Source organism: Halalkalibacter alkaliphilus, assembly GCF_023555415.1.
GTDB lineage: Bacteria > Bacillota > Bacilli > Bacillales > Bacillaceae_D > Halalkalibacter > Halalkalibacter alkaliphilus.
In genome coordinates this window covers 173,015-228,629 of record NZ_JAKRYL010000005.1, presented here as the reverse complement: position 1 = coordinate 228,629, position 55,615 = coordinate 173,015, and the positions used below count along the sequence as shown (strand labels likewise).

Annotated in this window: 46 protein-coding genes (1 of these 46 only partly in view); 40 read left to right on the top strand and 6 right to left on the bottom strand. The window is 39.0% G+C overall.

All coding sequences use genetic code 11. From position 1 onward, the window contains the following. The first annotated feature begins 714 nt into the window (after positions 1-714). The 8 genes from MF646_RS07015 (at position 715) to MF646_RS06980 (ending at position 9,457) form a co-directional block, all read left to right on the top strand. Positions 715-1,242 carry a hypothetical protein gene (locus MF646_RS07015; protein WP_250095779.1) on the top strand — a complete coding sequence of 176 codons (528 nt, stop codon included), beginning with the start codon at positions 715-717 and terminating at the stop codon, positions 1,240-1,242. Positions 1,243-1,693: 451 nt separating this feature from the next. After that, positions 1,694-2,407, top strand: a complete 714-nt coding sequence (locus MF646_RS07010) for a hypothetical protein (RefSeq protein ID WP_250095778.1) — start codon at positions 1,694-1,696, stop codon at positions 2,405-2,407. A gap of 675 nt (positions 2,408-3,082) precedes the next feature. Next, positions 3,083-4,267 (top strand): KamA family radical SAM protein, encoded by a 1,185-nt coding sequence (locus MF646_RS07005; RefSeq protein ID WP_250095777.1) that lies wholly within the window; start codon positions 3,083-3,085, stop codon positions 4,265-4,267. A 266-nt stretch (positions 4,268-4,533) separates the two neighbouring features. Beyond that, positions 4,534-5,340, top strand: coding sequence for a LysM peptidoglycan-binding domain-containing protein (locus tag MF646_RS07000; protein ID WP_250095776.1), 807 nt, complete (start codon positions 4,534-4,536; stop codon positions 5,338-5,340). Positions 5,341-5,647: 307 nt separating this feature from the next. Continuing rightward, complete coding sequence (locus MF646_RS06995; protein ID WP_250095775.1) at positions 5,648-7,030, top strand: sodium/glutamate symporter; 1,383 nt, start codon at positions 5,648-5,650, stop codon at positions 7,028-7,030. A 24-nt stretch (positions 7,031-7,054) separates the two neighbouring features. After that, a complete protein-coding gene (locus MF646_RS06990; RefSeq protein WP_250095774.1) occupies positions 7,055-8,095 on the top strand; it encodes an ornithine cyclodeaminase family protein in 1,041 nt (346 codons plus the stop codon). 144 nt (positions 8,096-8,239) lie between these two features. Next, complete coding sequence (locus MF646_RS06985; protein ID WP_250095773.1) at positions 8,240-9,100, top strand: MurR/RpiR family transcriptional regulator; 861 nt, start codon at positions 8,240-8,242, stop codon at positions 9,098-9,100. A gap of 117 nt (positions 9,101-9,217) precedes the next feature. Continuing rightward, positions 9,218-9,457: a hypothetical protein gene (locus MF646_RS06980; RefSeq protein ID WP_250095772.1), complete on the top strand. Its 240-nt coding sequence runs from the start codon at positions 9,218-9,220 to the stop codon at positions 9,455-9,457. Between the two features lie 772 nt (positions 9,458-10,229). Here the strand turns inward: MF646_RS06980 and MF646_RS06975 are convergent. Further along, entirely contained in the window at positions 10,230-11,696 is a 1,467-nt protein-coding gene (locus tag MF646_RS06975) for an alkaline phosphatase (protein WP_250095771.1), read from the bottom strand. A gap of 423 nt (positions 11,697-12,119) precedes the next feature. Then, positions 12,120-12,569 (bottom strand): hypothetical protein, encoded by a 450-nt coding sequence (locus tag MF646_RS06970; RefSeq protein WP_250095770.1) that lies wholly within the window; start codon positions 12,567-12,569, stop codon positions 12,120-12,122. 314 nt (positions 12,570-12,883) lie between these two features. On the opposite strand from MF646_RS06970, the gene MF646_RS06965 reads away from it, so the two are divergent. After that, positions 12,884-13,093, top strand: a complete 210-nt coding sequence (locus tag MF646_RS06965; RefSeq protein WP_250095769.1) for a hypothetical protein — start codon at positions 12,884-12,886, stop codon at positions 13,091-13,093. A 52-nt stretch (positions 13,094-13,145) separates the two neighbouring features. On the opposite strand, the gene MF646_RS06960 is transcribed toward MF646_RS06965, so the two are convergent. After that, positions 13,146-14,213 (bottom strand): hypothetical protein, encoded by a 1,068-nt coding sequence (locus MF646_RS06960; RefSeq protein ID WP_250095768.1) that lies wholly within the window; start codon positions 14,211-14,213, stop codon positions 13,146-13,148. Between the two features lie 272 nt (positions 14,214-14,485). On the opposite strand from MF646_RS06960, the gene MF646_RS06955 reads away from it, so the two are divergent. The 3 genes from MF646_RS06955 to MF646_RS23390 all read left to right on the top strand — a co-directional run bounded on the left by MF646_RS06955 (position 14,486) and on the right by MF646_RS23390 (position 16,846). Continuing rightward, positions 14,486-15,037 (top strand): DUF2179 domain-containing protein, encoded by a 552-nt coding sequence (locus MF646_RS06955; protein WP_250095767.1) that lies wholly within the window; start codon positions 14,486-14,488, stop codon positions 15,035-15,037. 390 nt (positions 15,038-15,427) lie between these two features. Continuing rightward, entirely contained in the window at positions 15,428-15,919 is a 492-nt protein-coding gene (locus tag MF646_RS06950; protein ID WP_250095766.1) for a hypothetical protein, read from the top strand. Positions 15,920-16,324: 405 nt separating this feature from the next. Continuing rightward, positions 16,325-16,846, top strand: a complete 522-nt coding sequence (locus MF646_RS23390; RefSeq protein ID WP_338035476.1) for a CBO0543 family protein — start codon at positions 16,325-16,327, stop codon at positions 16,844-16,846. Between the two features lie 312 nt (positions 16,847-17,158). Here the strand turns inward: MF646_RS23390 and MF646_RS23385 are convergent, their stop codons facing one another. Then, entirely contained in the window at positions 17,159-18,886 is a 1,728-nt protein-coding gene (locus tag MF646_RS23385; protein WP_250095765.1) for a WG repeat-containing protein, read from the bottom strand. 139 nt (positions 18,887-19,025) lie between these two features. Here MF646_RS23385 and MF646_RS23210 point away from each other — a divergent pair, with 139 nt between their 5' ends. Beyond that, entirely contained in the window at positions 19,026-19,157 is a 132-nt protein-coding gene (locus MF646_RS23210) for a hypothetical protein (protein WP_275980228.1), read from the top strand. 340 nt (positions 19,158-19,497) lie between these two features. Here the strand turns inward: MF646_RS23210 and MF646_RS06940 are convergent, their stop codons facing one another. Then, positions 19,498-20,226 carry a GntR family transcriptional regulator gene (locus tag MF646_RS06940; protein ID WP_250095764.1) on the bottom strand — a complete coding sequence of 243 codons (729 nt, stop codon included), beginning with the start codon at positions 20,224-20,226 and terminating at the stop codon, positions 19,498-19,500. A 255-nt stretch (positions 20,227-20,481) separates the two neighbouring features. Between MF646_RS06940 and MF646_RS06935 the strand changes: the two genes are divergently transcribed. From MF646_RS06935 to MF646_RS06910, 6 genes are read left to right on the top strand one after another with little or no spacing between them, the layout of a single operon-like run. Continuing rightward, the gene (locus MF646_RS06935) at positions 20,482-21,426 is read left to right on the top strand and encodes a phosphate/phosphite/phosphonate ABC transporter substrate-binding protein (RefSeq protein WP_250095763.1); all 945 of its coding nucleotides are present in this window, start codon (positions 20,482-20,484) and stop codon (positions 21,424-21,426) included. A 36-nt stretch (positions 21,427-21,462) separates the two neighbouring features. Then, complete coding sequence (phnC, locus tag MF646_RS06930; RefSeq protein ID WP_250095762.1) at positions 21,463-22,227, top strand: phosphonate ABC transporter ATP-binding protein; 765 nt, start codon at positions 21,463-21,465, stop codon at positions 22,225-22,227. Further along, positions 22,224-23,081: a phosphonate ABC transporter, permease protein PhnE gene (gene phnE, locus MF646_RS06925; protein ID WP_250095761.1), complete on the top strand. Its 858-nt coding sequence runs from the start codon at positions 22,224-22,226 to the stop codon at positions 23,079-23,081. The genes phnC and phnE (MF646_RS06925) overlap by 4 nt, the downstream gene beginning before the upstream one ends. Further along, positions 23,078-23,884 carry a phosphonate ABC transporter, permease protein PhnE gene (gene phnE / locus MF646_RS06920; RefSeq protein ID WP_250095760.1) on the top strand — a complete coding sequence of 269 codons (807 nt, stop codon included), beginning with the start codon at positions 23,078-23,080 and terminating at the stop codon, positions 23,882-23,884. The genes phnE (MF646_RS06925) and phnE (MF646_RS06920) overlap by 4 nt, the downstream gene beginning before the upstream one ends. A 22-nt stretch (positions 23,885-23,906) precedes the next feature. Beyond that, on the top strand, positions 23,907-24,410 hold the full coding sequence (locus tag MF646_RS06915) for an MgtC/SapB family protein (protein WP_250095759.1): 504 nt from the start codon (positions 23,907-23,909) through the stop codon (positions 24,408-24,410). Then, positions 24,403-25,224, top strand: a complete 822-nt coding sequence (locus MF646_RS06910) for a histidinol-phosphatase (protein WP_250095758.1) — start codon at positions 24,403-24,405, stop codon at positions 25,222-25,224. The genes MF646_RS06915 and MF646_RS06910 overlap by 8 nt, the downstream gene beginning before the upstream one ends. Before the next feature lie 224 nt (positions 25,225-25,448). Here MF646_RS06910 and MF646_RS06905 read toward each other — a convergent pair whose 3' ends face one another. Continuing rightward, complete coding sequence (locus MF646_RS06905; RefSeq protein ID WP_250095757.1) at positions 25,449-25,937, bottom strand: hypothetical protein; 489 nt, start codon at positions 25,935-25,937, stop codon at positions 25,449-25,451. A 424-nt stretch (positions 25,938-26,361) separates the two neighbouring features. Between MF646_RS06905 and MF646_RS06900 the strand changes: the two genes are divergently transcribed. From MF646_RS06900 to MF646_RS06795, 21 genes are all read left to right on the top strand, one after another. Beyond that, positions 26,362-27,654 (top strand): S-layer homology domain-containing protein, encoded by a 1,293-nt coding sequence (locus tag MF646_RS06900; RefSeq protein WP_250095756.1) that lies wholly within the window; start codon positions 26,362-26,364, stop codon positions 27,652-27,654. A 234-nt stretch (positions 27,655-27,888) separates the two neighbouring features. Continuing rightward, a complete protein-coding gene (locus MF646_RS06895) occupies positions 27,889-28,632 on the top strand; it encodes a sulfite exporter TauE/SafE family protein (protein ID WP_250095755.1) in 744 nt (247 codons plus the stop codon). Positions 28,633-28,837: 205 nt separating this feature from the next. Beyond that, on the top strand, positions 28,838-29,110 hold the full coding sequence (locus MF646_RS06890) for a DUF2187 domain-containing protein (protein ID WP_250095754.1): 273 nt from the start codon (positions 28,838-28,840) through the stop codon (positions 29,108-29,110). 666 nt (positions 29,111-29,776) lie between these two features. Beyond that, positions 29,777-30,568 carry an alpha/beta fold hydrolase gene (locus MF646_RS06885; RefSeq protein ID WP_250095753.1) on the top strand — a complete coding sequence of 264 codons (792 nt, stop codon included), beginning with the start codon at positions 29,777-29,779 and terminating at the stop codon, positions 30,566-30,568. Between the two features lie 101 nt (positions 30,569-30,669). Then, positions 30,670-33,192 carry a putative bifunctional diguanylate cyclase/phosphodiesterase gene (locus tag MF646_RS06880; RefSeq protein WP_250095752.1) on the top strand — a complete coding sequence of 841 codons (2,523 nt, stop codon included), beginning with the start codon at positions 30,670-30,672 and terminating at the stop codon, positions 33,190-33,192. A 231-nt stretch (positions 33,193-33,423) separates the two neighbouring features. Beyond that, positions 33,424-35,274: a histidine kinase dimerization/phosphoacceptor domain -containing protein gene (locus MF646_RS06875; RefSeq protein ID WP_250095751.1), complete on the top strand. Its 1,851-nt coding sequence runs from the start codon at positions 33,424-33,426 to the stop codon at positions 35,272-35,274. 31 nt (positions 35,275-35,305) lie between these two features. Then, on the top strand, positions 35,306-35,881 hold the full coding sequence (locus tag MF646_RS06870; protein WP_275980227.1) for an ANTAR domain-containing response regulator: 576 nt from the start codon (positions 35,306-35,308) through the stop codon (positions 35,879-35,881). Positions 35,882-36,377: 496 nt separating this feature from the next. Continuing rightward, the gene (locus tag MF646_RS06865) at positions 36,378-37,364 is read left to right on the top strand and encodes an ABC transporter substrate-binding protein (RefSeq protein WP_250095749.1); all 987 of its coding nucleotides are present in this window, start codon (positions 36,378-36,380) and stop codon (positions 37,362-37,364) included. A 72-nt stretch (positions 37,365-37,436) separates the two neighbouring features. Next, positions 37,437-38,942, top strand: a complete 1,506-nt coding sequence (locus tag MF646_RS06860; protein WP_250095748.1) for a sugar ABC transporter ATP-binding protein — start codon at positions 37,437-37,439, stop codon at positions 38,940-38,942. 85 nt (positions 38,943-39,027) lie between these two features. Then, positions 39,028-39,936, top strand: a complete 909-nt coding sequence (locus tag MF646_RS06855) for an ABC transporter permease (RefSeq protein ID WP_250095789.1) — start codon at positions 39,028-39,030, stop codon at positions 39,934-39,936. 32 nt (positions 39,937-39,968) lie between these two features. Beyond that, positions 39,969-41,045 (top strand): alcohol dehydrogenase catalytic domain-containing protein, encoded by a 1,077-nt coding sequence (locus tag MF646_RS06850; RefSeq protein ID WP_250095747.1) that lies wholly within the window; start codon positions 39,969-39,971, stop codon positions 41,043-41,045. Between the two features lie 62 nt (positions 41,046-41,107). Continuing rightward, the gene (locus MF646_RS06845) at positions 41,108-42,646 is read left to right on the top strand and encodes an FGGY-family carbohydrate kinase (protein ID WP_250095746.1); all 1,539 of its coding nucleotides are present in this window, start codon (positions 41,108-41,110) and stop codon (positions 42,644-42,646) included. Between the two features lie 86 nt (positions 42,647-42,732). Beyond that, positions 42,733-43,428 (top strand): L-ribulose-5-phosphate 4-epimerase, encoded by a 696-nt coding sequence (locus MF646_RS06840; protein WP_250095745.1) that lies wholly within the window; start codon positions 42,733-42,735, stop codon positions 43,426-43,428. Positions 43,429-43,753: 325 nt separating this feature from the next. Then, positions 43,754-45,085 carry an alkaline phosphatase gene (locus MF646_RS06835; RefSeq protein ID WP_250095744.1) on the top strand — a complete coding sequence of 444 codons (1,332 nt, stop codon included), beginning with the start codon at positions 43,754-43,756 and terminating at the stop codon, positions 45,083-45,085. Between the two features lie 357 nt (positions 45,086-45,442). Next, positions 45,443-48,667 carry a M14 family metallopeptidase gene (locus tag MF646_RS06830; protein ID WP_250095743.1) on the top strand — a complete coding sequence of 1,075 codons (3,225 nt, stop codon included), beginning with the start codon at positions 45,443-45,445 and terminating at the stop codon, positions 48,665-48,667. A gap of 303 nt (positions 48,668-48,970) precedes the next feature. Next, on the top strand, positions 48,971-49,129 hold the full coding sequence (locus MF646_RS23380) for a hypothetical protein (protein ID WP_338035475.1): 159 nt from the start codon (positions 48,971-48,973) through the stop codon (positions 49,127-49,129). 192 nt (positions 49,130-49,321) lie between these two features. Continuing rightward, the gene (locus MF646_RS06820) at positions 49,322-49,936 is read left to right on the top strand and encodes a hypothetical protein (RefSeq protein ID WP_250095742.1); all 615 of its coding nucleotides are present in this window, start codon (positions 49,322-49,324) and stop codon (positions 49,934-49,936) included. Positions 49,937-50,614: 678 nt separating this feature from the next. Further along, positions 50,615-53,035 carry a S8 family peptidase gene (locus MF646_RS06810; protein WP_338035474.1) on the top strand — a complete coding sequence of 807 codons (2,421 nt, stop codon included), beginning with the start codon at positions 50,615-50,617 and terminating at the stop codon, positions 53,033-53,035. 151 nt (positions 53,036-53,186) lie between these two features. Continuing rightward, positions 53,187-54,113, top strand: coding sequence for a ParA family protein (locus tag MF646_RS06805; protein WP_250095741.1), 927 nt, complete (start codon positions 53,187-53,189; stop codon positions 54,111-54,113). A gap of 13 nt (positions 54,114-54,126) precedes the next feature. Continuing rightward, positions 54,127-54,702: a hypothetical protein gene (locus MF646_RS06800; RefSeq protein ID WP_250095740.1), complete on the top strand. Its 576-nt coding sequence runs from the start codon at positions 54,127-54,129 to the stop codon at positions 54,700-54,702. Between the two features lie 630 nt (positions 54,703-55,332). Then, on the top strand, positions 55,333-55,615 hold the start of the coding sequence (locus tag MF646_RS06795; RefSeq protein ID WP_250095739.1) for a PEP/pyruvate-binding domain-containing protein. Its footprint extends 623 nt past the window's final position; 283 of the gene's 906 nt are visible here — the first part of the coding sequence; the start codon lies at positions 55,333-55,335; the stop codon falls past the right edge of the window.

The following is a 55,615-nucleotide window of genomic DNA, read 5'->3' as shown; positions in this document are numbered from 1 at the left end:
AAGATTTTGGTCCGAAGGAGCAACATCTTCTTCGAGTAGGCCGATGGTTACTACATGATTATACTTCTCTGAAAAAACACCATGTCCCCCTGTGAGACGAACCCTTTCTCTTCATAACACAACGTGAGTTACTTCTTAGAACAACTCCATGAGTAACCATCCCCGTAGAAGAGAAAGGGTGAGCCAGGACGTTGCCAGGCAGTGCACGCTCCGCATGGAAATAGGAGAAACGGACATACGCTGAATATCAGTAGTGCGCCCGGAGCAACAGCATCTTCCTCGAATATGATTATGCTTCTTTGAAAAAACTCCATGTCCTCCTGTGAGACGAACCCTTTCTCTTCGTAACACGACGTAAGAAATGTCGACGAAAGAACTTCATTGCCCAATAATCATCCCCGTAGAAGAGAAATAGCGAGCCAGGACGTTGCCAAACAGGTTAACATACGAACGATAATGTGATGAATCCGCCTGTCAGAAGAGCGCCTGAAGGAGCAACCTCTCCCCACAGCAACTCTCCTTATACTAGTGATGCTCAATAATCGTTTGGACAGAAAAGAGTCTCGCAAAGCAGTTTAAGTAGGCTTAAAAGCAGCTAAATCAAAATGAGCTTAGAAAGCATAGTTAGTTCGATATTTTTAAATAATAAAACGAGGAATACCTTTTACTTTTAATAGGTATGACTTGTTTGAAACCTAGAAAGGGGGTGCCAAAATGAAAAGGCGAAAGCATTTTTTATGGCTAGTTTTTCTAGTTGCTTTTCTAACTGCTTGTGGTGGACAAGAACCTGTTGAAGAGGTTGAACCTGAAGAGGTGATCGAGGAAGAGCCAATTGGACAAGAGCCACTTGTTGAGGGAACGGACGACCTAACAGGTGAATATCCATATCCAGAAGATGATAGTGAAACAGGTGAAGGAGTATTAATTATTCAGACTGCAAGTGGGGACTCATCTCAAGGTAACGTACCGTTTCTGTTTGTGCCAGATGATACAATGGTTACTCAGATTGGATACATAATTGAAAACTTTGATGGAGACAAAGAAGTGTTCTTTTATATAAATGAGATGTTTGTTGAGGCTGCACAAGGCGGCGAAATGGTGCAGTCTCTATTGGATCTATATGACTGGATGCTGGAACCTGCAGAGTACGAAGTTACGGCTGTACAGTACGAAGGAAATGATCCGAACGAAGATGTTGTACATTTATCGAAAGCTCAGTATAGAATTGAAGAAGGTAGTTAAGGGGATGTCCCAAAAAGGTCTGCTTTTGACCTTTTGGGACATCCCAAAAGCAATGTGAGGAGCCGCTACATCTTCTAAAGCCTTGAGAGGATGTAGCGGGTTAAACACTCATGGTGCGTAGCGAACGGAGCCATTGCCACCTCTGTTACCGGCTTTTGAGACAGCCTTTTTTAAGTATCAAGATAAGAAGGGATAAGTGTATATTGTAGCCTTGTAAACCGATTGTGAAACGCTTATAGCGCTACGCGATACGGACAAGCCCTGAACCATTACAATAAAATATTTGTACAACAAAAAAATGAAAGATGGTCCAGAGTTTGAGCTATCCGATACATATAAAATTCTAGGAAGACAGGGACTTTTTACCTCGTTTTTTTGCGCGTATCGCAGGGCGATATAACCTTGCAAATTTACCAAAGAACCTTCATATTTAATAGAAAGGAGGTTCGATATGCGACATGATATACAACCGAATGAACGATCTTTCTCTACAAAGGAAGTAGCAGAGGAAGCAGGGATAGCAACCCCCACCGTTCGAAAGTATGGCCAAATTTTAGAGCGGAATGGATATGAGTTTTTGAAAGATGGCGACCGGCGTATCTTTGTTCAATCCGATATTGAATCGCTTATAGCGTTACGCGATACGGACAAGCCCCTAGACGATACAGCTAAAGATCTAGTGTATCAACAACAAGAAAGATTAGAAGGATTCAAACAAACTGACATAGCGATACCCGATACATATGACAACTTACCTCGAGATCCCAATCAGTTAAAAGAGATCTTACTGTTTTTATCCAATGAACTTGCAGCTACACGTGAAATGAATGCTGAATTGACAGAAAGTATGTCTCAGCTTAAAACAACGGTTTCACGCCTCCAGCAAGATCATCATGTGATCAGTTCCACGATTGGAAATTCAGCTCAAAAAACTCATACTAAAATTGAAAAATTAACGGAACAACAAAAGATTCATTACGAAACATTGCTGCAACAAGAAAAACAAAAAAGTGAATTCTTACAACAACAGTTACAAAACTTACGGGAAGAACAGAAAAAAGAGTGGCGTACACAAAACGAGTTTAATAAACGTTTAGAAGAAGTGATACAAAAGCCTAATAAGGACAAGTGGGATTGGATTTTCTCTTTATTTCGAAAATCATAGGTATCAGTTCCCAAACAGGGAGAAGTGGACATTCGAGTTAGTTAGTCTACGAATGCAGTATAGTTTTGCTCATGAAAATGGAACCGATAAAACAAAGTGAGAGTGGATAGTGAAAAACTACCTGCTTTCACCTTTTTTATGTGTGTGGAAATTTGTCGTACCTTGTATTTCCCGAGGAATATAACATATCTCGTGCAGGGCACCAATGCGTTAGTTATTGAGGACAAAAGCCGTAAACTTCACATAGCGATACCCGATACGAACAAGTCCCTAGATTAATATAGTTAAAGATCTTGTGTAACAACACGGGGCTAATGAAATGGTATCCGATATATCGCAATGTAAGAAATGAAGCCTTATAGGTTCTTTTATATCGTATCGCCGGGCGATATAAATCGGGACAAGGGACCTGTCCCCCTGTCCCGGCTAGGAAATCGGAGATAGGAGACTGTAAGGTGAGCGTAGTGGCGATAAGGGGTGCTTGTATCCTGAAGTGGACGATTTCCTTATTAGCCGGAGGCACAGGCATATGTTACGATTAAATGGGTAATATATGGATTTATTTACTTTGTGAGCATGCTCAACAGAATATCTCACCTAAGAATCTACTAAAGCGGGTTGCTTAATGCTTGAAGTAAGAATCTACATACGTTGATTTATTCAGAGGAGGGTACTATGGCACAACCAAAATATTATATGAATCTTGATAAAATTAAAGAGATACCAGAAGAGGAAAAGGCAAAACTAAAGAAGATTACAGAAAAGTACGTGTTTCGTGTAAACGATTATTATTTAAGTTTAATTGACTGGAGCAATCCAAACGATCCAATTCGTAAGCTAGTGATTCCAAATGAAGGGGAACTAGAGGAATATGGTCGTTGGGATGCATCGGATGAGGATACGAATTATTCCGTCCCTGGCTGCCAACATAAATATGCGACAACAGCTTTGCTGATTGTGTCAGAAGTGTGTGGGGCTTATTGTCGTTATTGCTTCCGAAAGCGTTTGTTCCGAAACGATGTCAAGGAAGCGATGAGTGATGTCGAGCCTGGTTTGAAATACATTGAAGAGCACCCAGAAATTAATAATGTTCTATTAACGGGTGGGGACTCTCTCATTTTAGCTACGAAGAAACTTAGAATGATTATTGAGCGTCTGCGTGCGATTGATCATGTGAAAATTATTCGCTTAGGCTCGAAAATGCCTGTTTTTAACCCTATGCGAATTTATGAAGATGAGGAGTTGCTCAAATTAATTCGTGAGTACTCAACCCCAGAAAAACGGATTTATGTAATGGCACATATTAATCATCCTGTTGAAATTACAGAAGAAGCCAAAAGAGGGTTCCAAGCTCTTCATGATGCTGGTGCAATTGTTGTCAATCAGACACCAGTTTTAAAAGGAATTAATGATGATCCAGAAGTGTTAGCAGAACTGCTGGATAAATTGTCATGGGCTGGTGTTACACCTTACTATTTCTTCGTGAATCGTCCAGTTGCTGGGAATAATGATTTCGTTCTTACATTGAAAGAGCTTTATGACATTGTTGAAAAGGCAAAAGCGAAGACTTCAGGATTAGGGAAACGAGTACGGCTTTCGATGAGTCATACGAGTGGAAAGATTGAAATTTTAGCGATTGAAGATGGAAAAGCTTACTTGAAATATCATCAGTCACGTGATGACGAGTACGGGAAGTTTATGGTTCTTGACTGTCCTGATGATGCAGCGTGGTTTGATGATTTGCCTGGCAATGAACAGTATTGGAAGAAGCCAGAGAAGAGAAATGATGACGTTGTTTCGGTGAATGAGATGCCGGATATGCCGAGAAAGAAGAAGAGAGAGCGTGTGGCGCAGTTGTAGCGGTTATCACCATCAGAGTTATGGATCCTTTCTTGAAAGGCGACTTATAATGAATAAGTAGGATTGGAACAAAGTAGCTATAATGTAGAGCAAAAGCATATTCGCTTTTGCTCTATTTACTTATATAAATAAAATCGTTTCAAGTAATCGATTTGTATCCGGTAATATCGAAAGGGACGAGGGAGCCTGTCCCTCTGTCACTCAAGGAATATACTCTCCGCTCCCTATCATAGTTATAAGGAGCATACCGAAAAGGAGAGGGAATCATGACCATTATGTTCGGAACTCATATTATTCATACGGTTCAACCTGGTGATACCGTTTACCACCTTTCTGTTCAATATGAAAGTACAGTGGAGGCAATTGCTCGGGCCAATGCTTTGTATCCCCCTTTTGTAGATCCATATGTGATCTATCCTAATCAGGTACTCGTGATCCCAAAGGCGATTTCAAATGAAACGGCAACTCTTTACGTCATTCAACAAGGCGATACAATTGGAGCGATTTCACAGCGTTTTACTAGTGATCCAGAGCTATTAGTTGGGATCAATATCACGATACAAAATCCAAACTTCATTTTTCTTTATCAACAAATTCAAGTGCCTGCGGTAATTTATGAAGTGGAAACTGGAGATTCCCTCGCCTTGGTCTCAGAAAGATTAGGGATATCAATCCAGACTATTATCGAGGCAAATACCGGGCGGCTTACGTTCTCACCAGATGTACTTTATGCAGGGATGAGACTTATCATTCCTCTTCCGATGTCACAGAACATCGTAGTTACGCAGCCATTCCCAGGGTCTGTTATCCGCGATAATCAGCTTATTTCCGGATATGCACGAGCCTTTGAAGCGAATGTCCTGTATCGGGTGGTTGATGATAATGAAGTTGTTGTTACAGAAGAAACGTTCACAACTGCAGATTATGGAGCACCTTCTTATGGACGCTTCCGGGATAGTATTCCATTTGATAGAGTGCCAACGACTAATGGAGGGGTATTACAAGTGTATACGAGGAGTGCGAAGGATGGGTCGGTTCAGGATCTTGTTCAAGTGAGGGTTTGGTTTGGGTGAGGTTTGGTTGTTGGGGTAAAGAAGGTGATATGACATAGCTTTCTTCAAGGGCTTTCAGGACCCTAAGGCTGACGAAGCATGTTAATAGGTGTTTTATCGAAACTATTATGCAGTGAAATTACTGCATAATAGTTTTTTTATGTTTGGAAAGGGATCGAATTAATAATAGTAAGCGCTTTTATTTTTTTATTTTTAAATTTTCAAAAAATATTGACACTTAATATAGGCTTCCTTATAATCAAACTATGAAGTAAAAACAACATTTTTTTAAAAGAGGAATTAAAAACTTCAAATGGGGGTGGTTTGTTTGTTTCCGAATAGTCCTGTAGATTCTGGAGCTTTGAACTCGTTGATTTTCTATCTGAGTGTCTTGGGTTTGATTTTGTTTGTAGGAACGTTGCTGCGATTGAAGGTGGGAATCTTTAAGAAGTATTTTATTCCTGCTTCTTTGATTGCTGGGTTTATCGGACTTTTATTAGGGCCTTATAGTTTGAATGTTTTACCGGCGGAAATGGTTGCGACATGGGGAAGTTTAGCAGGCGTTTTAATTACAATTGTCTTTGCACCAATGCTTATTGGTATGACTTTAGGTAATTCGAAGGAAGCGAGTAAGTTTGCAGTACCACAAGTGATGTATAGTTATCTCGGAGCAACATTACAGATTGGAATTCCGTTAATTATTGCTGGTTTGATTTTGATTCCTCTTTTTGGTGTTAATCAGCTATTTGGTACGGTCATTGAGATTGGATGGGCTGGCGGCCATGGGACAGCTGGTGGAATGTCTGAAGTATTTACAACACTTGGGTGGGGAGATGGGTCATCCATTGCCTTAACATCTGCTACTCTAGGACTTTTAATAGGGATATTCGGAGGGATGATCATTATTAATATCGGGGTGAAGAAAGGCTACACTTCGGTTATTAAGGATCAATCCCAATTAAAGACAGCTAAGCAAGCAGATACATCTGAAAAAGTAGCAAGCTCTTATTCTTCTGTTAATTCCAATGTAGTTGAGAGCTTTGGGTTTCATGCTGCAATTATCTCGATTGCTATTTTGCTAGGATGGGTGCTTCAAGGGTTGTTATCACCTATTATTCCAGGTCTTCCATTGTTCCCAATGGCAATGATAGGTGGTCTAATTGTTAATATTATTCTATCGAAAACGAAATATTTTGAGTTGATTGATCGACATACATTACAAAGAATCCAAGGTCTTGCCCTTGAGTTTTTAATCGTAGGTGCTGTTGCATCAATTAGTATACCTGTTGTTATTGAATATGCTGTGCCGCTTCTTATTCTAACAGCAACGAGTATTCTCGTATTAGTTTGGTACTTCTTTTATGTGGGACCTCGAATGTTTGAAAAGGATTGGTTTGAGCATTCCATTGTCAATCTTGGAACGTTGACAGGAGTTATTGCTGTTGGACTTATGCTCCTTAGAACGGTAGACCCGGATATGAAAACGGATGCAGCAGCTGCTTATGCATTAAGGGCACCATTTTTTAGCCCGTTTCTTGGAGGAGGGCTGATTACAGCACTCATCCCAACATTAATTGTGGCATACAGCTCGTTAATTGTTGGAATTGGTTTCCTGGCTATATCAGCGCTGATATTAGTTTTAGCTTATGTTTTTGGAATATTTAGATTAAATAGACGGAGTGTTCGTCAATCTGTTAATAAATCTGCGTAAAGGATCAGAGAGGGGATTTTTAAAATGAGTAACAATCTAGAGTTTTTATTTTTATCTCAAGATGATGTGAAGAGCTGTGGCGGAGGAGATATGAAGTTTGTCATTGACATTATTGAGGATGTTATCTCTCTTCACGATAAAAAGGATTATGTGCTTCCAACTAAGTCAACACTGCGCTGGGGCAACCTTGATGCGGAGACAACAAGCGGACGCATCAATTCGATGCCAGGTTATATTGGAGGGGAGTTCCAAGCAACGGGAATTAAATGGATCTCAAGTGCTCCTAGTAATCCATTTAAATATAACCTGCCGCGTGCCGCAGGCGTGATTGTTTTAAATAATGAAGAGACATTACTACCGGAAGTGATTATGGATGGTACGCTTATTAGTGCCATGCGTACTGGGGCTGTGTCTGGAGTAGTTGCCAAGTATTTAGCAAAAGAAGACTCTAAAGTGCTAGGGTTGGTTGGGGCTGGGGTTCAAAACAGGACACAGCTGATGGCGATTCAAGCAGTATGTCCTTCAATTGAAAAAGTGAAGGTGGCGGATTTAAATCTTGAACGTGCACAAGCGTTTTGTGATGATATGGCTTCAATCATGCCGCATGCTGCATTTGAGGTGGTGAGTGGTGCTGAAGAAGCAGTTAGAGGATCTGATATTTTCATTACAGCAACTGTAACAGAAAAGCCGATTGTCAAGAAAGGATGGGTCGACGAAGGATCCCTTCATATTCACGTGGGGAGTCATGAGTGTGAGTTTGATGTTCTTCACCAAGCCGATAAGATTGTGGTAGATGATTGGGAAGAGCTAAAGCATCGTGGGGTTGAGACGATCTCAATAATGTATACAGAGGGTGAATTTGATCCAGCGAACATTCATGCTGAGTTAGGAGCCATTGTGAACGGTAAGAAAAAAGGAAGAGAGAACGACAAAGAACGTATTTATTTTAATAGTGTTGGGATGGGAATTGAAGATGTTGCCGTTGCCAAACGCATCTATGACCGTGCGAAAGAAAAGGGTATCGGCCAACCATTAAATCTTTGGAACAGCCCTTCTTTCGTCTAAGATTAAGCACTATAAGCTCCCGCTTCAAGTGGGGGTTTTTGTGCTTTTGTCATTGCAGGATAGCTATTTTGTTGTTTGAACGCATTTTTCTAAGATATAATGAGCTATAATCTTTTATTACGTATCAGAATAGGAGGGGGACACATGAGCGTTGAGAGTTTTATTGTTGAGAAGATTAAGACGTCGAGTCACAATATTACGAAGTCACAAAAGCTCGTTGCTGACTTTCTAGTAAAGAACTCAGATAAGGCAACATATATGACGGCTAATCAAATCGGGATGGATGTAGGTGTGAGTGAAACAACGGTTATTCGCTTTGCTCTATCATTAGGTTATAAACGATTTTCTGATTTACAAGATGAGCTGCGCCAGTTGATCATCGGAGATCGAACGGTTCAGCGTCTTCAAAAAGCAAACAGCAAAGTCGGAGAAAACAGTGCTCTAGGTCTTAGCTTTCAGCAAGATATCCAAAATTTACATAAGACATTAGAACAAATTGATGAAACTGACTTTAATGAAGTAGTGGATTTGATAGGTGAAGCCAATCACACGTTTATTATTGGATTACGTTCGTCTTTAGCTGACGCCTATTATTTAGGATTCTCACTAAATGCTATGCTCGGGAATGTGAAAGCAATCACGAATACAGGGATGGACTTAGAGGATTGCTTATTAAAAGCAGATGAAGGCAGTGTAGTGATTGGTTTTGCGTTTACACGTTTTACATCTGCGACCGTTGAAGCTATGAGTTATTTAAAGGCAGAAAAGAATTGTAAAGTGATCACGATAACGGATAGTGTGCGTTGTCCGACGATTCCATTTAGCGATTATCTCTTTTTAACGGAGATTGAATCGTTTACACCAATTGATTCACATGTCGCTTCTATGGCACTTTCCAATGCATTGATATCTGCTGTAGGGCAGAAGCAGGAAGATAAGGTCGAGGAGAACTTGAATACTTTAGAGAGGTATTTTAATAAAACTGGGGTGTTTTTTGAGAAGTAGGAGGAATCACTCGTAGTTGTCCATACTCGAATTTTGGTTAATGCTATCGATTTAAAGGGTTGTCGGACAGTCACCTAGCCCCTCCTTTTGAATAATGTACCAAAAGGGGGGATTTGCATGAATTGGCAGCAAAAAATTAGACACCTATTGGGGCAGCCTATTGGAGTTTCTTTTACAAACGGTCAAGGAACATCAGGTATATTATGTGATGCTGACGGTGGACAGCTCTATATTATGGAATATATGTACCAGTCTCAGTTTGCTTTAAAACACTATGATTATAGAATGATTCAAGATATTAACGGATTCCCGCCTTGTCACCAGCATAATCATCACCATCAGCAGCCGCTATATTAAGGAATTAGAAAAGGGAAACGGCTCATAACGAGTAAGGGGTGGCAGTGAAATAATAGGTCTTCTACTATTATGCAGAAAGGTTACTAGCATAGTAGTTTTTTTTGTGGCAGGAATTATTGGAGATATACGGTGACTTCGAGCTGGATGAGGTGAATCCAGGTACTTGTAGAGCCGCTTTTGCGTCTGAAAGAGGTTTTGTGCGGGGCTAACATGTACGTTTCTAGGTGCGGGGAGAGATGAAGACCAGAACTGACTGATTGGAGAGAGGAAGAGTCGTTCATGGGAGTAATGAAGCCCAAAAGAGGCTGAGAGAAGAGAAGAAAAGTCGTTCATAGGGGCGATGAAAACTTAAAGTGCCTGAGAATAGAGGTGGAAGGTCGTTGATTTTTCCGCTTATTTTATGTGTGTGTGGAAATTTGTCGTACCTTGTATTTCCCGCGGAATATATCGTGCCGGTTTATATAAGAGAATATCGTCGGGTGATCCGTATCGCCCATATCGTCACAATGACTGCTCTTACACGATATGGCTAAAGACCTTGTGCCTCAATGAAAATAAGGCAATAGTTATTGAAATGACTGATATAGTAAAGTACAGAACGATGATTTACCGGCTTTGCGATTCGTATCGCAGAGCGATATAACTTGGAAATCACAGTTTTGCCGTAACAGTGAAAAAGCGACTGCGTGATATGTGAGTTGTACAAAAATAAGGATAGTGTTAGCAATATAACTTTGCTGACGACTATCCTTATTAAAATGAATTTCAGTAGTTATTCATTTCCTTGAAGTTCAAATTCAAACCCGCTAATTTCAGCAATCATTCTTGGAATTTCAGTATTATCAAGTACGCCATTAAACTTTTCAGCTCCTACACCAACAGTGAAGACTGGAACCATTTCTCCCGTATGTCCACCTGTGGCGCTTTCTTCCCTTACTTGTCGGTCGATCACTCCCCCGCGGTAATGATGTGCGATAATGCTGCCAACTTCCCAACCAATTTCGTGTTCTAGAATAAGGCGTCCCTCTGGGTCATCGTTATCCCACACATTTTCTTGGAATTGGCTTATTTCATCATCTGTTAAATCAATGTTCGCATATTCTGCAAACACATCACGGATGCTGTCAGCTGTGAAATTACCCGTATCTTCATCTAGCTCTAATTGTTGTGATATATACTCTGGTGACACTCCTACTTCTTTTAAAGCTTCCATATCCATGACCTCTGTTGCTGCAATTCCCATAGTCTCATGGTCTGCAAGGACAACGACTAATGTTTCACCATCTTCTTTTGACCAGTTAACCGCGTATTCTACGGCATTATCAAATTCAATCGTTTCCCTCCAGATACCTACGAAGTCAGCCGCGTGAGAAGCATGGTCGATTCTGGCACCTTCAAGCATAAGGAAGAACCCATCGTCATTTTGAGATGCAGCCTCAATTGCTTTTTGAGACATTTCAACTAATGTCGGCTCTTCACTGTCTTTTACCTCGCGATCACTTACGTAGTTCATAAATGACGGGTGAAATAACCCTAGTAGTTTTGAATCAGCTGTTGGTTCATAGTTATTTAACTCATCCTTATTGCGTACGATATCATAGCCTTCCTCTTCGAAGGAAGCGATTAAATCTGTTCCATCTTGTGCATCAGGTTGAAAGAATCTCTCTCCTCCACCTAATGCGATGTCGTACCTGCCTTCGAAAATTTGCCTTGCAATTTCATCCTGCCCTGCTCGGTCTGGAACCTTTGCCACAAACCCCGCTGGAGTGGCATCGGTAACGGTATTAGTAGAAACAATACCTACTGTTTTTCCTTGCTCTTTAAAAATATCGATCAGACTTGTTAACTCTTCTCCATCAGGGCTAACCCCTAGCATACCGTTATTTGTTTTCTCCCCGTTAGCTAGTGCGGTTCCGGCAGCTGCTGAGTCGGTGACGTTATTGTTTGCAGAGTATGTTCTAGAAAGAGCTACATTAGGCAAGGTTTCCATGAACAGCTCTCCTTCTTTTCCATGCTCAAATAAGCGGGCAATTTCCATTTGACCAAATCCCATGCCATCACCAATCATAACAATGACATTTTTCGGTGATGATTCGTCAGCTTCAGTAGCTTGCTCTTCTTGAGCGGGATCATCAGCAGGAGTTTCCTCAGGTGGTGATTCTGCGTTTTGTGGAGCACAAGCCACAATTGCAAGTATTAAGCATGTTAAAAGTATAAAACTAACGCTCTTTTTCAACATTTGATATCCTCCTTATGTATGTAACATCGTTATTATGATGTTGAAAATGTTGGAAAATATGCATGGAGGAGTGATGAAGTCCCAAATCGTCTGGAATGGTAGGGGAGAAGACGTTCATAGGAGAGATGAAGGTCCGAACCACTTGAAAGCAAGAGGAAAAGTCGCTCATGGGAGTAATGAAGGCGCGAACCGCTTGAAAAGCCAGAGGAAAAGTTCTTCATAGGGGCGATGAAGTCCCGAATCGCTTGAAATGCTACTAGAAAAGTCGTCATGGGAGTAGTGAAGCCCCAAATCGCTTGAAATGCAAGAGGAAAAGTCGTTCATAGGAGAGATGAAAGCCCAAATCACTTGAAATCGAAGAGGAACGATCCATGAAAACCTACCAATTAGCCAAAAGGCTAGTTGGTAGGTTTTTTTGGCTGTCTATTCCTTATAGTCCCACAGAATTCCGGGTTCCTCATTATCTAAAAATACATACGTATATTGGACAAACTGGAAGCGGCCATATTTCCCGTTATAATCTTTTGTTACGATAACTTCATATACTTCTATTGGCTCAGACTCCTCTGTCATTTTCCAGTTTTTTATTCTGTTTGGTCTTGAGGTGGAAAATGTGTATGTATCTGCTCCAAAGTGATTCATAAAGGTATGAACCCTATCCTGCATATAAGATGACTTAGAGAAGCGGTCTTGCATCTTTGGATGGAGCAACTCCCAGGAAGAAGCGAAATCAGCTTTTTGTTCTGCTTGATAAAATTCATTTACAAGGTTACTAGCCTGCTTGGACTCAGACGGGATTAGGATAAAAAGTAAACTAATAATGGCAATGACAGATGGGATGATAAGGATGAGTGGAGATTTCTGTCTGAGCATGGGAGTCACCTTCTTTTAAGGGTTGTATCAAATCATATTCTGTATTGGGACAAAATATGATTTTGATTTCGCCTTGTTGGGCAATATGCGGTGTTGAGTTAACTGTGGATTAGTGGAAATCTCCTGTAACGGAAAGATTTCAAATTGTTTAGTGAATGGTGGATAATTACCATGTTGTACACCTACTTTTCCACATCAACCAAGATATACACAGGGGGAGCTGACACTTTTTTATGATTTTATAAGATTATCCACAGCTAATCGCTTTTAGAAGAAGTGTTTTGTGTTTATAATAGTTTTATAGAAAGGTGATGGTGACAATCAAACCAACTGATCAGTTAGCCAAGAAGCGATGGGAAGCTATACCGGGTGATGTTCGAAAGAAGCTTGAAGATAACGTATTTTGTTCTTCGTGTGGAGTGACGACGATCGTAAATTATGAAGTTGATTCTACGGATTTCATGATTATTTTAAAGGGATCTTGTAAAACGTGTAACGGTCAAGTAGCGAGAGTGATAGATTGATTTAAAGAAATAACCACCTGTTCTTTATTCAAAGAGCAGGTGGTTATTTCTTTTACCTTAGGTTTATAAATATCCCCTCATAGTTGTAGTAATCATCTATTTTTAGATCGATTTTGTTGTCGTTATCTTTTAACTTTCTCGGTACTTCAAAATAAATATACATGTCAACTTCTTTTTGTGCTGATAGGTCGTAATCAAAAACAAATTCACTTGAATCATTGATTAGATAAGCATAGCCAGCGAAAAATTCATAGAAATCATCTTCTACTAATGTAAATCGAATCGGAGTGTCAAAGATCATATTTAAGGTGTCGTTAGATAAATTGGATGCCTTCGTCTCAATGACATAATAAATGGTGTTGTCTTCTGATGTTTTATGAAAAATAGTAGGGTAGTCTTTCTTGTAATTAGGTGGCTCAATGATGTTAGTGAAATAAGAATCACCGATTGTATACTCTAACAACTCTTCTACTATAATATTGTTATTTTCGACTTGGACTTCGTAGGCAATGGGTGCTTGATATTCATCAAACTCTTCAAAAACGTCCGTTACTTCGTATTCATCAGGTACAAAGATTGCACTAATGACACCGATTATAAATAAGGTTGCTAATAATGATCCAACTGAGAACATAATTCTTTGAAAAGCACGGTCGCTTTTTTTATATTCCTTTGCTTTTCTAATTGAAGCATAATGGTTCATCATTGAAACTAACGTATTTGTGATAGAGCTGTTTATTTTACTAAATAGGACCGATTCCTTAAAATGGCCGTTATAATTAAACGTAAGCTTTGAGTGTGTGGAAGTGTCAAACATTGATGAAACATTAGAAATCGCGTAGTACTCGTAAAATTGCAGGAAGTCAATGGTTGTCTTCCCAGTAGGAACATAGGAAAGAAACATGATTCGATAGTCGCTAAAGACTAATAAACCTTTATACGTTCTGCCTTCCTCTTCGTCATAATATTCAGCTCTGCAAACAGCTTTAATTTCTTCTCCCTTTATATTTAAATAGGTTAAACAGGCGTCGGCTTCTCCGTCTGTAAGAATAATGCTGTCGTTCGTTATGTATTTTACTGTATTCCTAATATTTTCAATTTCCCACGTTTGAACAGTCAATGTACTCCCTCCTATTTGGCACAATTGTGCGTTTGTATGCGGTGTGAAATGAACCATTTTTTATCATACAACATTTACCATTTGGTCGTATGAGGAAAAAATACTGGTTAATTTGTAGGGGCCACTGAAAAAGGTACGGTTTTGACCTTTTTCAGTGGTCTCATTTTGGAGGGGGAATGTTTTACCGAAATATGTAAAGGGAATAGTGTAGATTCAGAAATCAAATCCTGTTACACTACACAAGTTGAACATTTTAGGGGGAAGGTGAGACGATGCTGCAAGCACTGATTATTTTCATAGCCCAATTGCTATTTGTCCCCGTGCTCACATTGAGAACGATCATGATGGTCAAGGGGATGAAGGAAAAGGCAGCGGTGCTCGGGATCCTTGAAGGGCTTATCTACGTTGTCGCACTTGGAATTGTCTTTAGTGATTTATCGAATTATTTAAATATGGCCGCCTACGCGATAGGGTTCGGTGTTGGTGTATATCTCGGTCAGCTGATCGAACAAAAGCTAGCGATTGGATACGTTTCAATTGAAGTGAACATTATGAATAAAAATGAAAAGTTAACGAGAGACCTGAGAGATGAGGGCTTTAGTGTATCAATGTCAGAGGTGGAAGGAATGAACCATGCTCGTAGATTTCGACTTGATTGTACCGCTCGCCGTGATCGGGAAGAGGAGTTTATGAAAATTGTAAGTACGTATGAGCCGAATGCGTTTATCATTTCTTATGAGCCCCGGAATTTTAAAGGTGGATATATTACGAAGGCGATGAAGAAGAGGAAAGAGAAGCGGGATAAGAGAGTTCGAGCGTCGTAAATAAATGGAACGGGAAATGGCACCGCACGTTGCGCGCCTTCTATGAGAAAACCACTCATAGAAGGCTTTTTAAAATATTGCAACGGCTCTGCATATTGCTTCGAGGTCACTAAAAAGGGTAAAACCAACCTTTTTCAGTGCCCTCCTTTATTTTGGTTGTAGGATTTCAAGGGTTAAATCTGCGGGTCTTCTTTGGCTGGCTATTGTTGGGGTGATGTCGTTAGGAAGGACTAAACACACACATTATATTGAAATCCAGCATTGTTATATAGGTATAACGAACCATATAAATGTTTATTAATTCCCTTAAAACCATTGTATTCCAATTACTTTTATAGTAAATTAGAAAATGTGTCTTTTATAAAGAAAAGAGAAAAGGGGAAATTACTTATGAAAAAGTACAAAATGAAAACAGTTTTAGCGAGTGTTGTCGTGGCATCAATGGCTTTAACGGCTTGTGGAAACGAAGAGGAAGCAGCTGAAGAAGTTTCTGCAGATCTAGTGGAGGAAGTCGATGCTGAGGCTGACGAAGAAGAGGCAACTGAAGAAGATGCAGATGCAGCAGACATTGACTATACATATGAGTTAAATCTTGACGGTCGTACACTAACGTTCAACTGGGAAGCAACAAACTTTGAGCTTTCTGTAGAGAATTATGGTGTTGAGAACGTAGATGGCGAAGGACATGCTCACCTTTGGTTTAAGGCAGAAGGAGAAGAAGGTTCAGGGACACGTGTTGGTATTAATGACTACAACTTCACAACTGAGTTAGACCCAGAAGAATTCCCAGCTGGAACATATGAAGTAGAAGTTGAATTAGCTGAAAATAACCATACGTCTATTCCAGGAACACAAAAAACTGAAACGGTTGTTATCGATTAATTAGGAAAGAAGCCGGCTCAGGTAGTTGATGCTTGAAATAATAGCGTAAGTTCTTCAACAAGCGAAGCAGTTTGCTGGAAGAAGAACTATTGAAAATGAATGGGGTGTCTCAAAAGGTCTGTTTATAACCTTTTGGGACACCTTTATCTCTATATAATAATGTTAAATCATTATTCCAGTCCATTACGTTTCTTGGCTTTTCGTTCTCCTTTACCTACAAAATGCTTTTCGGTAAAATAGTTTTTTCCATACCATGATTTTAGTTAGGTACATCAACAAAAAGTTGTTTAAAAAGTAAAGGCTAAAAAACTCAAACTTCTCAAACATTATGGCATCTTACTTTACATAATTTCTTATTTTAAGAAAAAAATAGAATAATGAATTTATGAAGGAAATGATAACCTTATGCATATCGTCTATAACCTTTTGTATTTTTTAGCAGCTTGGCGTTGGGGAGATTGGAGAAACTGGAAAAAATATTACCCAACAATACTCTTTCTTATCCTGTGTGACCTACTACATAATTTTTTAGCTTATAGTCAAGCTTTATGGATATACCATGAAACCTTATTACCTCAACTGCTTCCGAATCATACAACGATCTCATTATTGTATATGCTAGTGATGTATCCTGCGACGATTTTGATTTATTTGAAGTATTTCTTCAGAACTGCTAAATGGAGTAACAGGGTCTTCCATTACGTTTTATGGGTTAGCATATATACTATTGTTGAGTATATAAACATGCATGTTGGTTTATTTTCTCATCACAACGGTTGGGTAATGTGGCACTCAATATTATTTATTATGATGATGTTTATTTTATTTCCAATACATTATAAGAAGCCTCTTTTGGCATGGGGGATTAGCTTGCCGATCATCTTACTAATAGTGTTGACTTTTGACTTATCTCAGTATTTTAAGTAACTTTTAGAAAACTAGGTTAATCACCTTGAACTACGGGTGATTAAGAATTTTATACATAGTGAAAACAGGGTCTACCCTAAAAGTCCGAACCAGAGGTGGTAATGACTACGTTCGCTACATTGCTTCGGGTGTTTCAAAAAAAGGAAACAGATCCGCACATTGCTTCGAGGGCACTGAAAAAGGTACAAACCATCCTTTTTCAGTGCCCTCCCTCTACATCCCGCAGGATTCGAGTGACTTCCGTTCCATTTTACGACGAGAAAACACCTTTCTTCACAGCAGCAATCTTTACGAAGCAGCTTTTTTTAAACATTATCCTCCTCTAAAAGCCCTCCAAAACGCCCCATCGACATCAATCAATTCCATAATCTCCTTAAAAGGAATCGTAAACGAAGGGAAGCCGAAAGCATAGGCGGCAATCTCATAAGGCTCAAAATAAATGGTGAGGGAGTTTTCATCTACATAAAAAGGCTGATCAGGTTGAATCCCTTTGTATTGGTCAGGAAAGTAGTGTTGTGGTTCTGCTTGAATTTGTTTTTCGATGATATCACTAATGACCTTTACATAGTCACTGTCTGGTTTAAAAAGATCTTTGAGCTCATAGATCGTTCCTGTCTTTAGGTCAATGGGCACATGTACTTGATAAGGCATTCCATGCGCTGCGCCAAACGGGTATTCATAACCTTCTAATTTGAGGACGAGTAGGTTTCTTTGAAAGAATGAGACCGAAAATTCGCCGTAATAGCCAAAGTCTAATTGAGTTGGAGGAATAGGGACTATTTTTGATTTTTGTTGCAATGTTAGGTTGACCTGCTTTTGAGCTTCAAGATTGGCCATTCCCTCTACTTTTGGATAATAGACGAGGTAATCTTTATTAGGGCTGTATTTCCTAATTTGAATTCGGTATTGGTCATCTAAAGGGAAGCTAGTGTTTGGTTGATAGATGGGCCTCCCTGTTTGGTCATAGTAGGCCAAACTGTGGTCGACATTTGCTTGAATAATCCCTCCAACAAGCCGGACGGTTCCGACACCTGGAATGATCGGGAGTGATGGGGCGCGTTTTCCGCTTTGTTTAATAAAAAAGGTGGTTTGACCGGCTGTCGCAGAGCTTAATCCTTTTTGATATTCACTTACAGAATCATACAGAAAATCGCTCAAGATGCCCCCGGCAGTTGTTGCAATGCCGTATTGTGAGCCTGCAAATGGACGTTCTGGATCACGGGCCATTCCAACTGCTACTCTTTGTTCTCCTAGTTGCGTTAGATCATTATAGGCAGGTGGTATGAGCAAAGTCGCGTTTTTATCAATTAATCCGTATTTGTTTTCGATTCCCTCGGCCATGTTTATAACGGCTCTGCCATCTCGAAAAGGCGAGGCGTACGTATATTGAGGTTGAATGACAATTCGACCTTGTTCATCTACATAGCCCCATTTGTCTTGGAACGTTTTACTAAAAGCGATCAGGCCTTCACTATAGCTCATCATAGAGCTATATGGATAGGTTTGAAGAGTTTCTCCATTTCGATTAATTAATGCATACTCATTTTCATTTATTTTCACAAGTGCTTTGCCGTCTTTGAAATCAGTAGCAGTTTCAAATTGCAGTGGTATCCGTTCGTTTCCTCGTTCATCTAAATAGCCATATAAAAACCGAACATTGCTTGTATCCGCGAAAACAGCACGTTGGTCCTGATAAGGCATAATTAATCCGTATGCTCTTTTTGTCAGCTCTTGGCCTGCTTCATTCATGACTTTATATCCGTCATCATCAATGACAACGGCACGCCCTTCTGTAAAAGGCAAAATCGAATCGTATTTAGGTGGAATGACAAATTGACCTGTTTGATCAATCATGCCGGCTTTTCCGTTTGTTCTCGCAATCGCAAGTCCATTCTGTTGAAAATCATCTGCTTCTTCATATTGAGGTTGGATGATAAATTGTCCGCTGGTGTTGATATATCCCCATCTTTTTCCTTCCTTTATGTTGATGTATGCAGGGAGGAGAGGGGAGACTCTTCGTAGTTGTGGATTTATTTTCACTTTTTGTTCACTCCGTGTGTGGTTTGTCTAGATAGTATATGGCCGGAGATTTTGGCGGGTGCTTATCACAGACACATTCTTTTTTTAGGATGTGGAACCCTGTGAATGTAGTGATTTTTTAAAGAAAGGAGGGATTGAGATGAAAAAGCAAGGAAAGCAAAGAGCTAATGGTGGTAAGGGCAGACAAGAGCAGCGGCAAAAAGGCCAGCCTTCTAGAGAAAATATGCAGCCAGTACCTCAGCCGAAGGATTATGAGGACATTGAGTATTAAAGGTGTAAGCCTGAATGCAGAAAAATAGTGATCACCTCCCCTGAATCAGAATATCCTGTATAAAGGGGGAGGGGTTTTATGATTCTTCTGTCAAATCTGAGATCCTGGTTCAAGAAACATTCCAATTCTAGTGAGCTTACTTATTATGAGGTCATGCACTTTAAGGCGATAGGATATAAGGAAATGTATAGTATGTATTGTTTGCATAAGCAAAGAGAATAGATTATTGAATAGACAATGCCTCTCATCATGGATAGCAATTAGAAGTTATCCATGATGAGAGGCATTATTTGTTGTATTTCGAAGGATACATGATATTCCTAACTTCAAATACATTAATCTACACACTTGGATCGTACAGCTCTGCTGTAAATGTATAACGATCCGCACGGTTCACGGAAACCGACCATTCAATAGGAGTCCCGTCATCTAAGAAAGTAATTCGTTCGACAACTAGAACGGGGTCTTTATCTGTAATGTTAAGATGCTGCTGTTCTTCAATAGAAGGCATAGCGGCTTCAATTTTCGTTTTAGCTTTCACTAGACGTAATCCTGATTCTTTAATAAATTGATGAAGGGACGATTCCATTACTGTCTCTGTTAAAGTTGGCAGTAGAGTTTGTGGAACATAGTTTGTCTCTAATGAGATAGGATGTTTATCCGCGAAACGAATACGTTTGGTGACGAGGACGTCATCTTTTAACTTTATGCCGAGTTTTTCCACGGCATCTTTTGTTCCTTTTTGTTTTTTAAAAGAAAGTATCTTTGTTGATGGAGTCATTCCTCTAGATTTAATATCTTCCGTAAAGCTTCGTAACGTAGTGAGTGTTTGATTTAATTTCCTCTCTTGAACAATGGTGCCGATTCCCTTTAAGCGAACTAAATATCCGTCTTCGATAAGAGCATTTAACGCTTGCCTCAATGTCATTCGACTAACTGAAAAGCGGACCGTTAATTCTTTTTCAGTTGGTAAGGCATCTCCAGGCTTTAATATCCCCTCTACTATTTCCTTTTCTAAAATCTCTTTAATTTGTACATAAAGAGGGATTACAGAAGATTTGTTTAACAATACGATCACCCCTATTCTTATTTTTTTGTTTAGAAAGCCCTTTCAAAAAGCGGACTTTTTTTATGAACAGTCTAGTTTTATAGTAGTATCCCTTTTATTTATAAGTTAATTATACTCCTCATTCCAAAAAATTCAAAGAAAAAAATTAATTTTGTCTAGACATATAGATAATCTTGTTATATTATGAAAGCGTTAACAAAAAAGTTTTGTTAATAGTGCCATTATTTTCACAATAAAAACTATGGAGGTTAGAGTATGAAAAAGTTTCTTCTTTTGTTGTTGGTAAGTGTTTTCAGTATTTCTTTATTGGTAGCTTGTGGTGGGGGAAATGCATCTCAGAGTTCTAGTGATGAGCAAGCTGGTAACGATGAATGGCCTGATAAATTTGTTTATGGACTATTACCAGGTGAGGATCCAACAGCTATGTCAAATCGTTGGGATCCAATGCGTGAATACTTAGAAGAGCGTTTAGGTATCGAGGTAGAATTTTTTCAAGGTACAGATTACACAGCTATGATTGAAGCAATGCGCGCTGGACATGTACATGGAGCACACTTTGGACCTTTTGCTTACGTATTAGCAAATGAGCGTGCAGATATCGAAGCATTCTCAATGGGTGTTAAATCAATAGAAGAAGCAACTTATAACTCTATTATTGTAACGTTAGAAGATTCCGGAATTGAGACAGTAGAAGATTTAGAGGGGAAAGATTTTGCTTGGGTGGATCCAACATCAGCATCAGGGCATATGTTCCCAAAAGCAATGTTAATTGAAGAGTTAGGTATGAGTAGTTCTGAGGTTGATAGTTGGTTTGGAAATGTACTATTCGCTGGTGGACATGATGCAGCGTTGCTTTCAGTATTAAACGGTGACGTAGATGCTGCAGGTGTAGCAGATTTCATTATTGGAAACTTAAAAGATACGCATGGAGATCACCCGAACTACAACAATATCAAAATTATTGCTACAACAGATGATATTCCTCGTGGCCCGGATGCATATTTATCTAGTTTGCCTGAAGATTTAAAAGAAGAAATTAGAGAAGCATTCTACGATATGGTCGATCAACCTGAACTTTCAGAATTTTTAGAAGCAGCAAACTTCCAAGGTGGTTGGATCCCAGCGACAGATGAAGATTTTGATATTATGCGACGTACAGCTGAAGCTCTAGGTATGTCTCCTGACGATTTACTTAATTAAGAATGAGCTAATTTCATTTTATGAGGAGGTAGCCTTATGCCAGAAAATATCTTAGAAATTAAAAATTTAAACAAAGTCTATCCGGACGGAACGAAAGCGTTAAAGAATATAAATTTTAAAGCGAAGAAAGGCGAGTTCATTGTTGTAATCGGACCGAGTGGAGCAGGGAAAAGTACCCTGCTTCGTTCCATCAACCGGTTATCAGAACCTACAGACGGCGAGATTATCTTCTTAGGAGAAAATATTCTTAAAGCCAATAAAGGAAAGTTACGAAAAATACGCCGTCATATCGGTATGATTTTTCAAGGCTTTAATTTAGTTAAGCGTTTGCCAACGGTTCGTAACGTATTACACGGCAGATTAGGATATATGTCTTCTATTAAGGGTGCTTTTGGGATGTTTGATAAAAATGATGTCCAAAAAGCATTAGAAGTTCTTGAGCGTGTTGGATTAGAGGAGCAAGCGTTCAAAAGAGCAGATGAATTAAGTGGTGGTCAGCAACAGAGGGTCGCCATTGCTAGAGCCATTAATCAATCACCTAGTTTAATCTTAGCAGATGAACCGATTGCTAGTTTGGATCCGAATTCTTCACAAATTGTTATGGATTATCTTCGTAAGGTTTGTGATGAAGATGGACTTACAACGATTGTCAATCTTCATCAGGTCGATATTGCCAAAGAATACGCAGATCGAATTATCGGTGTGAAAGACGGTGAAATCTTCTATGACGGCTCTCCGCGTGGATTAACTGATGAAGTGATTCAAAAACTTTATCGTAAGAAGGAGGCGTTGCATGCATGAGTTTAGCACCATCATTAAAAGTTGAGCCTCCGTCATCTCAAACATCAAGAGCTCCGTCTGACAGAATGTATGAAGAGTACATTAGGAGAAAGAAACTATTAGATCGAAATAAGTTTATTATCTTTGGGGTAATTGCTGCCTTAACGATTTGGTCACTGTGGGGGACTGGATTTCAGTTAATCAGTTTAGTCATAGGTACGTACAATATGTTCGTGTTTTTAGTGACTGACTTTTTTCCGCCTGATGTGACAGTGATCGGAAAGTTAATTGGGCCTGCGTTAGATACCTTGTATATGAGTTATGTTGGAATGGTTATCTCTGTTGTCCTTTCTTTAATTCTAGGTGTTCTAGCAGCGAAAAATATTTCGCCGAATATTGTTCTAGCTAAAATCAGCCAAGCGGTAACTGCATTCCTACGTTCAGTACCTGCTGTTGTGTGGGGGATTTTATTGGTGGCATCAATCGGCCTTGGGCCATTAACGGGAACGATTGCTATCGGTCTATCAGGTATAGGAATTTTAGGAAAAGCATATGCTGAAGCGTTAGAAAGTATCGATAGTGACCAGCTTGAGGGTGTACGTGCAACAGGAGCAAACTGGTTTCAAGTGATGGGTCAGGCTGTTTGGCCGCAATTTAAAGCATCATTTGTTTCTTGGTCCCTATATAAATTAGACATGAATATTCGTGAAGCGGCTATTTTAGGGCTAGTAGGGGCAGGGGGACTTGGATATTACTTACAAGGTTCACTTAAGTTATTTCAATACAAAGAAGCAGCTATGAGTATTTTAATGATTTTTGCCCTTATTCTTTTGGTAGAGTTTATAACTGCTAAGCTGAGGGAGCGAATTCTATGATGAAACCACCAAATACAAAACAGCCAAAAAAGACTCAAAATTTAATATTTTTATTTCTAGCGATCGCATTTTTTGTATTTAGTATGTTGCAGCTTAACATCGTACCTGAGCGCATCCTTAGCAGTATTGATCGAATGCAATACGTACTAAGCAATATGTTTCCGCCTGTCTTAAACGAACCGATTGATATTGCTGGAGCTGCTATTGAATCCATTCAAGTGGCTATTCTAGGAACGATCTTCGGTGTTATTATCTCGATTATTTTAGCTGTGTTTGCAGCAAAAAACTTAACACCGTCTCGCTATATAAGTTATGCGATTAAATCATTTGCTGGTTTCGTTCGGGCGGTTCCTGCATTAGTGTGGGCATTACTTTTTATTGTTGCAGTAGGCCTTGGACCAACACCTGGAATTTTAGCATTAGCCATTAATAGTGTTGGGATGCTTGTGAAAGTGTACGCTGAAGCATTAGAGGAAATCGATATGGGGGTTGTAGAAGCACTAGATTCTGCTGGGGCTTCTAGGCTTCAAGTGATTCTCCAAGGTGTTATTCCATCGATTTTGAGTGCATTCATTGCTTGGTCACTGTTCAGGTTTGATGTAAACATTCGCTATTCAGCCATTTTAGGTGTCGTTGGTGCTGGCGGAATTGGTTGGGAGTTAATGAAAGCGGCACAAATGGCTCGTTATAACGAAGCACTCATGGTGACAATCGTTATCTTCCTGATGGTTATGTCAGCAGAACTCATTTCTGAGTACTTTAAAAAACGAACAACGGCAGCAACTGCTGCAGCTATGAAGTAAAAGGTGGGGGGTGACATGATGAATGATTTTGTTAATTGATTGGTTATCATTATATGTTACTCCGTATCTTGAGATGTTTGTCAAAGTTACGTTAAGTGGTCTGCTCGGTTTTATTATTGGGTGGGATCGTACATCAAAGAGCAAGCCTGCCGGAATTAAAACTTATATGTTTGTAAGCACAGCATGTTGTTTGATTACGTTAATTTCAATTCATAGTGTGGAGAAGTTTTCCTCGATGTCTCCTAATACGATGATGGATCCAATGAGGTTAGCAGCTCAAATTGTAAGTGGCCTAGGATTTTTAGGGGCTGGCGTCATTTTAAAGGATGGTCTAAATGTAAAGGGGCTTACGTCCGCAGCGATGATTTTATTTGTTGGGGGAGTCGGCATCGGAATTGGTGCAGGACTTTATAGTTTAACAATATTTACTGTATTGATCACAGCGATGCTTGCGAAGGTAGGAAACTATGTAGAGGATCATAAATTTTTCACCGAACAAAAAACTAAGGGGTTTTTCGATGATTGATTATCATACGCATCATTACCGCTGCGGTCATGCAAGCGGTAGTTTACGAGATATGATTGAAGAAGCGATAGCAAAAGGGTTTCAACAAATCGGGTTGTCGGATCACAGCCCCCTCTTCTTTTATGAAGAGGATCACTTTAATCCTGGTATGACGATGGCCAAAAGTGAGTTTCCAAACTATGTGGCAGAAGTGATTCGTCTTAGGGATGAATACGAGAAGAGAATTGATGTTCGAGTTGGTGTTGAGTCAGACTTTATCGAGGGTTGGGAAGACTATTATCGCAGTATATATGCACAATATCCGTTTGATTATATTATCGGTTCTGTTCATTACTTTGGCGGGTACCATGTGTTTGATCCGAAAAGATGGGAAGATCCTAGTGTAGACCCGGATCAAATCTACCGTGAATATTTTACGTTAATTAAAAAGTCAGTAGATCGTTGTTTTTTTGACATCTTAGGTCATGCGGATGCAGTGAAGGGGTTAAAGTATCCAGCTAGTAGTGATTTAACGAAGGAAATGGATGAGACTATTGAGGCTATAGCAAAGTCAGGTGTTACCGTTGAGCTTAATACATCTGGTGTTAGAAAATGCGGAGAAGTATTCCCGTCACCAGAGTTCCTCTATAAGCTGAACAAACGTGGAGTGACATTCACGTTCGGCTCAGACGCTCATTCTCCAAATGAACTAGGCTACGCTTGGACAGAAACTCTTCATTTATTAAAAGAATTAGGTGTTTCTGAGCTAGCAACTTTTAAGAATCGAGAAAGAAAAATGATTGAGATTTCTGCAGTTAGTGCAGTCGGAAAATAATATTAAAAGGATACCTGTCTCGTAGTGTATGCACTAAACACTGGGGACAGGTATTCTGTTTTTCTAGAAGGGGGATGTCATCAGCTTAGGATAGCTGGCTTCACTAAGGGTTCGGTCGGAAATATCAGTTTTGCTAATTACGAAAATGGTTTAAGCAAATAGCTTCCTTGTATGCTCATATGAGAAAAACGCCTCCATAATGTTCGATTATGGGAGGCGTCTTTTTATTTGCTTATAGTCCGCTGGACGACCTTGTTTCTGTTAAAGTTCACTAGGGAAGGTTCAGAGGTATCCAGCATAAACTCATCATGCTTTTGTTTTTCTGATAACTTATGTTTGATTTGAGTTTTTTCCAGGGATTCAGGCTTCTCTTCAACTAAAGGGGTCTTTTTCATTCCGGATAGCCACGTTTCAAGCTTATACGTTCCTCGATCAATGATATGGCAAAGATCTTCAAGCGTATCAACTAATTCAACTAAACAATCCAACCCGCTCTTAAACTCAGCAACACCTGTGCCTGTCGCTTTGTCAGCTGAATGTTCCATTTTGTATAAGGTTTCATGATATCGGAATTCAATATAACAACTGCTGCGGTCCCAATTGTAATCGAAATAGGCCACATTTAAACGTTTCATAATCTTTACAAGCTTTCGTTCACACATATCTTGTTCTTTGCTATATGAAGTTTTAAAAATTTTGAAAATTTTTAGCATACCATTCACCTTCCGTTTTTAATATCCCCTAATTTTACATTCATTTTGCTGTTAACTCTCACTTCTACAAAATAAGCTAATCCCCTTTTGTAATCGTTTTACATATATCGACTTTGTTTTACAGGAACAGTGCTGACTGCATTTTGTGAGACGACATAACCCTGTTCTCTGTTACGGTTCAGGCGGATTCACAGGTTGTCTAAATTTGTAAGATATTGTTGAAAGGTTTTTATATCATTGATAGATTTATAAAAGTATGAAAGATTTGAAAAATGTAAGACGTAAAGAAAAATAGAATAGACTCCTACTTTTACAATTACTTACCATGAGTTATTTTAAAACATCTTGTCCTTTTTGTTAGTAATTCTGCTAAGATACTATCTGTTGAGTTTTTCATAGATTACTAAAAAGGGCGGGGAATTTATTGACAAAATTGACATCTAAGATTGTCCTTTCTATAGTTTTGGTATTTTCATTATTTACGGTAGGAACTCAGTCAGCTTACGCGGCATTATTTGATCCTTTGCCGTTTGAAGATAGAGAGTTAGGTAGAAACAGCAATGCTTATTTAGCAATGAAGAATAGACCTACTACTCAAGAGCAACAACGTTTTATTCAAGAGGTTACTCCATATGCTGTAAGGGCAAGTGAACAATGGGGAGTGCCAGCTAGTGCTATCATTGGTATGTCCATATTAGAAAGTGGTTACGGAACGACAAGAATTGCTTATTATGCAAATAATCTTTTTGGAATCAAAGTGTGGGGATTCAATCCTGCTAACGCTTGGCAATTAAAAGGTCAGCCTGATGAGGATTTTGAAAGAGCGATTCCGATTATTGAAAATTTAGGGACAGACCGTATTATATTTGATGAAAGTCAAAGAAGAGATAATTGGTACCGACAATTCAACTCTTATGAAGAGGCGTTTAATTTCTTAGCAGGGACACTTCTTCAAAATCAAAGATACGGCTTTGCTCGTGAGAAATACCAAACGAATTTGACAAATGGTATGAGTATTGAAGATGCATCTAGACAGTATTTATTTGATATTGCTCATGCAGGGTATAACCATTTAGGTGGATCTTATTACCGTGATGCAGTAGGAAGAATAATGAATCAGTGGAACCTATTTGAGCATGATCGTCGAGATAATGGAAGTACAAAAAGTACGGATGGGTCAGTATTCCGTGACGTTAATGGACATTGGGCCAAAGAATCGATTTTATTTGCAGCGGAAAAAGGATGGCTTAATGGTCACTCTGATCAAACGTTTAGACCAAATAATCATTTAACTAGAGCACAAGCAGCAACGATTCTTTCGAATTTCTTAAATTTACAGTCTGAGGGCACTCCTGTTCGTTTTAATGATATATCAACGAATTTTTGGGCATTCGATGCTGTTAACTTAGTTGCGCAAAATAACATTATGAACGGTACAGGAAATGGAAATTTCTCACCAAGTACTAATGTAACAAGAGCACAAGTCGCTCAAATCTTTTTCAATGCTGGATTTTATTCACAACCAGCACAAGGTGGAACAAGAGCTTTTACTGATGTGAGAGATGACCACTGGGCTGTAGTTGCGATTGAAACAATGAGACAAGAGGGTATTGTTAACGGTTATTCAGACGGCACATTTAAGCCTAATCAGCCAATGACAAGAGCCCAATTGGCTGCGATTATTCATCGTTTATATGAAAATAATGAATTGAAATAAGTAACTCGAGTGAAGAGAAACGGTGGTTCGTTTCTCTTCATTTTTTTTTAGTTGTTGAGTTCCGTGAAGCTTTCGCCAGAAAAAGGTACAGTTTGGACAGAAACGGGTTGACAGAAAGCATAAATAATATCCATTGTTGCTAATCAAAAAGTGAAGAGGTGAATGCTATTTTTGCTATAATTAAAACTAGTTTGCTTTTTGTAGTTTATTTTATACTGAAAGGTTCGTTTTTTTATGATATTAGAGTTAGCAATTATCTTTTTGATTCTCCTTTTTGGGAGTTTTATTCAAGGGGTAAGCGGTTTTGGATTTGGATTAATTGCCATGGGCTTCTTACCTTTAATGTTTACGGTGAAAGAAAGTACGCTTCTAGTTGTGTCGCTCGCCTTAGTGCTCTCAGTGAGCATTGCTTTGCAATTATTTAAGCATATCCAGTGGCGGTCGCTGCTTGTTATTTTGTCTGCTGCGCTCGTCGGGCGTGTCGGTGGTTTTTTTGTATTGCATCATTATGGGGAGCTCGATATTTTAAAAGTGTTCCTTGGTGTGTTTTTACTTTGTGTTGTTGTTTATTTGTTCAAAAGCAAACCGCCGAATCCGGATAAGAAAGTGAATGGAACATGGCTTCCGATTATTTTAGGATTAGGAGGCGGTCTCATCGGCGGAGTGTTTGCTGTTGGCGGGCCATTTTTTGTGTTTTATTTTCTTTTGCTTTTTCATAACAACAAATATGCATACAGCGCCAATCTCCAGGTGACATTTGTTGTGACCGCGATTATGACAGTGACGCTGCACGGAGTAAGTGGTGACTTTTCGTTAGATTTTCTAGGGTATTTCTTAGTTGGGCTTGTTAGTGTCTTGGTCGGTTCGCGTCTTGGTGTTGCTCTATTTGCGAAGCTTTCCCAACAAAATATTAAAAAGATCGCAGCTATTGTTGTCGCGCTTGCAGCTGCAAACTTGATGGTGACGGCTCTTCTTTAGGGCATTGGACAGTATAATGGTGAGTTTCGACAGTAAATTCTCAAGTTTGGACAGAAAAAACGTCACTCTCGACAGTAAATTCGGTAGTTTAGACAGAAAGCAAAAGGACGAGAGCTTTCTTTTCCCAGCTTTTTTAATAAATAAAAGCGCTGCAATCGTCAAAAGCTTATGATAGTAGTTATTTTGTTCAAAAGGAGATGTGTTCATGTCTGATGTAACAGAAAAACAAGAAAAACAAGAAAAACAAGAAAAACAAGAAAAACAAGAAAAACAAGAAAAACAAGAGAAACCCGCAGTTGATGTACAAATTGACGATAGAATTCAAGTGACAAAAGGGGAGTACAATGGCGAGAAGGCATCAGTTATTAACATTTACAATAATACGATTGCGGTTAATTTCGATAACGTCAAACAAAATGATGGCAGCAGCCTGCGGACTGTTGTGAAGCATGATAGTTATAAGAAAATTAAAGGGTAACTAAATAGCACCTGTCTAACCAGCCCCACTCGGCATATTCGCTCTTCTTCGTTCTTCTTCTCCGAGCATTTTTCGTACGGTTCTAAAAAATTATTAATGGAAGGGCGTTTTGATGTGATTACGTTTCTGTAAAAGCTGATGACTAAGCATACAGCGTCATTGATCGAGAAGCTTAATTTTAACGAGCGTTGAGCGATCAACGCTCGATCCCATAAGAATATATTTCAGTAGCTTTGCTGATATATGACGATCTTGCATTTTTCTTGCGTTGCAAACCCCAATGATCTCCACGCTAAACCTCGTAAGTGTTTCAAACGCAATCTTTCCCCTTTTGTAAAATAATAGAAAGTTGTTCAAGTACATTATGGATTGCCTCATTAAACTCCTCAACTTAGATGTGCGAACTGTTCAATTCTTCCAGATTTTATAGATCGTCCCCTAAAAGTACGTCGCTCCAATTTGGAAAAATCGTTAGTTTGTAACAAAAAGGATATATTTATCTATTTTTAAATAATGATGAAATTCTGTGCTGCCAAATGTTTCACTTTGCTAGTTTCTAATGGAAGAAATATAATAGAAATTAAGTATTCTGTATAATAGATGTTCCATAGTAGTATAACTTTCTTAATATAATTTTTTAAAAGTCAAAATATAAGAGGTTTCGATATGGGAAAAGAAACAATTATTTTTTTGCATGGAATTGTCGGAAATAAGAATGCGTTTAAAAAAGAAATAGAGATGTTACAAGGTGACTATCAGTGTATCTCATACGATCTGTATGATATTAATGACTCAGAGGTGGACGGGCTTCCTATTATAGATGTTTTTATTGAGCAGCTTTATTGCAAGTTCGTTCTAAGAAATATAAAAAAAGCCCATTTATGCGCACTTAGTTTCGGGAGTGTTATCGCTCAAGCTTTTGCGGATAAACATCCTGAGCGAGTAGCAAGTATGACGTTTGTCGGCGGATATTGTTGCAATGAGCCATCACAATTCAGTGAAAATCTCATTCGCGTGTTAGAGGATAAAGGGACATCAGATTATAAAATCTGGCTAAAACAATATGCAGCTTTGCTAAATCCAAATCATCCATTTATACGTGAAGACTCGGAATCTATCTTTTTACATCATGCTCTCCAAGTCCCTCCAAAAGTACTGGATAAAGCGATGAGATTGCAGTTTGAGTTTGACTCAAAGTCAGCGTTACTTGGAACAGAAATCCCTGTTTTATGGGTGATGGGAGAATATGATCAGCTGTATAAAAGTACCCTTATAGATCTAAAGAAGTATGTTCCTCATGTGAAATATGAAGAAATAAAACATGCTGGGCATGTAGCTCATGTTCACCAGCCTGAACAATTTCTATTCCTTTTTGAATCGTTCCTACGAAATGACCTAGGAAACATGACGAAAGAAGTGTTTATTTCTGACCATGAATTTTTCGAGACAGCCATGTAAAATTGGTTTGTGTTTGTATTTGACAGAATTCCCCTTTGCATGGGATTTCCTTTGTGGAGGTTTTTTAATAACTTGTTTTAAGGGAAAAGGAGGTGCAAGCGATGTCTATTAAAAAGAAATTACCGTTAATTTTTACGTTATTGGTCTTATGTATTTTAATTGCTCATAGTTCATTACATTACATGCGTTCGAAAGATAAACTTATTGAATATAAGGAAAGAGAAATAGAATTAATTACTCAGGAAATATCATATCAGGTAGAAAACGCCAAAGGTGGCGCTTTGTATGTTGAAGATATTATGGGAAGAGAGTTACGAACGGCTTCAATCGCGATTAGAAACTCTTTGCCTGCTAACTACGAAGATGTCACAAATGAACAATTAGTTGAGCTGGCCGAAGAACTGATGATATCTCATATTACCTTGCTTGCTGAAACAGAGGATGACATCATTGGCGTAAAATCGTCTGATCCTCTTCAGATTGGGTTGTCAACAAATCAATGGCTCTTTTGGTATGATGCCTTCAAGCAGCTTTTTGCATTAGATCCTGTAACAGTGGAGGAGGGATTAGCTCTTCCCGAATATTGGACAGGCCCTATTGAAGTAGCTGCAAGTAATCCTGAACATACGGATAAGTGGGGATATTATTATGATGGATCTACGGATTATATTATTAATCCGTACAATCGCGATAACGAGGTACTTGAGTATGAGAAGCGGTTTGGGCCTGGAAACATCATTGAACGTTTTACAGATAAACTAGAAGGTGTCCTTGAGTTAACTGTAATTAATCCGGAGAGCTTTGGGAAAGAGACGGAAGAGCTTTATCTTGATTGGAATAACTTTATCCGGATTGTGGATCAACCGATTTGGTATGGGACATATGAATATGGCAATCAGGACGTCGATGTAGAATTCGTTCAAGTAGCTGTAGAAACAGGCGAATCACAGAATTATATAGATGAAATCAATGGAAAAATGGTTTCAAAAACATTTGTTCCAATTGATCTGGATACACAGGATCCTTATGTCATTGGATTATCGTATGACTATAGCTTAATTGAGAACGAGTTAAGAAATGAATTTTGGCAGCACCTCCTTTTATCCATTCCATTTGTTTTTGGTGTGTTTCTTACAAGTTTAATTTTCTCGCGTTCGATTACGAAACCGATTGGATATATTGTTGAAAAGGTAAATGAGATTGCTGAAGGGAATTTTGGCAGAAATATCGAGTTAAAAAGAAAAGATGAGCTTGGCCATCTTGCGCAAAATGTAAGTGCGTTATCCAATTCTCTGCAGTGTTATGTGAACGATTTGAAAGAGAGCCAGAAAGTGATTAAATTTCAAGCTTATCACGATCCGCTTACAGGTCTACTTAACAGAAGGTACTTCCAAGAAGAGTTAGAGCAAAGAATGGAACATGCCAAAGAAACAGGAGAGACGGTCGCTGTCTTATTTATTGATATTGATCGCTTCAAAGATGTGAACGACACATTAGGTCATGCCAAAGGGGATCAATTAATCCAATTGATTTCAAAACGAATCCAAAGCAGCCTGACTAAAGGAAATAGTGTTCTGACGAGACAGGGCGGAGATGAATTTGTTATTTTGTGTAGCCAGCTTGAAAAAGAAGAGGTTAAGGAACTTGCTGAGACAATTGTAGAGAAGGTTAATCAACCATTTTTGCTAGATGGAAATGAAGTAACAGTCAGTGCGAGCTGCGGCATAAGCTTGTACCCGGAGCATACTGACAATATGGATGCTCTGATGATAAATGCGGATGGAGCGATGTATGTTGCCAAGAAAAAGGATGGAAATAAAGCGATATTTTATGATGAGAAAATCAGCATAGAGAAAAACAAGAAACTTCGTATTGAAGCGCGCTTAAGAAAAGCAATAAAAAATAAACAGATTGAAGTGTATTATCAGCCAAAAATCGATGCTAAAAAGGATAAAATGACGGGAGTAGAAGCGTTACTTAGATGGACAGATGATGAGCTTGGATTTGTACCACCAGATAAGTTTATTGCTGTGGCGGAGGAAACAGGACTCATTAATCCATTGTGGGAAATTGCCATGAAAAATGCTTGTTCAAAGGTAACGAAGTGGAATGAAGGTCGAGTCGAACCGTTAAGTCTTGCGGTGAACTTCTCTGCGAAGCAGTTCCAAGATCCGTGCTATTTAGTGAGACAAGTAAGAGAAATCCTTGCTGACTGCGGGTTAGCACCGGAACATTTTGAAATTGAAATTACAGAAAGTACCCTCCTTTTCAATTCGAAAGAAACGATTAGGGCGTTAAAAGGATTACAAGAATATGGAATTTCCATTTCAATTGACGATTTTGGAACAGGTTATTCTTCGTTAAGTTATTTAAAGACATTGCCAATCAATAGCTTGAAAATAGACCGCTCCTTTATTCAAGATATTCAAGAGGATCATAGTAATTCTGAAATAGCAGAAACGGTTATTCACCTCGCACGTGGATTGCGACTACACGTTATTGCTGAAGGGGTAGAGGAAGAATATCAGAAAGAGTTTCTGATGAAAAATGACTGCTATCACATGCAAGGGTATTTGTTTAGTAAACCGGTTTGTGCGGAAGAGTTGGAGAGATTGTTGGGGTAGGTGGTGTTACCCGAAGTTTATCGAATGACCGAGTGTTGTTGCACTCGGTTTTTTGTTATAGAAACTTTTTTAATAAATTTAATTAGGAATTATATATGTCGTAATATTAAGAATTTTTCTTGATTTGAAGAAAAAATTAGTGCAATAAATTGAATTGCCCTATAAAATCAATTTGAGTAATACATATAAGAAGTCTCTTCTATACGGAAAATGGAATTGGAGGTGCAAAACTTGTCTGATATCTTATTTGAAATTAGAAACTTAACATATAGCAATTCGGAAGGAAATATAGATGATATTAGTCTAAATCTAGTTAATAATGAAATACATGCATTGGTTGTCAAAAGTAGTTCGGAACAGAGTATTCTTATTGAGAGTTTAATAAATTTGCAAGAAAATCAGAGTGTGGATGGAACCTTTAGAATTAAAGGGAAGTTGCTAAATAATCGCACGATAGATAGGAACACTCTAGCATTACTACACCAAAAACCAAAGTTAATAAATGACTTCACCGTAGCGGAAAACCTTTCATTAGGGAGTATTCCTACTAGAGGATTTTTGCCATTTGTTCATTGGAGAAAAGTAAAGCAGAAAGCTAAGGATATTTTAGAAAAGACAGATTTTGAACTAAATCATAAAACGAAAGCCAAAAATTTATCTAAAGAGAATAAACGAATAGTTAATATATTATCCGTCTTGTTAAGAAACCCCGAAATGATTGTTATGCATGAGCCTATGGAAGGTTTGTCAGCAAAAAATGCTTCTAAATTAATGAAGATTATTCAGCAATATAAAGATGATGGGGGGAGTATACTTTATATTACTAAACAGTGGGAAGAAGCTTTAAAGATTGCTGATCGTATTTCCATTTTATCAAAAGGAAAAATTAAAGATGAGATGGCTGCAGATATTGCTAAAAAGGACCCACAACGATTGTTAAGGCAGTTGGAAGATTATAATTATAAGGATAGAGATGGAGTAAAGGATGACGAGACACAGAATGTTTTAGAGGCTGTTTTTAAAGCTGCGGAATTCCTTACATCGGAATATGAGTTAAAGGATGTATTATTGCTATTGGCAAAAGAAGTGACAAAAGTTATGGGGGCTGATGGATGTTCGATTAGTTTAATCGATGAACAAACATGGTCCATTATTGACCGCTTTGAATTCAAAAAGAAACAAGAATTGCAAGCTCAATTAAAGAAAGATGCAATAATAAAAATAGCTAGAGAAAATGGCATTTACTATACAAGTCAGCATAATCGTGTGTTTACTTCATTGTTTGAAAAAATTGACAATGTAAAGACGGTTATTTGCATTCCTGTTTTAATTAAATCACAGGTAACAGGTATCATCCAGATGTTCTACGAAGATTTTTACGTGTATTCTAAAGATGAATCAAAGTATTTGTCGGCATTTGCCAGACATGCAGCAATCGCTATTGAAGATACAAGGTTGATGGGAAGGTCGGCGTTATTACAGGAGAGTCATCACCGGATAAAAAATAATCTTCAATCGATTGTTGGTTTGATTGCCCTGCAAAAAAGATTTGTTGATAAACATCCAGAAAACTCGGTAGAAGAAACGCTCGATAATATTATTTCTCGAGTAAAGAGTATTGCTGCTGTGCATGATCTTCTGTCAAAAGATAAATTAGGAAGAAGCATTATTAACGTTAAAGATATCATAGAAGCAATTGTAAGCTTTAATAATGTTGATCCAAACATTATAATTAACTTAGACTTAGAAAATATCTTTATTCCCTACAATAAAGCTTCATCGATTGCTTTGATAATTAATGAGTTGCTAACGAATTGTTATAAACATGCTTTTCGAGAAAGAGAAACAGGTATAATTAGCATTGTTTGTAAACGCATTCACGATTCGGTTGAATTGTCAGTTTCAGATAATGGTCGTGGAATACCAGAGGATTTTGATTTAAACAAACTAGATAGTTTAGGGCTTACGATTCTGAAGGGGATTGTTACTAGTGAATTCCGAGGTGAGATGGAGATAACAGGAGAAGGGGGAACGAACATTATTAGCAGGTTCCCGACTGAGAGGATCTTCCTGCATAAATAGTAATCTTTATTAGTATTTGGGGGTGTCAACATTGCGCGTTTTAATTGCTGAAGATGAATACTTATGTTTGGTTGGTTTGCAGTCTAACATTGAAGACCTTGGACATCAGGTGGTTGGAGTTGCCACTGATGGATTGCAGGCTGTAGAAATGGCGATAGAAAAAAAGCCGGATCTTGTGATTACTGATATTAATATGCCTAGCCTTGATGGAATTGAGGCCATCAAGAAAATTAATGAGAAATTATTTATTCCTAGTATTATCGTAAGTGGATATTATGATGAAAATCTTATTAAGAGAGCAACGAAAGAAGGTGTGCTCTATTATATTACAAAGCCTGTTGAAATGAAGGATTTGGAAATCGCTATTAATATTGCTTCAGCTAGATTTGAAGAGTTTAAAAAGTTACACCATGAGTTGAAAGACACGAAGCAAGCTTTAGAAGGACGTAAACACATAGAAAAAGCAAAAGGCATACTAATGGACAGAATGAGTTTAACAGAGCCTGAAGCTATGAAACGCCTGCAAAAAATAAGTAGAGATAAGAACCAGAAGTTAGTTAATGTAGCCAAAGACCTAATCAAAGCAGATTCTCTTTTTCAAAACTAAAGGAATTTATTTTTTATATTTTTCACAAAAACTTATTGACTTGTTTATCATTCATCATTATACTATGATTAAAGTTACAGAATAATTTAAATATTAATGCGCATTTAGTCCTATGCTTATGGCTGGCGTAGGGGAATGCTAAGGATTAGCTTAATAATAAAAATTGATATATTTGGTAAATTTTATACTTATGGTTGGTATAAAATGATGCGTTGGCTATGGGTGCCTTATCTACGTATGTGTAGAGTTATGTTTGCTTATAAACATACTCACATTACGTAAATAGGGCACTTTTTTGTTTTTTATTAAAAAATTGAAGGGGGGTGATATCATACAGAGATTTCGAGAACAGCAGAAATAGGTTTATGATTGTTTATTTGTGAATAGGTACATTTTGTAAGTTTTCAACTCTTCTTTATCAGTAAAAAGAAAGCGCTTTATTTTGAGTCGAAGGAAGGCGCCTAACAAAAAGAATTTATACTTAGGGGGAATTAAAATGAACAAGAAGTTAAAAGGTATGTTAATGTTTGTTCTCATTTCGTTCATGTTAGTAGCTGTTGGTTGTGCGAACCAAAGCAGCGAAACAAGTACAGAAACAAACTCAGATGGAGAAGCGTCTACTAGTGGAAATGGAAATGGAAATGAGCAATTAGTAATTGGCATGGCTTTTCAAGATATGAATAATCCTTACTTTATTACAATGCATGAAGCGTTTGAAGAAGCTGTCGAGTCAATCGGAGCAAGAGGAATTGTTACAGATGCTCGTCATGATGTAAGTAAACAGACAAATGATATTGATGACATGATTCAACAAGGAATTGATATTCTACTAATTAACCCAGCAGATAGTGATGGAATTGAGACAGCAGTACTTGCAGCAAAGGAAGCGGGAGTTATTGTCGTAGCAGTCGATGCACAGGCTAGTGGACCAATTGATTCATTCGTCGGATCTCGAAACTATGATGCAGGATTTTTAGCTGGGGAGAAAATGGCTGAAGATTTAGGTGGAAATGGTAAAGTTGCAATCTTAGATGGGATTCCAGTAGTGCCGATCCTTGAAAGGGTAGAAGGATTTAAAGATGCGATTGCTAAGCATCCTGGTATCGAAATTGTTGATACTCAAAATGGTAGACAAGATCGAAGTGTAGCAATGGATGTAACGGAAAATATGTTACAATCTCAACCTGATTTAGATGCAATCTTCAGTGTGAACGATGGTGGTGCTTTAGGATCTCTTGGTGCGATTGAAGCTTCTGGACGTGACGTAGCGCTTTATAGTGTAGATGGTCATCCAGAGGTAATTGATGCAATTTTAGCTGGTGGGCCATTTAAAGCTACGACTGCACAATTCCCTAGAGACCAAGTTCGAATTGGACTTGGAATGGGCTTAGCTAAATACTGGGGTGCAGAAGTTGTACCGACTGAAGTACCTATTGATGTAGAATTACAAACGATTGAAAATGCAGAAGGCTTCAGCTGGTAATCTTTCAAAGAGTGCTCCGCAACAATAGGGAGCACTCTACTAAAAAAGAATGTTAGGGAGAAGGTGAGACCAGTGGATAATATTTTAGAGATTAAGGATGTAACAAGGAAATTTCCAGGTGTAATTGCACTTAAAGGCGTATCATTTGATATACGTAGAGGAGAAGTTCATGCATTAGTCGGAGAAAACGGTGCTGGAAAATCAACGTTAATGAAAATATTATCAGGCGTACAAAAGCCTAGCTCAGGACAGATTTTACTAAATGGAAAAGAAGTGACATTTACAAGTCCGAAAGAAGCACAAGAATTAGGAATTAGTATTATTCATCAGGAATTTAGTCTTATTCCATATTTAAATGGTGTTGAGAACATTTTTTTAGGACGCGAGATTAGAAAAAGTGGTGGATTGTTAGATAAGAAGACAATGAGAAAAAAGGCTGAGGAAGTATTGACACGGCTCAATGCAGACATAGATCTAAGCAAGCCAGTAGCTAGATTAAGTGTTGCCAATCAGCAATTTATAGAAATTGCAAAAGCAATTGCCATCGATACGAAGGTATTAATATTCGATGAACCCACTGCAAGTTTGACAGGTAAGGAAATTGACAAACTGTTTGATTTAATTGCGATGTTGAAAGCAAATGGTGTAACCATTATCTATATCTCCCATCATTTAGACGAAATCTTAGAAATGTGTGATCGGCTGACATGCTTAAGAGATGGAGAATTTGTTGGAACAAGAGATGTCGTGGGTTGTACAAAACAGGACATTGTAAAAATGATGGTAGGAAGAGAGATTACAAATGCTTTTCCTGACAGACCTTCTTGGGCTGACAGAGATGAAGAGTTATTTTTAGAAGTAAAAAAACTGCGTAATTCTGAGCTGGAAGATGTGAATTTCAAACTGAAAAAGGGTGAAATTCTAGGAATTGCAGGTTTAGTAGGCGCTGGTAGAACAGAAACGGTCAGAGCGTTAATTGGAGCAGATGCCACTGATGAAAAGGAAGTTTATCTAGACGGGATGAAGGTGGATATCAAATCTCCTACGGATGCATTGGCGTATGGCATAGGCTTAATTCCTGAAAGTAGGAAGACCCAAGGGTTAATTCTTGGAATGACTGTTAAGAAAAATATAACGTTACCTATTCTGAAAAAGGTATCTAAGAACTTTGGAATTATTGATAAAAAAGAAGAAAAAAATGTCGTTACTCAGTCTATTCAAGACTTACTTATTAAGACTCCTACTATGGAGCAAAAAGTAAAGTTTTTAAGTGGAGGAAATCAGCAAAAAGTAGTCTTAGCGAAGTGGTTAAATACAGAATGTAAGATATTAATCTTTGATGAACCTACTCGCGGGATTGATATAGGAGCAAAGGAAGAAATCTATAAACTCATGCGGAAACTAGCAGACGAAGGAATCTCAATCATTATGATATCTTCAGAGCTACCTGAGATTTTAGGTATGAGTGATCGGGTGTTAGTAATGTATAAAGGAAAGATAATGTCGGAGCTTGATGCAGCAGAAGTTACTCAAGAAAAGGTAATGTACTATGCAACAGGAGGTGTTGAGAGTGAGTGAACTAAAGCCACAAACGAATGAAGCAACCATTACATCGAAGAAGAAGTTTACAACCAAGCTCAAAGAGTTATTTGAAAACCAAGAAATGTTAATATTTGTGACTTTTCTAATATTATGTTTAATTATGTCACTACTCAGCGACCAATTTTTAACCTCATCTAACTTAACGAATGTAGCAAGACAAATATCGATTAACGCTATTTTAGCTGTAGGTATGACGTTTGTCATCATAACAGGAGGAATCGATTTATCTGTTGGTTCAGTTATGGCCTTTACGGGTACAATTATGGCGGGATTGATGCTAGTCTCTGGTATACCGATTTATCTGGCAGTATTAATTGGAATTGTGTTAGGTACAGTAATTGGATATATAAATGGAACATTAGTAGCGTATGCTAAAATCCCAGCAATCATCGTGACATTGGCGATGATGGAAGCCACCCGTGGTTTGGCTTTATTGTACACAGGGGGCTACCCTTTATCAGGATTACCTGAAGCGTTTACTTTTATTGGAAGAGGCCATGTGTTTGGTATTATTCCTATGCCCGTTCTTATTATGGTTCTTGTATATATAGCAGCCTATATTATTTTAAATCACCTGCCTTTTGGAAGATACATCTATGCAATTGGTGGGAATGAAGAAGCAGTTCGATTATCAGGTGTTAAGGTAAAGAGATATAAAATTATGGCTTACGTAATCAGTGGTGTGACAGCTGGTATAGCGGGGATGATTTTAACCTCTCGACTTGCATCAGGTCAACCAATGGCCGGGGTCGGATTTGAGTTGGATGCGATTGCTGCTGTTGTATTAGGTGGTACAGCTATTGCCGGCGGACGCGGTCATATTTTTGGAACATTACTAGGAGCTTTATTAATAGGGGTTTTAAGTAATGGTTTGAACTTAATGGGAGTATCTCCTTATGTTCAGTTGGTATTAAAAGGCTTAATTATCATTGGAGCTATTTACTATAGTAGTTGGCGTCAAAAAGACTAAAAATTCTAAAATTAAACGAGAGGATGATTGTAATGACAAAATTACCAGAAACTATGAAAGCTGTTGTTTGTTATGGGCCAGAAGACTATCGAGTAGAAGAGGTAGCTACACCGAGAGCTGGAAAAGAAGAAGTGGTGATTAAAGTTGGAGCTTGCGGAATTTGCGGAAGTGACTTGAAGGCTTACTCTGGGGCTGATATGTATTGGGCAGGAGAAGATCCTTGGTTAAAAGCACCGGTTATTGCGGGTCACGAATTCTATGGTGTTGTAGCTGAGTTAGGAGAAGGCGCAGCAGAAAAACATAATATACAAATTGGTGATCGAGTAACAACGGATCAAATTAATCCATGCGGGAAGTGTATGTTCTGTGAGACAGGGCGATATTGGATGTGTCAAGTTCATAACATTTACGGATTTCAAAGAGACGTTGCAGAAGGTGCAATGGCTGAATATATGAGATTTGGTAGTACGAACAAAATCTATAAGATTACGGATGGTGTTACAGACTCTGAAGCGAGCTTAATTGAACCAGCAGCTTGTGCCGTTCACGCGGTTCAAAGAGCAACGATTGAATTTGAAGATGTCGTTGTTATGGCAGGTGCTGGAACGTTAGGGCTATGTATGATCCAATTAATTTCACTAAAAACACCTAAGAAGCTAGTCGTATTAGATACGAATAATAAAAGATTAGCAATGGCGAAAAAGTTTGGAGCAGATATTTGTATCAATCCGCTTGAAGAAGATGCTGTTCAAGCAGTTAAGGACCTAACTGATGGGTATGGATGTGATGTGTATATTGAAGCAACAGGTTCGCCAATTGGTGTAACTCAAGGTTTGGAAATGGTGCGGAAGTTAGGTAGATTTATTGAGTTTAGTGTATTCGGTCAAGAAACAACGACAGACTGGAGTGTGATCGGAGACAAGAAAGAATTAGATTTACGCGGATCTCACTTAAGTCCTTACACATACCCAATCGTTATTGATTTATTTGAGCGTAATTTGCTTACTGCAGAAGGAATTATAACAAATCATTTTAAATTGGAAGATTTCCATGAAGCGTTAGCAATGGCGAAAAACCCAGAAGCGATAAAAGTTTTATTAAAGCCATAAAGTAGTGGTTTTAAAAGTGGTAACGTGTGCAGTAATTGATGATACGATGAAGGGTGAACAAAATGGAATACTTAATTGGTGTTGATATTGGGACGCAAGGGACAAAAGCAGTATTAATCAATCCAGAAGGAAAAGTATTAGCGCATAGTTATCAAGGCTATGATGTGGAAACACCGAAGTCTTCCTGGGCACAACAATGGCCAGAACCTTGGGAAGACGCCACCTTTTCTACAATTAAAGCGGTAGTGGAAAAGTCTAATGTTGACCCAGAAGATATTAAAGGTGTTGCCGTCAGTAGTTTGTATGGCGGTTCGGGTATCCCTGTTAATGCAGAGATGAAGCCTTTAGCTCCTTGTTTAATTTGGATGGATCGAAGGGCAGAAAAAGAAGTTGAGTGGGTTAAGGAAAATATTAACCTTGATGCATTATTTGAGATTACAGGGAACTCAGTGAATTCTTATTTTGGATTTGCGAAGATTTTGTGGATGAAAAATAACCTGACAAAAATTTGGAATGATATTAAATACTTTTTACCTCCCGCTCCATATATCGTATATAAGCTAACTGGAGAAGTGGCTGTAGATTACTCATCAGCGGGTAATATTGGAGGAGTATATAATATAAAAGAACGTACATGGTCAAAAGAAATGACAGAGAAGCTAGGCATTCCGTTAGAAGTCTTTCCTGAAAGACTAGTAGAGTGTACGGAAGTGGTTGGTGGAATTACGGAAGCTGCATCAGAAAAGACAGGATTAAAAGCAGGGACACCGGTCATTTGTGGTGGGGTCGATGCACCTGTCGCAACTCTAGGTGCCGGAGCTTTCAGTGAAGGGAACCATGTTGCAATGTTAGGTACTTCAATGTGTTGGGGATTTGTAACAGAAACTCCTAATCTGTCTCCGCACCTTGTAAGTATGCCGCATGTTATTGATTCTAGCGAGAAGATTTATACATTTGGAGGCGCAGCTACCGCTGGGGCAATTATGAGATGGTTCCGGGATATCATCGGAAGTGAGGAAATAGAGGCAGAAGAGAAACTCGGAATTAATGCTTATACATTGTTAGATTTAATAGCTAAAGATGTACCTGCAGGTTCTGAAGGGCTACTCGTTCTCCCTTATTTCATGGGTGAAAGAAGTCCAATTTGGGATAGTGATGCTCGCGGGATTATTGTAGGTCTAAGCCTAGTCCATGAGAAGAAACATTTATACAAAGCGTTTATGGAGGGAGTAGCGTATTCTCTTCGTCATAATATGGAAATGGTTGCAGGTACGGAAGCGAAATTGGATAAAGAGATTATCATTGTTGGTGGAGGCTCTAAATCCCTCATATGGCCGCAAATTTATGCCGATGTTACCGGGCGACCGATACGAATCATCAAAAATGATGTAGAGGCCCCTTTAGGAGATGCGTTATTGGCTGGCCTTGCGACTGGAGTTATTGAAAATCCTAATGTTTTGACTGATTGGTTAGAATTTGAAGACACGATTCAACCAAATTTAGAAAACACGCAAATTTATGATAAATACTTTGAAGAGTACAAAAGCATTTATCTGAATGTAAAAGAAAATGTAACAAGATTAACGAAAGTCGAAAACTAAAAAAGTGCAAGAATAAAGGCGAGTTAATATATATGTTTACTTGTCTTTATTCTTTATGAAATTTTACTAGTAGGGAAGTGTTTAATTTGTTACAAGATCTAAAGAAGAAAGTGTTAGAGGCAAATTTGGAGCTTCCAAAAAGGGACTTAGTCATTTATACGTGGGGCAATGTTAGTGCCATCGATCGTGATACAGGGTTAGTTGTTATTAAACCAAGTGGGGTAGCCTACGAAGACTTAAAAGCAGAAGAACTCCCAGTCCTAGATTTAGAAGGGAACCAAGTGGAAGGCCGTTTAAAACCGTCATCAGATACGATTACACATATCCTTCTTTATCAAGCATTTCCAGAGATTGGAGGAGTGGTTCATACTCATTCTCCATGGTGTACGGTTTGGGCGCAAGCAGGTAAAGCGATTCCTTCACTAGGAACTACACATGCAGATTATTTTTATGGTGAGATACCAATCACAAGAAAGTTAACAAAAGAGGAAATTAATCATAATTATGAAAAGAACACCGGTGAAGTTATAATTGAAACATTCGAGGATAAAAACCCAAGTTACATGCCAGGGGTACTTGTTAATAATCATGGACCTTTTAATTGGGGCAAAACCCCACAAGAGGCAGTTTCAAATGCTGTTATTATGGAGGAAATAGCCAAGTTAGCGTACTATACTCAGAGCCTAACAGATGCTGTGAAACCAATTGATAATAGCCTTTTAGATAAACACTTTTTAAGAAAAAATGGCAATGATTCTTATTATGGTCAAGTGACAAAATAAAAGACAACGGTCTTTGATATTACACGAAGTTGACACAGAAGTTATTGCAGCTTACATTACGGTGCCTGTCCATTCTACCTTATGCTAATTGTTGCGACGGGCGCTTGTTACTATTTGAAAATCAACCACTCTCTTAGTTCCATTGTTTATCTTAAACCCTCTCGCTAGTGCTTAAAAACTATCGATTCATCATGAGGACTAAACTCCCGATTTTTCAACATATTGCCTTTTTACACATTCTTTTCAAATCCTTCATATTGCGTTAATGTTCATCTAATACACTAGCCCCTGTAAAGAAATTTACCAAATACAGGAGGGCTTAGAGATGAGAATGTTTAAGAGGTTTTTGGCGACAGCATTATGTTCAGCTGTTGTCGTATCAGGTTTCAGTCATGTTCAAAAGGTAGATGCGGGGCCGCCATCGCATTCGAATGCAAAAGTGGAAAATGTCATTTTTATGATTCCTGATGGGTATTCTACTAGCTATGCAACGAATTATCGCATTTATAAAGGGGAGGACACGGTCCTTGATTCGATGCTTGTTGGTATGATGAAAACCAACTCTGCGGATAATTGGGTAACAGATTCAGCAGCTGCTGGTACGGCTATGGCAACTGGTGTAAAAACAAACAATGGTATGATTAGTGTCACTCCAGATGGAGAAGAACTGAACACGATTCTTGAAGCAGCTAGTGATGCAGGGAAAGCAACTGGTTTAGTTGCAACGTCTACGATCACCCATGCTACACCAGCAGTTTTCGGATCACATGTGGAGTCAAGAGGAAGTGAAGCGGATATTGCTTTACAATTAATAGATGATGTTGACGTTCTTCTTGGTGGAGGGAAGGCAAATTTTTTACCAAGATCTAAAGGAGGCAATCAAGCCGAGCGCAATTTACTAGAAGAGGCGGAAGCAAGTGGTTACCACTTTGTTGAAACAAGAGATGAGTTAGTAGCACTTGATGGAAAAGAAGAAAAAGTTCTAGGTTTATTCGCTGATGGCGGAATGGCTCCAGAATTAGATCGCAATGAGACAGAAGAACCAAGTTTAGCGGAAATGACGAAGGTTGCCATTGATACACTTTCGAATGAGAAAAAAGGCTTTTTCCTAATGGTTGAAGGAAGCCAGATTGACTGGGCTGGACATGCTCACGATGCAGCGTGGGCAATGAAAGACACTGAGGCGTTTGAAGAAGCAGTTGAAGAGGCACTTGAATTTGCGAAAAAGGACCGCAAAACATTAGTAGTTGTAGCAGGTGACCATGATACGGGTGGAATGACGGTTGGAGGATATGATGAGTATCGTTCCAATGTTGAGATGTTACGTGATGTAACAGCAACAGGAAGTTATATGGCAAGTCAATTACATGAAGATCGCAGCAATGTAACAGAAGTTCTTCGTACATACGCCAATATTGAGTTAACTGCTAGTGAAGTAGAGCGTATTCAAACAGCTCCAAGTAATCGAGTCCACTTTGTTATTAATACGATAATTAGTGAACGTGCTTATGTGGGTTGGTCCACAACGGCTCACTCAGGGGTGGATGTTCCTTTGTATGCGTACGGTCCTTCAGCTGATTTATTTAACGGTTTACTAGATAATACAGATTTGCCAAAGAGGATGGCTGAGGCTATGAAAATAGATTTTGTTCAATAGTCTATGTTACTGTTTTGACCGAGTGTTATTACACTCGGTTTATTTGCGTTTATAAGCACTTGAGCTCTGTAGTGTTAACGTAATTTTCAATAGAGATCTACTCCTTAGTTCTAAATACCTATTTTATAAATATACAAGTAGGTCGCTGGTTTTATACATAATTATTGATGATGAAACTATTTATTTATGCGAGACTGGTCATTGTTTTCATGCTTTTGTAGAGCATATTTACGCGAGAACATTATATTTTAAAAATGATAAAATATACGCATTTTGTATATTTATTCTTTCAGTTATCGAAATAGTTTGGTATAGTAGGTGAAAAGTGGAAATTGAAATAAGAAAGGTAGGTAGATTATGAGAAAGTTCATTACAGTTTTGGCAGCGCTGATCATGTTGCTATCAGTTGTGGCGCCAACTTCGCTTCCGGTAATGGGAAGTAGCAGTGTGGAAGCTAGCGAAGCAATTGAATTAGAGGTTAGTAGATCGTTATTCTCGCTTACGGAAGCTCGTACAGTTGAGGTTCAAGCTGATTTTGGTGAGGATGTAGATGTAAGTAAGTTAGAATGGACATTTGGTGGGAAGAGTCTTTCCGAGTGGAAAAAGTGGAGTGGCGGTACCGACTTTGATGGGGAGCCTTTTATTACAGTAATTGAGGAACCTCACTTTGTTGATGATACAACAGTTGTCAAAGCAACATTGGAATTTGGTTTGCTTTTTGATAGAACGAATCTATCAAATCGAACGATTCGTGTTCAGTATCAACAATTCATTGGAGACTATGAATTAGCTTTAATTGATTCTGAAAGTGGCGCAAAAGCTGCAACGGAAGTAAAGTTGAATGTGTATGACGAGTTTCTTTTTTACGATGAATTAAAGCCAGCTATTGATCAAGTGTTTGAAGAGGCCGCTGCTAAGAATGACCGCTATTTGGAGTACCAAAATGTTGGTACGTCTGTTGAGGGGCGCGACATTCATTTTGTCATTTTAGCAAGAGATCAAGAAGCTGTTGATAAGTACTTGAATGAGACATTACCAACAGCACTAGAAAACCCTGATTATTTATTAGAAAAACTACATAATGGAACAATGGGCGATTACCAAGTTCCGGTTTGGTTTAACAATATTCATCCTGATGAGGTAGAAGGTGTCGATGCTCAGGTTGAGTTATTTAAAAAGTTTGCGCTTGAAGATGAGGTCACATTTACGATGGATGAACAGCCGGTAACATTAACTGTCGATGACGTTCTTGATGATGTCATTTTCCTATACATGTTTACAAATAATCCAGATGGAAGAGTTGCAAATACTAGAGCTAATGCGAATGGCTTTGACTTAAATCGTGACAACGCTTATCAAACACAGGTAGAAACACAGCAAGTAAATGAGCTTATTTCGAAATGGACACCTCTTTCGTTTTTAGATATGCATGGCTATGTAAATGGCTTCTTGATTGAGCCGGCTACGCCTCCGCATAATCCGAATTTTGAGTATGATTTGCTTGTTAATAGCATGCTAGACCAAGCCCATGCGATGGGACAAGCAGGAGTTGGTCACTCTCAACTAAGCTCTTATTTTATTCCAAAACTAGATTGGGAGAGTGGCTGGGATGATATGACACCAGCTTACACAGCGATCTATGCGATGTTACATGGTTCCCTAGGTCATACAATTGAAGTTCCTGAATTAAGTCAGGATTCCTTGTATGCAATGGTAGGTACGGGGTTAGGTGCCACTTCGTATGTAACAGAGAATAAAGATGAATTGTATGCGAAGCAGCTTGAGATTTTCAAACGTGGAGTGGACGGAGAAGACAACCGTGCAGTAGACGAGCATTTTGTTAATGCCGCGGGAGAATCAATTGGACGTGTTAGAGGAGAGCATGACAATTTCTTCCCTGACTATTATGTCATTCCAACTGATGAAAAAGAACAAAAGAACAATTTGGAAGCACATAAAATGGTCGACTATCTGCTTCGTAATGGGGTGAAAGTCGAGCAAACAACGAAAAACCTTCAAGTAGATGGAACAATGTACCCGAAAGGAACGTATGTCGTCCCGATGAATCAAGCGAAACGCGGGTTAGCCAATGCAGTGCTTTATTCCGGTGATAACGTCTCTGATTGGGGAGCGATGTATGATCCAATCGTCGTAAACTTCCCAGCGTTAAGAGGATTTGATATTCATGAAATCCGTGAAGCAGGTGCGTTTTCAAGTGATGTCATCGAAGTAGAAAGCGTAACAATCCCTACTAGTAGTGTGTCTGGAAATACGCCAAAGCAGGTTTTGAAAAATACGAACAACGATACGATTAAACTGGTAAATGACCTTCTTAAGGACGGTAAAGCGGTGGAAGTTGCATTGGAGTCAGACGCTCGCGTGAATAAAGGTGATTTCATTGTGGCAACGAAAGACCTTCGAGCATATGAAAACACATACTATTTCGAGATGTTGCCTCTTGGAAATGGTCAAAATATCAAAACTAATAAACTAACAAAACCTGAAGTAGCTGTAACGGGGTCTGCCCAGCTGCGATTTACGTTGGATCAGTTAGGGTTCAACTTAGTAGATCAAGCAGAGGCTGATGTGATTGTTAGTGATGGCGCCAGCTTTAATGAAGAGCAGGTTGATGGGAAAACGTTTATTGGGATTGGGCGTCCTGCGTTGAATGCGGTGAGAAATAGCGGATTGTTTCCTGGTTTTTCAGTCGGCTCAACAAGTGGGATTCATGAAGGACTTGTCAAAGCGAACGTGAACGACCATTTACTCACTTCCGGCTATCAGGAAGAGGAACTTCTATATGTCACAACAGGATCTTGGATTGAATCTGTGCCTGAAGGTGCTGACGTTTTAGTAACGTTCAGTGAAAGTGATGATTTCTATGTGTCAGGCTGGTGGCCGGGACATGAAGAGGCAAAAGGACAAACTCTTGCCTTTACGAAGGATCTTGAGAATACAACGTTTACGTTATTTGCAAACTCGCTAGCCTTTAGAGCGCATACAGAACATAGCTATCGTTTGCTGGCTAACAGCATTTATGCTTCAGTTGGTTCTGAAGTGGAACAAAAACGCAACGTAAAAGGGAAAGCGAAGGGGCAAGATATAGAAGTAGCTACGGATAAAGTCAAAGTTGAACGAACAAAGGATGAAAATGGTAACAACAAAGTGAACGCGAAGATAACTGAAGGTGCATTTGTTGATGCTGTAGCATTTAATGATCGCGTTGACCGTTTGACTGTAGAAGTTGATGGTGACGTTTCTGATAAAGTAATTGAAGTTCAATTGTTATCAAGTGAGATCGAACAGCTTAAACAAGCACATGCTGATGCGAGGCTTACGATTGATACGGAAAAAGGAACGTACACGCTGCCATTGGCTGACTTTGAGTTAGAAAAAGTAGCGAAAAATAATGGCCAAGACGTCACAATTTCCATTCAGATTGAGGTGGAAGAAGAGACATATAATGAAGGAAGAGAAGTAGATTCAGATGAACGTGCTTTAGAAAACAGCCAAGTAACTGTCTTTGCATTGGTCGGTAATGCAAAGGTGGAGATTCTGAGTTATAAGGTATTAGTGGAGTAGGGCAAGTGCTTCATTTCCGCTGAAGATTGTCGAATGGGGGTGTCACAAGGTCAAATCAGACCTTTTGTGACACCCCTTTTTGTGTTAAATCCAAATAGTGGAAATCGTTATTAAGATAATCTATTCTATGTAGTAGTTCTATAGAGAAAACGAAATAGTGTGGAGGGGAAGAAATGGAATTTATTTTTTTAGCGATTGGGATAGCAGCGGCAGGATATTTTATTGGAGAAGGCTTAAAAAATTTTAACAATCCAGAAGCGAAAATTATTAGAAACGCTAGATGAGGGTGATAATCACGAACTGTTGAAACAAGGTGACGTTCACCATTTTATTGGGATTTCGAAGGATGATGCCAAAAAGCTGATTGAAGAACACCCAAGCATTCCTCACATTATTATTAATGATAAAGTGTACTATCCAAAAGCAAAGCTCCGTGATTGGTTACTGAAACTGGGAGAGTGAGAAGCTTTTTTGGACTTTGGACGTTATAGTAATTATTTGTAGTGAGATAATAACTATGTATTGATCAATTGTTGTTCTATCGATAGCTTACCTCATAAGTCTTGAATTATTCGAACATAAAGGTGAAAACCCAAGAACTAACAGTGTAATTGCCCCCTTTTGAAGGCATTTTATAAAAAGGGGGGATTCAATATGAAAAAAATTACGATGTCAGTCGCTGCAGCAGCGATTTTGGTCAGTGGTCTTGCAGGCTGTGGAGTGGATAATCAAGCAACTGATATGCAACAACAAGGTATAGGTGCTGCAGATCGCCATAGTGCGTTTGGAGTCGATAGAAGAGGTCCAGGAGTAGGGGTTCGCAATGATTTGGGAGGTCAAGTCGACCATGATGGTGGTTTTTTTAGAGGCCAAGGTCGTCAGCCTGGTGAAGTTCAAGTAGGTCAGGATCGTCCAAGAGGATTTGGGACAGACTTTGGTCAAGGTCGAGCTGGCGGATTTTTTGGATTAGATGGAGATAGACAAGGGCAAATGGGAACTGCTCAAGGTCAAGCTAGGGGCACGGACCGAGAGCGTCAAGGTGGTATAACGAGAGGTCAGAACCAAGATGGTGGACAACAACAAGCTCAACGAAATGGTCTAACGATTCAAAGTTTGCTTTCGCGCATCCAAGATATTGATGGCGTGAAAGAAGCGCGTATGAGTGACAATGTGATTGAGATTACAGTGAATGATGGTGCCGATAAAGGGGAAGTTAAGCGTAAAGCAGAGAAAATGGCTGAAGGAAAGACGCTGAGGCTTGCAAATTAGATTTGATATTGGAAATTGTGAAGAGTTGCTTACGAAAAAACTCCAAATAACATTGCAAATGAAGACGGAAATCACACAGATTTTCGTCTTTTTACTTTTTTCATGTCAGTTGCTAAAGCAGTGTATGTGGCGGATCCTCATTCCGCTAATCGAGAGAAAACCGCTTTTAAAGAGGGTAAGGTGGATCCTGGTTCCTTTAATAGTCATAAAATCACTGGAAATGTAGGGTGAAACAGTGGAATAACGGAACGAGGAGCCGAACCTTTACGTAAAAAAAGGGTTTTAAAGGAAATAGCGGAATGAGGACCATCAAAAACAGTAAGCGGATCCTCATTCCGCTATTAAAAGTTTCCAGTTTGGACAGAACGATCAAAGTGTATTAGGAAAAAGGAACTACAGTTATGTTTTCGGGTTTTATATTTGAATAAGAATATAGTACCGGGATTTTTCGTCGAATACTTCGAAATACGAAGAAATTTATCGGTAAATATGGCATTTTTCCTAAAAATTTAAGCTTGTTAATCGTTCGATAGTCTAGGAGGAGATATTAAAAAAAGATGGTATTTAGAGTATAGTAATATATTTAAAAAATATTCCAACTCTTCTAAACTTAGGAGGTGAATCGGTAGTATAGAAGACTTGAACGGCTAAAACTGAAGATGAGAGGGTGTTTTATTGGTGTTTAGGAAAAGTTCAAAATTAATGATTAGTTTTCTAGCAATTGTATTATTATTATCTACTTTTAGTATGGGAGCGTTCGCGAACTCAGAGCGGAAGCTAACTGAACTTCAGACAGGCGAACTTTTTGGTGATATTGACTTAGCATCTCCAGCTCCAACGACAGTCATTGTTGAATTGGAAGAAGAAAGTATTGTGGAAGCAAAACATAAAGGAAAAAGCCAGTCCAAAGCAAAATTAGCTTCTGAAAGAGGCAAGGTTGTTGACGCGGTTAAAGACAAAGTAAACAACGCAAAAGTAAACCGAGAGTATGACCATGTGTTCTCTGGATTTTCTGTTGAACTTCCAGGTAATCGAGTGACGGAACTTTTAACGATTCCTGGAGTAAAAGCAGTCTATCCAAACGTAGAGTATACGGTGGATGCTGTTGAGGTTGATCCTGAGGTGTTTAATCCAAATATGATGGATAGTGCGCCTTTTATTGGGTCTGATTTAGCATGGGATGCAGGTTTTACTGGTGAAGGAATTACAGTAGCCGTTATTGATACTGGTACGGATTATACTCATCCGGACTTAGCGCATGCCTTTGGTGATTACAAAGGTTATGACTTTGTAGATAACAATGAGGATCCACAAGAGACGCCTCCTGGCGACCCGCGTGGCGGATCAACAAATCATGGTACTCACGTAGCTGGTACCGTAGCAGCAGATGGTGCGATTAAAGGGGTAGCTCCTGATGCTACGTTACTCGCGTATCGTGTACTCGGTCCTGGCGGTAGCGGCTCTACTGAAAATGTGGTTGCTGGTATTGAGCGAGCGGTACAAGACGGTGCCGATATTATGAACTTATCGTTAGGTAATACGATTAATTCTCCTGATTGGGCTACGAGTATTGCATTAGACTGGGCGATGGCAGAGGGAGTCGTTGCTGTAACTTCTAATGGAAATAGTGGACCGAATAACTGGACAGTTGGTTCACCAGGTACGTCTCGTGAAGCGATCTCTGTAGGTGCGACTCGTTTGCCTTACAATGTGTTTACTTCGGAAATTACAACATCAGAGGGTGTGGAGTATCCTTCTGCAAAAGTAATGGGCTTTCCGAATGAGGATGAGTTGCTTGCGTTGAATGAAGGAGAGTATGAGTTTGTAGATGTTGGATTGGGTGCTGTTTCAAATTTTGAGGGTAAAGATCTTGAAGGAAAAATTGCTTTAATCGCTCGTGGGGAATTTGCATTTGTTGATAAAGCAACAAACGCTAAAAACGCGGGTGCGGTTGGTGCGATTATTTATAACAACGTTGCCGGTGAGCATCCAGATGTTCCAGGAATGGCAGTTCCAACGATCAAGACGACTCTTGAAGATGGACAAAACCTTCTTGCTGAACTAGAGGCTGGTAACAACACGGTTTCATTTGACATTGAATTTGCTTACGAAGTTGGTGAGACAGTTGCAGACTTCTCATCTCGTGGACCAGTTACAGGTACTTGGATGGTGAAGCCAGATGTATCTGCTCCAGGTGTGAATATTACAAGTACAATTCCGACGCATAATCCTGAAAATCCATATGGATATGCTGCACTTCAAGGGACGAGTATGGCAGCACCGCATGTAGCAGGTGCTGCAGCGTTAGTCTTAGAGGCAAACCCTAGTTGGGGAGTAGAGGATGTTAAGGCAGCCTTAATGAATACGGCGGAAGATATGATTAACCCTGCGACAGAAAAAGTGTATCCGCACAATACGCAAGGTGCTGGCAGCATTCGAGTACTAGATGCGATTAAGGCGGAAACACTTGTTACTTCAGGAAGCCACTCGTTTGGTAAGTTTGTGAAGGATACTGGCAGACAAGTAGAAGAGCAAAGCTTCACGATTAAAAACCTCTCAGGAGAAAGAAAACGTTATAGCTTTGATGTTGAGTTTACGGGTAATCCAGACGGTATTAGAGTGAATACAAGTAATAACTTAAATGTACATGGGGGGAAAACGCAGCAAGTTCAGTTTAATGTACAGGTTAATACTGCGAAGTTGGAACCTGGGTATTATGAAGGGACAATTAAAGTTAGTGATGGATCAGTAATAATTGATGTCCCAACAATTTTATTTGTTGGTGAGCCTGATTATCCGCGTGTGACGGGGGCTTTATTCGGAAAAGAAGATGAGACTAACTATTATGTAGGTTCTTACTTACCTGGTGGAGCTGAGGTGCTTGCGTATGATATGTACCTTTTAGGGCCTGGCAATACGATTGGAGGATTTTTAGGTACAATTGGTGAATTTTCGAATGTACCGGCACCAGTTCATGAATTTACATGGGATGGAGATATGAATGGCACTCAGTTGCCAAATGGAGATTATGTTTTAGCTGTTTATGTTGAGCAAGCTGGTGAGATTGAGTATAGAGCTTATTTGGTTACTAAAAACTAGGTGCCTGGTATCAAAAACTGAATTTTTTCAAAAGCCTCCTATTACAAAAAAGTAATAGGAGGCTTTTTGCTATGGCCGTTCCTCTAGCTCATAACAACAGGAAAAATCTCGAGCCTCCTAACATATACATCTACAGAACGGAGGGGATGGAGTGACGGTCATTTCAGTCATGAACTACAAAGGTGGAGTGGGGAAGACAACGCTTTCAGCGAACTTGGCAGCGGAGTTGGCCTTTCGTGGGAAGAAAGTTTTATTAATTGATTTGGATCCGCAGACGAATTTGACGTTATCTTTTCTTAGTTTTGATGAGTGGAGGAATTATGACCGTAAAGGACGGACGATCAAGCATTGGTATGATCAGTTTTTGGATCAGGATATTGATTCAGCGCTTACGGAGTTGATTGTGACACCGAGTCGGGTGAACCTTCAGCTGCAGGCTTATGACTCAGTGGGGAGATTGGATTTAATTTGTTCGCATTTAGAGTTAATTAATGTCGATATGGAGCTTTCGAGTAGGCTTGGTGGGAATACGGATCGAACGATTAGAAGCAATTATTTGCGGGTGATGTCGCGGCTTAAGACGAAATTAGATGAAAACAAAGGTGAATATGATGCAGTGATTATCGATTGCCCGCCTAATTTTAATCTTGTGACACAAAACGCGATGGTAGCGAGTGACTTTTACATCGTACCAGCAAAGGCTGATTATTTATCGACGCTCGGGATTGATACTCTATCCAAGCATGTTGCCGAGCTAACGAAAAAGTACAATTTGTACACGAGCGAGATTGATCATTCGGAGTGGCGAGACATAGATCCAAAGATGTTAGGGATTGTTTTTACGATGGTCTCTTATTACGGACAGAAGCCGATTGCTGTGCAACAAGAGTATATTACTCAAGTAAAACGGGAATATCACTGTCTCACTCATTTTCTACGTGAGGGTCAAACTTTGTTTGCGGGTGCTCCTGAATTTGGTATTCCTGTTGTTTTGAAACAGGGGAGCAGTCACCAAAACATTCGGACAGAACTCGTGGAGCTTGTTAGCGAAATGATGAATCTAGCAGCGATCAAGTAATGGGAGGGAGCGTATGTCAAAGGAAGAAATGGAGCAGGTCTTGAAGATTGCACTGACGTTTGTTGAACAACTGACGAATGAGCAATATGAAAAGCTAGTAAGTAATGAAGCGAGTATCTGCTATGTTGAGGAGCAGCGTAAAGGTAGTAGTGATGACGAATTTGAAAAATGGAAGGTAAGTATAATAGAGGAACAAGATGTGGAGAAAGTATTGAGAAGAAAAACGAAAAAGGAGATTGTACGTTTTTGCACTTATTACAACATCCCAACGGTTACGAAGGACACAAAGGCAATTTTATACGAAAAAATAAGTGAGTATTTTCAAATTGGAGCTAATACCCTCGAACTTGAGAAAAAAGATAGGATAGCGGAGATAGGGAAGGAGCTTGAGAAGTTTGATGATGCCGAACAAGCACTAGGTTTTTTGGGAAAGGAGAAAAGCCTCCAAACGAAGTCCAATGTGATGAAGCTTGCTAAGTCTTTGGATGTGTTTGTGAATCAGAAGCAGAGCAAGCAGGACATTATAAATAGAATAGTTGATTCGGTAGTAGGAGCGAAGGTTAGGGCAAGGGTGATTCGTGGGGGATGACTTAAGCAAGGGAAGAGAAGGGTAAATACTAGTAAAATTTCAAGGTGGTGTCACAAAAGGTCTGTTTTTATCCTTAGAGGCACCACCTATTCGTCATTATTATTGCATAGTTAGTAATAATAAGTTCCACTAAAATAACAATAATCTATGCATCTATTCCGATCCCCTCCGGCCCACATGCAATGTCGTAAACACTCCGGGTCATCGTAACCGGGCGGTCTGTAGGGTGGAGGCGGTGGGGTATATGGTATTGGTTCTGGATGTGGCCAAGGTATATGGGATGGTAGCGTGTCAGGTGAGGGTGTGTATCCGTATCGAATTGGAAGTAAGCCAGATACAGATCCATGTCTATAAAATCTCAAGGTTTTTCCTCCTTATCTTAATCTTACTTTCCAATATATTTAACTGTGTCTGTTTTGGATGATTGTCCATCATATAGAGTTTAAATGATTAGATGCTTCTCCTTTCACGTTATAATTACCTAGTTTCCCTATCTTTTAATAGGTAATAGGACTAATTCCCTAAAAACGATTGAAATTTATAGGTGATTATGTAAAAATTGTGTTGTTAATGTAAATTTTATTACATAATAATGAAGCTTAAGTAAATTTTGTTAGGAGGCCGTGTCCTTTGTACGTATTATCACTCGTAGATTGCCATGTAAACAGCAAGGAACAAGTAGGTTCTAAGGCTATGAACCTATCAATCATGAAAAAGGCATTTGCATCGATTCCAGATGGTTTCGTTGTGACATCAGAAAGCTTCGGAACATATTTGAAGCAAAATCAAATTGATCTTGAACAGAAAGAAACGATTCGAGAGTCAATTTTATGCGGGGTGTTTCCCGAAGAAGTTGAGAAGGAGATAACGTGTGCTTATGAGTCGCTTGTTGGAACATATGATGCGGTTGCAG

Excerpts from the sequence above, each read along its gene's own strand:
- MF646_RS07015 (WP_250095779.1), top strand. The coding sequence starts at position 715 with ATGAAAAGGCGAAAGCATTTTTTATGGCTAGTTTTTCTAGTTGCTTTT.
- MF646_RS07010 (WP_250095778.1), top strand. The coding sequence starts at position 1,694 with ATGCGACATGATATACAACCGAATGAACGATCTTTCTCTACAAAGGAA.
- MF646_RS07005 (WP_250095777.1), top strand. The coding sequence starts at position 3,083 with ATGGCACAACCAAAATATTATATGAATCTTGATAAAATTAAAGAGATA.
- MF646_RS07000 (WP_250095776.1), top strand. The coding sequence starts at position 4,534 with ATGACCATTATGTTCGGAACTCATATTATTCATACGGTTCAACCTGGT.
- MF646_RS06990 (WP_250095774.1), top strand. The coding sequence starts at position 7,055 with ATGAGTAACAATCTAGAGTTTTTATTTTTATCTCAAGATGATGTGAAG.
- MF646_RS06985 (WP_250095773.1), top strand. The coding sequence starts at position 8,240 with ATGAGCGTTGAGAGTTTTATTGTTGAGAAGATTAAGACGTCGAGTCAC.
- MF646_RS06980 (WP_250095772.1), top strand. The coding sequence starts at position 9,218 with ATGAATTGGCAGCAAAAAATTAGACACCTATTGGGGCAGCCTATTGGA.
- MF646_RS06975 (WP_250095771.1), bottom strand. The coding sequence starts at position 11,696 with ATGTTGAAAAAGAGCGTTAGTTTTATACTTTTAACATGCTTAATACTT.
- MF646_RS06970 (WP_250095770.1), bottom strand. The coding sequence starts at position 12,569 with ATGCTCAGACAGAAATCTCCACTCATCCTTATCATCCCATCTGTCATT.
- MF646_RS06955 (WP_250095767.1), top strand. The coding sequence starts at position 14,486 with ATGCTGCAAGCACTGATTATTTTCATAGCCCAATTGCTATTTGTCCCC.
- MF646_RS06950 (WP_250095766.1), top strand. The coding sequence starts at position 15,428 with ATGAAAAAGTACAAAATGAAAACAGTTTTAGCGAGTGTTGTCGTGGCA.
- MF646_RS23390 (WP_338035476.1), top strand. The coding sequence starts at position 16,325 with ATGCATATCGTCTATAACCTTTTGTATTTTTTAGCAGCTTGGCGTTGG.
- MF646_RS23210 (WP_275980228.1), top strand. The coding sequence starts at position 19,026 with ATGAAAAAGCAAGGAAAGCAAAGAGCTAATGGTGGTAAGGGCAGACAA.
- MF646_RS06935 (WP_250095763.1), top strand. The coding sequence starts at position 20,482 with ATGAAAAAGTTTCTTCTTTTGTTGTTGGTAAGTGTTTTCAGTATTTCT.
- phnC (WP_250095762.1), top strand. The coding sequence starts at position 21,463 with ATGCCAGAAAATATCTTAGAAATTAAAAATTTAAACAAAGTCTATCCG.
- phnE (WP_250095761.1), top strand. The coding sequence starts at position 22,224 with ATGAGTTTAGCACCATCATTAAAAGTTGAGCCTCCGTCATCTCAAACA.
- phnE (WP_250095760.1), top strand. The coding sequence starts at position 23,078 with ATGATGAAACCACCAAATACAAAACAGCCAAAAAAGACTCAAAATTTA.
- MF646_RS06915 (WP_250095759.1), top strand. The coding sequence starts at position 23,907 with ATGATTTTGTTAATTGATTGGTTATCATTATATGTTACTCCGTATCTT.
- MF646_RS06910 (WP_250095758.1), top strand. The coding sequence starts at position 24,403 with ATGATTGATTATCATACGCATCATTACCGCTGCGGTCATGCAAGCGGT.
- MF646_RS06905 (WP_250095757.1), bottom strand. The coding sequence starts at position 25,937 with ATGCTAAAAATTTTCAAAATTTTTAAAACTTCATATAGCAAAGAACAA.
- MF646_RS06895 (WP_250095755.1), top strand. The coding sequence starts at position 27,889 with ATGATATTAGAGTTAGCAATTATCTTTTTGATTCTCCTTTTTGGGAGT.
- MF646_RS06890 (WP_250095754.1), top strand. The coding sequence starts at position 28,838 with ATGTCTGATGTAACAGAAAAACAAGAAAAACAAGAAAAACAAGAAAAA.
- MF646_RS06885 (WP_250095753.1), top strand. The coding sequence starts at position 29,777 with ATGGGAAAAGAAACAATTATTTTTTTGCATGGAATTGTCGGAAATAAG.
- MF646_RS06880 (WP_250095752.1), top strand. The coding sequence starts at position 30,670 with ATGTCTATTAAAAAGAAATTACCGTTAATTTTTACGTTATTGGTCTTA.
- MF646_RS06865 (WP_250095749.1), top strand. The coding sequence starts at position 36,378 with ATGAACAAGAAGTTAAAAGGTATGTTAATGTTTGTTCTCATTTCGTTC.
- MF646_RS06855 (WP_250095789.1), top strand. The coding sequence starts at position 39,028 with ATGTTAATATTTGTGACTTTTCTAATATTATGTTTAATTATGTCACTA.
- MF646_RS06850 (WP_250095747.1), top strand. The coding sequence starts at position 39,969 with ATGACAAAATTACCAGAAACTATGAAAGCTGTTGTTTGTTATGGGCCA.
- MF646_RS06845 (WP_250095746.1), top strand. The coding sequence starts at position 41,108 with ATGGAATACTTAATTGGTGTTGATATTGGGACGCAAGGGACAAAAGCA.
- MF646_RS06835 (WP_250095744.1), top strand. The coding sequence starts at position 43,754 with ATGAGAATGTTTAAGAGGTTTTTGGCGACAGCATTATGTTCAGCTGTT.
- MF646_RS06830 (WP_250095743.1), top strand. The coding sequence starts at position 45,443 with ATGAGAAAGTTCATTACAGTTTTGGCAGCGCTGATCATGTTGCTATCA.
- MF646_RS06820 (WP_250095742.1), top strand. The coding sequence starts at position 49,322 with ATGAAAAAAATTACGATGTCAGTCGCTGCAGCAGCGATTTTGGTCAGT.
- MF646_RS06800 (WP_250095740.1), top strand. The coding sequence starts at position 54,127 with ATGTCAAAGGAAGAAATGGAGCAGGTCTTGAAGATTGCACTGACGTTT.